Source organism: Luteimonas mephitis DSM 12574, assembly GCF_000422305.1.
GTDB classification, from domain to species: Bacteria; Pseudomonadota; Gammaproteobacteria; order Xanthomonadales; family Xanthomonadaceae; genus Luteimonas; species Luteimonas mephitis.
Genome location: NZ_AULN01000014.1, coordinates 342,805 through 399,692, shown reverse-complemented (window position 1 = coordinate 399,692; position 56,888 = coordinate 342,805). Strand labels below are relative to the sequence as shown.

The 56,888-nt window shown below is 68.5% G+C and carries 51 protein-coding genes and 1 riboswitch (2 of these 52 only partly in view); of the genes, 24 read left to right on the top strand and 27 right to left on the bottom strand.

The window, feature by feature from the left end:
- The 5 genes in view from pgm to zwf are tightly spaced (at most 12 nt apart) and all read right to left on the bottom strand, a layout consistent with a single transcriptional unit that may run on beyond the window.
- A protein-coding gene (gene pgm / locus H570_RS0106670) for a phosphoglucomutase (alpha-D-glucose-1,6-bisphosphate-dependent) (RefSeq protein WP_027080068.1) crosses the window boundary here: on the bottom strand, positions 1-410 show its 5' portion. 1,255 nt of this gene lie to the left of the window's left edge; 410 of the gene's 1,665 nt are visible here — the first part of the coding sequence; its start codon is at positions 408-410; its stop codon lies beyond the left edge, outside the window.
- Entirely contained in the window at positions 410-2,065 is a 1,656-nt protein-coding gene (pgi, locus tag H570_RS0106665) for a glucose-6-phosphate isomerase (protein ID WP_036135368.1), read from the bottom strand. Before pgi ends, pgm begins: the two co-directional genes overlap by 1 nt.
- A gap of 12 nt (positions 2,066-2,077) precedes the next feature.
- Entirely contained in the window at positions 2,078-3,166 is a 1,089-nt protein-coding gene (tal, locus tag H570_RS0106660) for a transaldolase (RefSeq protein ID WP_027080066.1), read from the bottom strand.
- On the bottom strand, positions 3,163-3,921 hold the full coding sequence (locus H570_RS16670) for an HAD family hydrolase (RefSeq protein WP_051176180.1): 759 nt from the start codon (positions 3,919-3,921) through the stop codon (positions 3,163-3,165). The genes tal and H570_RS16670 overlap by 4 nt, the downstream gene beginning before the upstream one ends.
- A complete protein-coding gene (zwf, locus tag H570_RS0106650) occupies positions 3,915-5,327 on the bottom strand; it encodes a glucose-6-phosphate dehydrogenase (RefSeq protein ID WP_051176179.1) in 1,413 nt (470 codons plus the stop codon). The genes H570_RS16670 and zwf overlap by 7 nt, the downstream gene beginning before the upstream one ends.
- 594 nt (positions 5,328-5,921) lie before the next feature.
- Here zwf and H570_RS0106645 point away from each other — a divergent pair.
- The 12 genes from H570_RS0106645 (at position 5,922) to H570_RS0106590 (ending at position 16,066) form a co-directional block, all read left to right on the top strand.
- Entirely contained in the window at positions 5,922-6,398 is a 477-nt protein-coding gene (locus H570_RS0106645) for a hypothetical protein (RefSeq protein WP_027080064.1), read from the top strand.
- 111 nt (positions 6,399-6,509) lie between these two features.
- The gene (locus H570_RS18850) at positions 6,510-6,923 is read left to right on the top strand and encodes a hypothetical protein (RefSeq protein WP_156899873.1); all 414 of its coding nucleotides are present in this window, start codon (positions 6,510-6,512) and stop codon (positions 6,921-6,923) included.
- A 101-nt stretch (positions 6,924-7,024) separates the two neighbouring features.
- Positions 7,025-8,521: a cytochrome-c oxidase, cbb3-type subunit I gene (gene ccoN, locus H570_RS0106635; protein ID WP_084499875.1), complete on the top strand. Its 1,497-nt coding sequence runs from the start codon at positions 7,025-7,027 to the stop codon at positions 8,519-8,521.
- 10 nt (positions 8,522-8,531) lie between these two features.
- Positions 8,532-9,149, top strand: a complete 618-nt coding sequence (gene ccoO / locus H570_RS0106630; RefSeq protein ID WP_027080061.1) for a cytochrome-c oxidase, cbb3-type subunit II — start codon at positions 8,532-8,534, stop codon at positions 9,147-9,149.
- Between the two features lie 3 nt (positions 9,150-9,152).
- Entirely contained in the window at positions 9,153-9,296 is a 144-nt protein-coding gene (locus H570_RS18515) for a cbb3-type cytochrome c oxidase subunit 3 (RefSeq protein ID WP_084499873.1), read from the top strand.
- The gene (gene ccoP, locus H570_RS0106620) at positions 9,293-10,249 is read left to right on the top strand and encodes a cytochrome-c oxidase, cbb3-type subunit III (protein ID WP_245559553.1); all 957 of its coding nucleotides are present in this window, start codon (positions 9,293-9,295) and stop codon (positions 10,247-10,249) included. The genes H570_RS18515 and ccoP overlap by 4 nt, the downstream gene beginning before the upstream one ends.
- Before the next feature lie 41 nt (positions 10,250-10,290).
- On the top strand, positions 10,291-10,542 hold the full coding sequence (locus tag H570_RS0106615) for a hypothetical protein (protein ID WP_027080059.1): 252 nt from the start codon (positions 10,291-10,293) through the stop codon (positions 10,540-10,542).
- A 10-nt stretch (positions 10,543-10,552) separates the two neighbouring features.
- Positions 10,553-12,100: a 4Fe-4S dicluster domain-containing protein gene (locus H570_RS0106610; protein WP_027080058.1), complete on the top strand. Its 1,548-nt coding sequence runs from the start codon at positions 10,553-10,555 to the stop codon at positions 12,098-12,100.
- Between the two features lie 27 nt (positions 12,101-12,127).
- Positions 12,128-12,628, top strand: coding sequence for a FixH family protein (locus H570_RS0106605; RefSeq protein ID WP_027080057.1), 501 nt, complete (start codon positions 12,128-12,130; stop codon positions 12,626-12,628).
- Positions 12,625-15,051: a heavy metal translocating P-type ATPase gene (locus tag H570_RS0106600; RefSeq protein WP_027080056.1), complete on the top strand. Its 2,427-nt coding sequence runs from the start codon at positions 12,625-12,627 to the stop codon at positions 15,049-15,051. The genes H570_RS0106605 and H570_RS0106600 overlap by 4 nt, the downstream gene beginning before the upstream one ends.
- 12 nt (positions 15,052-15,063) lie before the next feature.
- Positions 15,064-15,354, top strand: a complete 291-nt coding sequence (gene ccoS / locus H570_RS19540; protein ID WP_084499871.1) for a cbb3-type cytochrome oxidase assembly protein CcoS — start codon at positions 15,064-15,066, stop codon at positions 15,352-15,354.
- Positions 15,344-16,066 carry a sulfite exporter TauE/SafE family protein gene (locus H570_RS0106590; RefSeq protein ID WP_027080055.1) on the top strand — a complete coding sequence of 241 codons (723 nt, stop codon included), beginning with the start codon at positions 15,344-15,346 and terminating at the stop codon, positions 16,064-16,066. Before ccoS ends, H570_RS0106590 begins: the two co-directional genes overlap by 11 nt.
- Positions 16,067-16,173: 107 nt before the next feature.
- Here the strand turns inward: H570_RS0106590 and H570_RS0106585 are convergent, their stop codons facing one another.
- The 7 genes from H570_RS0106585 to H570_RS0106555 all read right to left on the bottom strand — a co-directional run bounded on the left by H570_RS0106585 (position 16,174) and on the right by H570_RS0106555 (position 24,275).
- Positions 16,174-16,932, bottom strand: a complete 759-nt coding sequence (locus H570_RS0106585) for a helix-turn-helix domain-containing protein (RefSeq protein ID WP_027080054.1) — start codon at positions 16,930-16,932, stop codon at positions 16,174-16,176.
- Positions 16,933-17,017: 85 nt separating this feature from the next.
- A complete protein-coding gene (gene crcB / locus H570_RS0106580) occupies positions 17,018-17,407 on the bottom strand; it encodes a fluoride efflux transporter CrcB (protein ID WP_036135359.1) in 390 nt (129 codons plus the stop codon).
- 62 nt (positions 17,408-17,469) lie between these two features.
- Positions 17,470-17,537, bottom strand: a riboswitch (Fluoride riboswitch).
- Between the two features lie 2 nt (positions 17,538-17,539).
- On the bottom strand, positions 17,540-18,973 hold the full coding sequence (locus H570_RS0106575) for a replication-associated recombination protein A (protein ID WP_027080052.1): 1,434 nt from the start codon (positions 18,971-18,973) through the stop codon (positions 17,540-17,542).
- A gap of 211 nt (positions 18,974-19,184) precedes the next feature.
- Positions 19,185-19,871: a hypothetical protein gene (locus H570_RS0106570; RefSeq protein ID WP_027080051.1), complete on the bottom strand. Its 687-nt coding sequence runs from the start codon at positions 19,869-19,871 to the stop codon at positions 19,185-19,187.
- A 100-nt stretch (positions 19,872-19,971) separates the two neighbouring features.
- A complete protein-coding gene (gene lolA / locus H570_RS0106565; protein WP_036135357.1) occupies positions 19,972-20,592 on the bottom strand; it encodes an outer membrane lipoprotein periplasmic chaperone LolA in 621 nt (206 codons plus the stop codon).
- Positions 20,593-20,707: 115 nt separating this feature from the next.
- The gene (locus H570_RS0106560; protein WP_027080049.1) at positions 20,708-23,062 is read right to left on the bottom strand and encodes a DNA translocase FtsK; all 2,355 of its coding nucleotides are present in this window, start codon (positions 23,060-23,062) and stop codon (positions 20,708-20,710) included.
- A gap of 142 nt (positions 23,063-23,204) precedes the next feature.
- Positions 23,205-24,275, bottom strand: a complete 1,071-nt coding sequence (locus H570_RS0106555) for an alanine dehydrogenase (RefSeq protein WP_027080048.1) — start codon at positions 24,273-24,275, stop codon at positions 23,205-23,207.
- Positions 24,276-24,522: 247 nt separating this feature from the next.
- On the opposite strand from H570_RS0106555, the gene trxB reads away from it, so the two are divergent.
- The 4 genes from trxB to infA all read left to right on the top strand — a co-directional run bounded on the left by trxB (position 24,523) and on the right by infA (position 27,945).
- Positions 24,523-25,476, top strand: a complete 954-nt coding sequence (gene trxB, locus H570_RS0106550; RefSeq protein ID WP_027080047.1) for a thioredoxin-disulfide reductase — start codon at positions 24,523-24,525, stop codon at positions 25,474-25,476.
- A gap of 187 nt (positions 25,477-25,663) precedes the next feature.
- Complete coding sequence (locus H570_RS0106545) at positions 25,664-26,788, top strand: GNAT family N-acetyltransferase (protein ID WP_027080046.1); 1,125 nt, start codon at positions 25,664-25,666, stop codon at positions 26,786-26,788.
- A 95-nt stretch (positions 26,789-26,883) separates the two neighbouring features.
- Positions 26,884-27,636 carry a leucyl/phenylalanyl-tRNA--protein transferase gene (gene aat / locus H570_RS0106540; protein ID WP_027080045.1) on the top strand — a complete coding sequence of 251 codons (753 nt, stop codon included), beginning with the start codon at positions 26,884-26,886 and terminating at the stop codon, positions 27,634-27,636.
- A 90-nt stretch (positions 27,637-27,726) separates the two neighbouring features.
- Positions 27,727-27,945, top strand: coding sequence for a translation initiation factor IF-1 (gene infA / locus H570_RS0106535; protein WP_027080044.1), 219 nt, complete (start codon positions 27,727-27,729; stop codon positions 27,943-27,945).
- A 182-nt stretch (positions 27,946-28,127) separates the two neighbouring features.
- Here infA and clpA read toward each other — a convergent pair whose 3' ends face one another.
- Positions 28,128-30,404 (bottom strand): ATP-dependent Clp protease ATP-binding subunit ClpA, encoded by a 2,277-nt coding sequence (gene clpA, locus H570_RS0106530; protein WP_027080043.1) that lies wholly within the window; start codon positions 30,402-30,404, stop codon positions 28,128-28,130.
- A 162-nt stretch (positions 30,405-30,566) separates the two neighbouring features.
- Positions 30,567-30,887, bottom strand: coding sequence for an ATP-dependent Clp protease adapter ClpS (clpS, locus tag H570_RS0106525; protein WP_027080042.1), 321 nt, complete (start codon positions 30,885-30,887; stop codon positions 30,567-30,569).
- Positions 30,888-31,001: 114 nt separating this feature from the next.
- On the opposite strand from clpS, the gene H570_RS16660 reads away from it, so the two are divergent.
- The 4 genes from H570_RS16660 to hflD all read left to right on the top strand — a co-directional run bounded on the left by H570_RS16660 (position 31,002) and on the right by hflD (position 33,817).
- Positions 31,002-31,481 (top strand): hypothetical protein, encoded by a 480-nt coding sequence (locus H570_RS16660; RefSeq protein ID WP_156899872.1) that lies wholly within the window; start codon positions 31,002-31,004, stop codon positions 31,479-31,481.
- Positions 31,478-31,960 carry an NUDIX hydrolase gene (locus tag H570_RS0106515; protein WP_027080041.1) on the top strand — a complete coding sequence of 161 codons (483 nt, stop codon included), beginning with the start codon at positions 31,478-31,480 and terminating at the stop codon, positions 31,958-31,960. The genes H570_RS16660 and H570_RS0106515 overlap by 4 nt, the downstream gene beginning before the upstream one ends.
- Positions 31,961-32,081: 121 nt before the next feature.
- Positions 32,082-33,212, top strand: a complete 1,131-nt coding sequence (gene mnmA / locus H570_RS0106510) for a tRNA 2-thiouridine(34) synthase MnmA (protein WP_036135355.1) — start codon at positions 32,082-32,084, stop codon at positions 33,210-33,212.
- Positions 33,212-33,817, top strand: coding sequence for a high frequency lysogenization protein HflD (hflD, locus tag H570_RS0106505; protein WP_027080039.1), 606 nt, complete (start codon positions 33,212-33,214; stop codon positions 33,815-33,817). The genes mnmA and hflD overlap by 1 nt, the downstream gene beginning before the upstream one ends.
- Positions 33,818-33,959: 142 nt before the next feature.
- Here hflD and H570_RS0106500 read toward each other — a convergent pair whose 3' ends face one another.
- Complete coding sequence (locus tag H570_RS0106500) at positions 33,960-34,364, bottom strand: type II toxin-antitoxin system VapC family toxin (RefSeq protein WP_027080038.1); 405 nt, start codon at positions 34,362-34,364, stop codon at positions 33,960-33,962.
- A gap of 10 nt (positions 34,365-34,374) precedes the next feature.
- On the bottom strand, positions 34,375-34,620 hold the full coding sequence (locus H570_RS0106495) for an AbrB/MazE/SpoVT family DNA-binding domain-containing protein (protein WP_027080037.1): 246 nt from the start codon (positions 34,618-34,620) through the stop codon (positions 34,375-34,377).
- A 144-nt stretch (positions 34,621-34,764) separates the two neighbouring features.
- On the opposite strand from H570_RS0106495, the gene acnA reads away from it, so the two are divergent.
- Positions 34,765-37,530 carry an aconitate hydratase AcnA gene (acnA, locus tag H570_RS0106490; protein ID WP_027080036.1) on the top strand — a complete coding sequence of 922 codons (2,766 nt, stop codon included), beginning with the start codon at positions 34,765-34,767 and terminating at the stop codon, positions 37,528-37,530.
- Between the two features lie 145 nt (positions 37,531-37,675).
- Here the strand turns inward: acnA and H570_RS0106485 are convergent, their stop codons facing one another.
- Entirely contained in the window at positions 37,676-38,143 is a 468-nt protein-coding gene (locus H570_RS0106485) for a YybH family protein (RefSeq protein WP_027080035.1), read from the bottom strand.
- Between the two features lie 179 nt (positions 38,144-38,322).
- Between H570_RS0106485 and H570_RS0106480 the strand changes: the two genes are divergently transcribed.
- Together H570_RS0106480 and H570_RS0106475 are read left to right on the top strand one after the other, a co-directional pair.
- The gene (locus H570_RS0106480; RefSeq protein ID WP_027080034.1) at positions 38,323-39,999 is read left to right on the top strand and encodes a long-chain fatty acid--CoA ligase; all 1,677 of its coding nucleotides are present in this window, start codon (positions 38,323-38,325) and stop codon (positions 39,997-39,999) included.
- A 229-nt stretch (positions 40,000-40,228) separates the two neighbouring features.
- Positions 40,229-41,128: a crotonase/enoyl-CoA hydratase family protein gene (locus H570_RS0106475; RefSeq protein ID WP_027080033.1), complete on the top strand. Its 900-nt coding sequence runs from the start codon at positions 40,229-40,231 to the stop codon at positions 41,126-41,128.
- Positions 41,129-41,148: 20 nt separating this feature from the next.
- Here the strand turns inward: H570_RS0106475 and H570_RS16655 are convergent, their stop codons facing one another.
- From H570_RS16655 to H570_RS0106450, 5 genes are all read right to left on the bottom strand, one after another.
- A complete protein-coding gene (locus tag H570_RS16655; RefSeq protein ID WP_084499869.1) occupies positions 41,149-43,353 on the bottom strand; it encodes an ATP-binding protein in 2,205 nt (734 codons plus the stop codon).
- Between the two features lie 13 nt (positions 43,354-43,366).
- Positions 43,367-44,407, bottom strand: a complete 1,041-nt coding sequence (locus H570_RS0106465) for a response regulator (protein ID WP_027080032.1) — start codon at positions 44,405-44,407, stop codon at positions 43,367-43,369.
- 247 nt (positions 44,408-44,654) lie between these two features.
- A complete protein-coding gene (gene lysS / locus H570_RS0106460; protein WP_027080031.1) occupies positions 44,655-46,178 on the bottom strand; it encodes a lysine--tRNA ligase in 1,524 nt (507 codons plus the stop codon).
- Between the two features lie 158 nt (positions 46,179-46,336).
- Positions 46,337-47,465, bottom strand: a protein-coding gene (prfB, locus tag H570_RS0106455) for a peptide chain release factor 2 (RefSeq protein ID WP_156899871.1) whose coding sequence is annotated in 2 segments (ribosomal slippage) — positions 46,337-47,389 and positions 47,391-47,465 — 1,128 coding nt in all. Because the reading frame shifts where the segments join, the coding sequence is not laid out codon by codon here.
- Between the two features lie 58 nt (positions 47,466-47,523).
- Positions 47,524-48,426, bottom strand: coding sequence for a LytTR family DNA-binding domain-containing protein (locus H570_RS0106450; protein ID WP_036135352.1), 903 nt, complete (start codon positions 48,424-48,426; stop codon positions 47,524-47,526).
- 154 nt (positions 48,427-48,580) lie between these two features.
- On the opposite strand from H570_RS0106450, the gene H570_RS16650 reads away from it, so the two are divergent.
- A complete protein-coding gene (locus H570_RS16650) occupies positions 48,581-49,849 on the top strand; it encodes an acyltransferase family protein (RefSeq protein ID WP_084499867.1) in 1,269 nt (422 codons plus the stop codon).
- Here the strand turns inward: H570_RS16650 and H570_RS0106440 are convergent.
- The 5 genes from H570_RS0106440 to carB all read right to left on the bottom strand — a co-directional run.
- The gene (locus H570_RS0106440; protein WP_027080028.1) at positions 49,824-50,303 is read right to left on the bottom strand and encodes a hypothetical protein; all 480 of its coding nucleotides are present in this window, start codon (positions 50,301-50,303) and stop codon (positions 49,824-49,826) included. The two genes, H570_RS16650 and H570_RS0106440, sit on opposite strands and share 26 nt — an antisense overlap.
- Before the next feature lie 333 nt (positions 50,304-50,636).
- A complete protein-coding gene (gene recJ, locus H570_RS0106430) occupies positions 50,637-52,292 on the bottom strand; it encodes a single-stranded-DNA-specific exonuclease RecJ (RefSeq protein WP_084499904.1) in 1,656 nt (551 codons plus the stop codon).
- 59 nt (positions 52,293-52,351) lie between these two features.
- The gene (locus tag H570_RS0106425) at positions 52,352-53,290 is read right to left on the bottom strand and encodes a phosphoglycerate mutase (RefSeq protein ID WP_027080026.1); all 939 of its coding nucleotides are present in this window, start codon (positions 53,288-53,290) and stop codon (positions 52,352-52,354) included.
- A gap of 1 nt (position 53,291) precedes the next feature.
- Positions 53,292-53,768 (bottom strand): transcription elongation factor GreA, encoded by a 477-nt coding sequence (greA, locus tag H570_RS0106420; protein ID WP_036135349.1) that lies wholly within the window; start codon positions 53,766-53,768, stop codon positions 53,292-53,294.
- Positions 53,765-56,888 carry the 3' portion of a carbamoyl-phosphate synthase large subunit gene (carB, locus tag H570_RS0106415; protein ID WP_027080024.1) on the bottom strand. Its footprint extends 122 nt past the window's final position, so the window shows 3,124 of its 3,246 coding nt (coding positions 123-3,246); its start codon lies off the right edge, out of view; it ends in the stop codon at positions 53,765-53,767. Before carB ends, greA begins: the two co-directional genes overlap by 4 nt.

Here is a 56,888-nt window from a genome sequence, read left to right as displayed (position 1 = left end):
GTGCGGCCGCGGTTGTGGACCAGGATCGCGTGGGATATGGCCGGCGTCGGCGTGTACTCGTCGCCGGCCGCGATCCGCACCTCCACGCCGTTGGCCGCCAGCACCTCCAGCGCGCTGTCGCGTGCCGGCTTCGACAGCGCATGCGTGTCGATGCCGAGGAACAGCGGCCCGTCGATGCCCTGCGCCTTGCGGTATTCGCAGATTGCCTGGGTGATGGCCAGCACGTGCTGTTCGTTGAAACTGCCGTCGAACGAAGTGCCGCGGTGGCCCGAGGTGCCGAACGCCACCCGCTGCGCCGCGAACGACGGATCCGGCTTCACGTCGAAGTAGGCCGCGAGCAGCCTGTCGATGTCGACCAGCTGCGCGGCCTGCGCCGGCTTGCCCGCCAGCGGGCTGATGTTCGTGCCCATCAGGGGCTGCCCCGCTGTTCCAGGTAGCGCCGGATCAGCGCATTGGTGGAGCTGTCGTGCTGCAGCTCGGGCGTGTCACCGGCTTCCAGCTCGCTCGCGGTCCGTTTCGCCAGCACCTTGCCCAGCTCCACGCCCCACTGGTCGAACGAGTCGATGTCCCAGACCACGCCCTGCACGAACACGCTGTGCTCGTACAGCGCCACCAGCGCACCGAGCGCGTGCGGCGTGAGCTTCTTCGCCAGGATCGTGCTGCTCGGACGGTTGCCCTCGAAGGTCTTGTGCGGCACCAGCGCCTCGTCCACGCCTTCGGCGCGGACTTCGTCGGCCGTCCTGCCGAACGCAAGCGCCTCGCCCTGCGCGAACAGGTTGGCCATCAGCAGGTCGTGCTGCTCTCGCAGCGGGCTGAGCGGTTCGCAGAAGCCGATGAAGTCGCACGGCACCAGCCGGGTGCCCTGATGGATCAGCTGGTAGAACGAATGCTGGCCGTTGGTGCCCGGCTCGCCCCAGTACACCGGCCCGGTCTGGTAGTCGACGCGGCGGCCGCCGAGCGTCACCGACTTGCCGTTGCTCTCCATCGTCAGCTGCTGCAGGTAGGCCGGGAAGCGCTTGAGGTACTGCGCATATGGCAGTACCGCCACCGTTTCCGCGCCGAGGAAGTTGTTGTTCCACAGCGCGACCAGCGCCATCAGCACCGGCAGGTTGCGCTCCGGCGGGGTGTCGCGGAAATGCACGTCCATGGCATGGAAGCCGGCGAGCATGTCGCGGAAGTTGTCCGGGCCGATCGCGATCATCGTCGACAGGCCGATCGCCGAATCCATCGAATAGCGGCCGCCCACCCAGTCCCAGAACCCGAACATGTTGTCGGTGTCGATGCCGAACTCGCGCACGCCGTCGGCATTGGTGGAAACCGCGACGAAGTGCTTGGCCACGGCCGCCGCGTCGCCGCCCAGCGCGGCCAGGCACCAGTCGCGCGCGGCGTGTGCGTTGGCCAGGGTTTCCAGCGTGGTGAAGGTCTTGGAGCAGACGATGAACAGCGTCTCGGCCGCATCCAGGCCGCGCACGGCCTCGGAGAAGTCGGTGCCGTCGACGTTGGACACGAAGCCGAAATGCATGCCGCGGTCGCTGAAGTCGCGCAGCGCCTCGTACGCCATCACCGGCCCGAGGTCGGAGCCGCCGATGCCGATGCTGACCACGTTGCGGATGCGCTTGCCGGAATGACCGGTCCACTGCCCGCAGCGCACGCGGCCGGCGAACGCGGCCATGCGATCGAGCACCTCGTGCACCTGCGCGACCACGTCGACGCCGTCGACCTCCAGCCGCTCGCCCTTCGGCATCCGCAGCGCCACGTGCAGCACCGAACGGTCCTCGGTGCGGTTGATCCGCTCGCCGGCGAACATCGCCGCGGCGCGCGCGCGCAGGCCGCAGGCTTTGGCCAGTTCCAGCAGCAGGCGCAGGGTGTCGTCGTTGACGCGCTGCTTCGAATAATCCAGGTACAGGCCGGCCCCTTCGGCGCTGAGGCGCTGCCCGCGCGCCGGATCGGCGGCGAACAGCTCGCGCAGGTGGGTGCCGGAGAATGCCCTGGCATGGGCCGCGAGCGCCGCCCACTGCGGGCGCTGCGCCAGCGGGACCTGGTTGCCGGCGGAAGACGTGTCCATGGCCGCCCTTCCTCAGCGGCCGCCGCCGGCCAGCGCCTGCGCCTTGTCGGCGATGCGCTGCATCAGCTGGTGCCACGACTTGACGAACGCCTCGGCGCCGTCACGCTGCAGCTTGCCGGCCAGCGCCTCGACGTCGACCCCGGCCGCGGTGATCGCGCGCAGCGTTTCGGCGGAGTCGCCGCCGTCTTCGGCCATCGCCCCATGCACCTTGCCGTGGTCGGCGAACGCGTGCAGGGTCTTCTCCGGCACCGTGTTGATGGTGTCCGGCGCGGCCAGCGCCTCGATGTAGAGCGTGTCCGGTGCGGCCGGGTCCTTGGTGCCGGTGCTGGCCCACAGCAGGAGCTGCGGCCGCGCGCCGGCGGCGGCGAGCTTCTTCCAGCGGTCCGAGGCCAGCAGTTCGCGATAGGCGCGATACGTCTGCTGTCCCACCGCGATGCCCAGCCGGTTGTGCAGTTCCACCGGCAGCTGGTCCGCGCTGGCCTTGTCCCAGCGGCTGATGAACAGTGACGCCACCGAATTGATCTTCGGATCCAGCCCGGCCGCGATGCGGCGCTCGATGCCGCGCATGTAGGCCTCGGCGACGGCCAGGTACTGCCGGGTGGAGAACAGCAGGGTCACGTTGATCGGCACGCCGGCGAAGATCGATTCCTCGATCGCCGGCACACCCTCGGGCGTGCCCGGGATCTTGACGTACAGGTTGTCGCGCGCGCCGTCGGCGCGGATGCGCGCGGCGGCGGCGATGCTGCCGGCGGTGTCGGCGGCCAGCAGTGGGGACAGCTCCATCGACACCCAGCCGTCGACGCCGCCGGTGGCGTCGAACGCGGGCCGGAACAGGTCGGCGGCGCGGCGCAGGTCTTCCAGCGCCAGTTCGATGAACAGCGCTTCTCCCTGCCTGCCTGCGGCGGCCTTCTCGCGGATGCCGGCGTCGTAGGCATCGCTGTTGCCGATCGCCTCGTCGAAGATCGTGGGGTTGGACGTCAGCCCGGTGATGCCGTAGTCGGCGATGTAGCGCTGCAGCGTGCCGTTGTCGAGGATCTCGCGGGTGATGTTGTCCAGCCACAGGCTCTGGCCGAGGTCGCGAAGCAATTGCAGGTGGGTCATTTCGATTCCTGTTGTTGCGATGTGGATGCCGTCGCGGCGGATGCCGTCATGGCGGGCACCGCCTGCAGGCAGGCCCGGGGGCCGAATTGTTGCAGGTCGAAGGTGGACAGTTCAGCGATGTCGTCGATCGCCATGTCCGGCGCCGGGTCGATCGGCTGGCCCGCGGCCTCGTCGGCATAGTGCCCCTGGCGCACGAACACGGTGGTGAGGCGCTCGCCCATGGCGGATTTCATCGCCGCCAGCAGCCTGGGCTTGTCGTCCACCATCACGTAGTGCCGCGCCGGGTAGCGCCGCTGCACCGCGTCGAGCATGTGCTGCTTGTGCAGGTAGATCAGCACCCTGCCCTGCAGCGCGTCCCACAGCCCGGAGCGCTGCACCTTGCGCGGCTGGAACACCACGTCGCCGTCGGACAGGATCACCGGCGTGCCCAGCTCGTGCAGCCGTTCCACCGTTTCCAGCGCGCCCGGGTAGACGCGCTCGGCGAACGGATAGCCCAGCATGTAGCCGGACATGCGCAGCAGGTCGGGATCGTCCTCGCGGCCCTCGCGGAACGCCTGCAGCGCGGCGAGGTAGTCGGCGTAGCCCAGGCGCACGCGCTCGCTTTCGTACAGCGCCCAGTACGCGGCGCGGCCGTCGGTGCCGAAGTCGCGCTGCAGGCGCGCGTCGAGATCACTCTTGAAGCGGTCGTTGTCGAGCAGCGTGTTGTCCACGTCCAGCAGGAAGACCACGTCGGTGGCGGGATCGCGGTTCAGCATGGGTCGCCCGTCTCGGGCCGTGGATCGTGCCAGCCCTCCCGGCCCTTGATGATCGACGCCGCGGACGCCGGGCCCCAGCTGCCCGGCTCGTAGGCTTCGACCGCGGGATGCTTGCGCAGCACCGGGTCGATCACGCGCCAGGCAGCCTCCACCGCGGCGTCGCTGGTGAACAGCCCGGTATCGCCGCGGATCGCGTCGCCGAGCAGGCGCTCATAGGGCGATTTCTCTTCGGCGTGCTGGTGGCGCGCAGTGAGCTCGACGTCCTCGCCCACCATCGCATCGCCGGCGCGCTTGACCCGCACCCCGGTGGCGATCACCACTTCCGGGCTCAGCCGCAGGCGGAAGTAGTTGGAATGCACGGGCACGGCCTCGTCGAAGATCCCCATCGGCGGGCACTTGAGGTCCACCACCACCTGGGTGGAGGTGATGGGCAGGCACTTGCCGGCGCGGATGTAGAACGGCACCCCGGCCCAGCGCCAGGTGTCGATGTGCAGGCGCAGCGCGGCGAAGGTTTCGACATCGGAGTCCCTGGCCACGCCCGGTTCGTCGCGGTAGCCGCGGAACTGGCCGCGGACCAGCTCGCCCGGTTCCAGCGGCCGCATCGCCCGGAACAGGCGCAGCTTCTCCATGCGGATCGACATCGGGTCGCTGCCGATCGGCGCGTCCATCGCCAGCAGCGCGACCACCTGCAGCAGGTGGTTCTGGACCACGTCGCGGATCGCGCCGACGCCGTCGTAGAACGCGCCGCGGCCCTGCACGCCGAAGTCCTCGGCCATGGTGATCTGCACGTTGTCGACGTGTTCGCGGTTCCACAGCGGTTCGAGGAAGGCGTTGGCAAAGCGGAAATACAGCAGGTTCTGCACCGCCTCCTTGCCCAGGTAGTGGTCGATGCGGAAGATCGACGCCTCGTCGAACACCTCGTGCAGGGTGGCGTTGAGCGCTTGCGCGGAGGCCAGGTCGCGGCCGAACGGCTTTTCCACCACCACGCGCGCGCCTTTCGCGCAGCCGCTGGCGTCGAGCGCCCGGACCACGGTGGCGAACAGGCTGGGCGGGATGGCCAGGTAATGCAGCGGATGCCGCGCGTCGCCCAGCGTCTTGCGCAGCTGTTTGAAGGTGGCGGCATCGTTGTAGTCGCCGTCCACGTAGCGCATCAGCGAGGCCAGCTTCGCGAACGCGGCCTCGTCGATCCCGCCGTTGTGCTCGATGCTGTCACGCGCCCGCTCGCGCAGCTGGTCCACCGTCCACCCGGCCCGGGCCACGCCGATCACCGGGATGTCCAGTCCCCCGCGCGCGACCATTGCCTGCAGCGCGGGAAAGATCTTCTTGTAGGCAAGGTCGCCAGTGGCGCCGAAGAACACGAATGCGTCGGAAGCAGTGCCGGGGGATGCGTCGGAATCGGAGGGCAAGGGGGTTCCAGGCCGGTGGAGTGGCTGCATGCTAGCGGCGGCGGGGTTAATACCGGGTCATTGCGCTGTCAGAGGCAGCAGGCGCATTGGAAGCAGAGTGCGTTGCCCTGGCGATTCCCCTGCGGCAGCAGCGGCTGGCTGGGACCGGTGCCCACGGCTCGCACTCTTGCAATGATGCTTAAGGCCCCTCCCCAACCCTGTAGGAGCGGCGGAAGCCGCGAGATTTTGATCCCGCAGCAATGCCTCGGGAAAGCTCGCGGCTGAAGCCGCTCCTACGAGACAGCGATGGCTTGGCTTTCACGCGACTGCATGCGTCCATTCGAGAAACCCGGGTGACCCTCACCCCATGTGATAGCGGGTGGTACCGGCGAGTGCGCAAACGCCGGGTAGGAAAAATCCTATGCGTACTCGCGGCGTACGCCGATTTTCACTCGGCCCTGTTTCCGCCACAGTGCCTGCGTCCCACCCACCGACACCCGGCCGGTCAGCGACCGCGCCGCATCGGGGGCGCCGGGGCATCGCCGGCAGGCCTGTCGGCACCACGGGCGGCACATGCCGCTTCTCACTCACATGGAATGCATAAGGACCAATGCCGTGAACCAGAACCTCATTTCCCTCGCCTTCGACGCCACCCGGCTGGCCGCCATCGACAGCAGCCTGACCGAGCTGGAGACGCATCTGTCCGGGCTGATCGCGCTGAACGCCGCACAGCGCCGCAAGCTGATGCGGATGGGCGACAAGTCCGAGGCCTTCGGCCGCCAGGCGCTGACGATCCTGGCGCAGAACCCGCAGATCGTGCCGCCCGGGCTGGGGCTGGCCGATGCGCAGGCCGACCTGGCCACGCTGGACCAGCTGCGGCCAATCCTGTCGCGGCTGCAGCGGCTGACCGAGCGGGCGTCGGACTCGGACGTGGCGCTGGGCAGCGACGTGATGGCGGTCGCGCTGCAGGGCTATGCCCTGCTCAAGGTGGCCGGCAAGAACCAGGGGCTGGAAGGGCTGCGCAAGGAGCTGGGCGCGCGGTTTGCCAAGTCGTCGCGGCAGGATGGCGAGGACACGTCGGCCGCCACCTGACGCCGGGCGCAGCCCAACCCCGCCGGCGACAGCGCCGGGCGGGGCCTCGAGAGACAAAAAGCCGCAGCGATGCGGCTTTTTGTTTGGGCGATGCCCCGGATTGCGTGGGCGATGGCGAAAAAAGCGTCATCGATGCGGGTGCAAGGTGCCAGCGATGGCGCTTTTTGCGTCAACGCAGGCGCTCGAAGTGTCAGCGGCGACGCTGAAAGTCTCATCGGTGACGCTGAAAGTCTCGTCGGTGACGGTAAAAGTCTCGCCAGCGACGGTCAAAGTCCCGGCGGCGACGGTAAAAGTTTCGGCGAAAAGGGAGAAAGTGCCTGCGCTGACCGTCAAAGCGCCTGCCGTGACGTTGAAAGTGTCGGCGACGGCGCGGAAAGCGGCACGAACGCCGCCGAAAATGGCACCATTGGCGCCCGCAACCGCTGTGCCAACCCTTTCACGGCGTGGCCGGCGGACGAGGTGGCAGCGTTGGCGAAAAAAGTGGCAGGCGTGGCGGTGCGGTGGCGTCGCGGCCAGGTTCCCTGACCGGCCCTGCCCCACGGCGCCAAAAGGGCGTTTGATCGAGATCAAGTCCGCCCGCGGCCGCTTTCTGGACAATATCGGAGCAGCGAAATCAAGGTGTTTCCATGAGCATTCAAGCAGTACAGCCTGCGCCGGGCGGCGCATCGGGCGTGATCCCGCACGTCGCGGAAGCCGCTGCGACCTACAGCGACAAGGTAGTGCGCCAGTTCGTCGTCGCCACGATCCTGTGGGGCATCGTGGGTATGGCGGTGGGCGTGCTGATCTCGGCACAGCTCTACTGGCCGGCGCTGAACTTCGACATCCCGTGGCTGAGCTACGGCCGGCTGCGCCCGCTGCACACCAACGCGGTGATCTTCGCCTTCGGCGGCTCGGTGCTGTTCGCCACCAGCCTGTACGTGGTCCAGCGGACCTGCCACGTACGGCTGATCTCGGACAAGCTGGCCGCCTTCGTGTTCTGGGGCTGGCAGGCGATCATCGTGGCCGCGGCCATCACCCTGCCGCTGGGCCTGACCCAGGGCAAGGAATACGCCGAGCTGGAATGGCCGATCGACATCGCCATCGCGGTGGTCTGGGTGGCCTACGGCGTGCTGTTCTTCGGCACCATCGCCAAGCGCCGGGTCAAGCACATCTACGTGGCCAACTGGTTCTACGGCGCCTACATCATCGCCGTGGGCATGCTGCACATCGTCAACAACCTGTCGATGCCGGCCAGCCTGGCCAAGTCCTACCCGATCTACAGCGGCGCGGTCGATGCGATGGCGCAGTGGTGGTACGGGCACAACGCGGTGGCGTTCCTGCTGACCACCGGTTACCTGGCGATGATGTACTACTTCGTGCCCAAGCAGGCCGGGCGGCCGATCTACTCGTACCGGCTGTCGATCGTGCACTTCTGGGCGCTGATCTCGGTCTACATGTGGGCCGGCCCGCACCACCTGCACTACACCGCGCTGCCGGACTGGGCGCAGTCGGTTGGCATGGTGTTCTCGCTGATCCTGCTGGCGCCCAGCTGGGGCGGCGCGATGAACGGCATCCTCACGCTGTCGGGTGTCTGGTACAAGCTGCGCACCGACCCGATCCTGAAGTTCCTGATCGTGGCGATCAGCTTCTACATGATTGCCACGTTCGAGGGGCCGATGCTGTCGATCAAGACGGTCAACTCGCTGAGCCACTACACCGACTGGACCGTGGGCCACGTCCACGCCGGCACCCTGGGCTGGGTGGCGATGATCTCGATCGGCTCGGTCTACGCGCTGCTGCCGCGGCTGCAGGGGCTCAAGGAGATGTATTCGGTCAAGTGGATCGACGCGCATTTCTGGCTGCACACGCTGGGCGTGGTGTTCTACATCGCCTCGATGTGGATCGCCGGCGTCACCCAGGGCCTGATGTGGCGCGCGACCAATCCCGACGGCACGCTGACCTACAGCTTCGTCGAGTCGCTCAACGCCACGTATCCCTACTACCTGGGGCGCCTGTTCGGCGGCGTGCTGGTGCTGGCCGGCATGTGCCTGATGGCGTGGAACATGTACAAGACCGTGCAGCTGGCCAGGAATCCGGCGCCCAATCCGGTGCTTCCGCCCGATGTGGCCGAAGCGCGCGCCTGAGGACGACCCGATGAGCAATATTGGACACGAGAAAGTCGAGAAGAACATCGGCCTGATGGCGGTGCTGATCACGGTGGCGCTGTCGCTGGGCGGGCTGGCCGAGATCGTCCCGCTGATGTACCAGGCCGAGGCGATCAAGCCGCTGCCGGGCGTGGAGCCCTACCCCGCGCTGCAGCTTGCCGGACGCGATGTGTACGTGCGCGAGGGCTGCTACAACTGCCACTCGCAGATGATCCGCACGCTGCGTTTCGAGACCGAGCGCTACGGCCACTATTCGCTGGCCGGCGAGTCGGTGTACGACCGGCCGTTCCAGTGGGGCTCCAAGCGCACCGGGCCTGACCTGGCGCGCGTGGGCGGGCGCTATTCGGACGACTGGCACCGGGTGCACATGATCAACCCGCGCGACGTGGTGCCCGAATCCAACATGCCCGCGTTCCCGTGGCTGGCGGAGAACGTCCTCGACGGCAAGCAGGTCGCCGCGCACATGCGCGCGTTGCAGCGCCTCGGCGACCCGTATACCGACGAGCAGATCGCGGCCGCCGCCGCGGACGTCGCCGACAAGACCGAACTCGACGCCGTGGTCGCCTACCTGCAGGCGCTCGGCAAGCACGCGCCGCGGGGGGAGTGAGCCATGTTGTCCGGAATCGTGACTTCGATCCTGCTGCTGCTGTTCCTGCTCGGCTGGGCGTGGGCGTGGAGCCCGCGCCGCAAGGCCGACTTCGATGCCGCCGCGAGGCTGGCGATCGATGAAGACGTGCCGGAGGACCGCCCATGATGAGCACCGGCTGGTCGTGGTACGTCATCGCGCTGCTGGCGCTGAACCTGCTCGGCTGCGTGTGGCTGCTGTGGTGGACGGCCAAGCGCCGCCCCGGTGATCCCAAGCCGGAGGAAACCAGCCACTACTGGGATGGCGACATCACCGAGTACAACAAGCCGATGCCGCGCTGGTGGATCAACGGCTTCTACCTGCTGCTGGCGTTCTCGGCGGTGTACATCTTCTGGTACGGCGGCCTGGGCCGCTACGAGGGCTACGGCAAGTGGAGCTCGGCCGGCGAGCACGCGCTGGCCAAGGCGGCCGACGACGCGCGGCTGGAGGCCACGTTTGCGCCGTACAAGGGCCAGCCGATCGACCAGATCGCCAGGGACCCGACGGCGATCAAGCTGGGCCAGGCGATCTTCAACAACAACTGCGCCACCTGCCACGGCTCGTCGGCACAGGGTGCGATCGGCTTCCCCAACCTGCGCGACGACATCTGGCACTGGGGCGGCACGCCCGACGACATCCTGGCCACGGTGCTCGACGGCCGCGAAGGCGTGATGCCCGAATGGGGCACCGTGCTCACCGGCATGGGCGGCGACAGCGCGGTGGTCTCGGTGGTGGCGTACGTGCGCTCGCTGTCCGACCCGGCGCGCAGCAAGGATTACCTCGCCGTCCAGGGCCAGCGCCTGTACGAAGGCGTCTGCGTCGCCTGCCACGGCGTCGAGGGCAAGGGCAACCAGGCGCTGGGCGCGCCCGACCTGACCGACGACTACTGGATGTACGGCGACAGCACCGCGCAGCTGAGCGAATCGATCGCCAAGGGCCGCCACGGCGTGATGCCGGCCTGGCGCGATATGCTGGGCGAAACCCGCTCGCGGCTGGCCGCCGCCTATGTGTGGTCGCTGTCGCACCCCGCCGACGCCACCGCCGGCGCCGCGCCGGCGGCGAAGGAGACAGGCAACCAGTGACGGATTTCACCGAGCCGAAGTTCGACCACCCGCCGCGCCCGATGGCGCAGCGGATCGGCGCGATTGCGTGGCCGAGCTTCTTCTCGGCGGGCGTGGCGACGATGGCGTTCTTCGCCTTCGTCGATCCGCTCGCGCTGCGTGACATGACGTTCCCGGACATGCCGATGACCCGTGGCCTTGGCTACAGCATCGGCTTTTTCATGTTCTGGATCGCGACTGCGTCGTCGAGCCTGTTCACATGGATCCTGCTGCGCCCGGCCAGCCGCTTCAACCGGCCCATCCCGCACAAGTGAACGCATTGCAGTGAGCAAGAAGATCGACCTGGAGCTGCTCGACGAGGGCGCTTCCGTCTACGCCAGCGAGCGCAAGGTCTATCCGCGCGACGTCGCCGGCACGCTCAACCGCCTGCGCGTGGCCGCGGTGTTCTGGCTGCTGGGCATGTACTACGTGTTCCCGTGGCTGAAGTGGGACGGCCACCAGGCGGTGCTGTTCGACCTGCCGGCGCGCAAGTTCCACGTGTTCGGGCTGACCTTCTGGCCGCAGGACTTCACCTTCCTGGCGATGCTGCTGATCATCCTGGCGCTGGTGCTGTTCTTCGCCACCGCCCTGCTCGGCCGGGTTTGGTGCGGCTACGCCTGCCCGCAGACGGTGTGGACGGAAGTGTTCCTGTGGATGGAGCGCTGGACCGAGGGCGACCGCGCCAGGCGGATGAAGCTCGACGCCGGTCCGTGGACCCGCGAGAAGCTGCTGCGCAAGGGCAGCAAGCACGTGCTGTGGCTGGTGTTCGCGCTGTGGACGGGCTTCACCTTCGTCGGCTTCTTCACCCCGATCGTGGACCTGGGCGCGCGGCTGTGGCCGTTCGACTGGAACGGCTGGGAAGTGTTCTGGGTGCTGTTCTACGCGCTGGCCACGTGGGGCAACGCCGGCTTCCTGCGCGAGCAGGTGTGCAAGTACATGTGCCCGTACGCGCGCTTCCAGGGCGCGATGTTCGACCGCGACACCCTGATCATCGCCTACGACCCGATGCGCGGAGAGCCGCGCGGCCCGCGCAAGCGCACGCTCAAGGACGTGTTCACCCGCGCCCGCGGCCTGCTCGACGTGGCCACGGCCTACGACTACGTGTTTCGCGCGACCCGCCACCCCAGCGCGGCCGACAACCGCCTGCAGGCGGCCGGCACGATCATGCTCGGCAACGTGGACGAGGAAGCCAGGCCGCTGCCGAAGTTCGCGCCCGAGGAGTTGGGCGACTGCATCGACTGCACCATCTGCGTGCAGGTCTGCCCCACCGGAATCGACATCCGCAACGGCCTGCAGTACGAGTGCATCGCCTGCGGCGCCTGCATCGACGCCTGCAACGACGTCATGGACAAGATGGGCTATGCGCGCGGCCTGATCCGCTACACCACGCAGAACGCCATCGACGGCGGCAAGACGCGCGTGGCGCGCCCGCGCATCGCGGTCTACACGGTGCTGCTCGTGGCGCTGGTCACTGCATGGGCCTGGGGCGTGACCACGCGCAGCAGCCTGATCGTCGACGTACTGCGCGACCGCAACGCGCTTTACCGCAGCGCCGCCGACGGCAGCATCGAGAACGGCTACACGCTCAAGCTGGTCAACAAGGCCGGGCAGGCGCGCGAGTTCAACATCGAAGTCACCTCGAAGACGCCGGGCATCGCCCTGCGCGCACTGGACCAGCCGATCCACGCCGAGGCCGAGGAAGTGCTGTCGCTGCCGGTGGTGCTGGCCGCGCCCGCCTCGATCAAGGGCCGCCAGGACGTCGTCTTCACCGTGCGCAGCGAGGACGGCGCGGCCAGCGAGACGGTCGACAGCACCTTCTTCGGGCCGATGTGACGGGCGCGCCGTGATGGACACGAGGCAATGAACGACAAGCGCCGCCACGCCCTGCGCGAGCCGATGGTCTGGCTGGTGATCGCCCTGCCTCTGGCGGCGGTGGTCGCGAGCATCTGGCTGGTGGTGCTGTCGTCGCGCGGCGGCAGCATCGACTCGGTGGCCGACGAGGTACAGCGCACCGGGCAGATCCAGACCACGGACCTGGGCCCCGACGAGCGCGCCGCGCAGCTGAAGCTGGGCGCGGTGCTGCAGTCGGAGGAAGGCATGCTGCGGGTGTTCCCGGCCGGTGGCGAGTTCCACCGCGGCGAGAACCTGCGCCTGACCCTGCTGCACCCCTACAGCAAGGACGCGGACCAGGTGTTGACGCTGGTCCCCGACAAGCTCGGCTGGCACGCGGAGCACGCGCCTGACGCGGGCCACGACTGGAACCTGCAGCTTGGCGACGAGGCCGGCAGCTGGCGCCTGCGCGGGCGCCTGCCACGCGGACAGCACGCCGCGCATCTGGGGCCCGCGCTGGAAGCGAAGTGAACGCGCAGCCCGACCACGCCTGCTTCCACTGCGGCGAACCGCTTCCCCCCCACCCCGCCACCGCGACCATCGACGCCGAGCCGCGTGAGTTCTGCTGCGACGGCTGCGCGGGCGCGGCGCAGTGGATCCGCGACGCCGACCTGGGCGACTACTACGAACTGCGCAGCGCGCCAGCCGGACAGGTGGGCGTGGAACCGGTGGATTTCTCGGCCTGGGACCGCGACGACCTGCTGCACGAGCACGTGCATGCGGTGGAAGGCGGACGCGAGATCACCGTGCTCACCGACGGCATGCGCTGCGCCGCCTGCGCATGGCTGATCGACCGCGCCCTGCGCCGCGAACCGGGCGTGCTGGACATCAGCGCCAACGCGGTGACCGGCCGCATCCGCATCGCCTGGGATCCGTCGAGGGTGGTGCTGTCGGCGCTGCTGCAGCGCATCGCCGCGCTCGGCTATCGCCCGTACCTCAGCGGCGGCGAGATGCGCGAGCAGGCGCGCCGCGCCGAGCGCAACCGCTGGCTGCTGCGGCTGGGGCTGGCCGGGATCGGCGCGATGCAGGCGATGATGTTCGCCGAAGCCCTGTACCTGGACTTCAACAACACGATGCCGATCGCCACCCGCGACTTCTTCCGCTGGGTGACGCTGCTGGTGTCGTCGCCGGTGGTGTTCTGGGCCGGCTGGCCGTTCATCGCCGGCATGCTGCGCGAACTGCGCGGGCGCCGGCTGGGCATGGACACGCTGGTCGCCAGCGCCACCCTGCTCGCCTACGGCGCGAGCGTGGTGGAAACGATCCGCGGCGGCGCGCACGTCTGGTACGACGCCGCGGTAATGTTCGTGTTCTTCCTGCTCGCGGCGCGGATGCTGGAACAGCGCGCCCGCAACATCGCCAGCGCGCAGGTCGATGCGCTGGCGCGGGCGCGGCCGGTAATCGCGATGCGCGAGCTGCCCGACGGCGGCCGCGAGGCGGTGCCCGTGGCAGCGCTGCGGGTGGGCGACATCGTGCGCGTCGCGGCCGGCGACGCGCTGCCGGCCGACGGCCTGCTGCTCGATGACGAGGCCAGCTTCGAGGAAGCGCTGCTGACCGGCGAATCCACCCCGGTGCGCAAGCAGGCCGGTGCGCAGGTGTATGCCGGCACGGTCTGCCGCGAACATCCGGCGCGCGTGCACGTGCGCGGCGTCGGCGCGGATACCCGCCTGTCGCAGCTGGCGCGGCTGGTGGAACACGCGCAGGAACACCGGCCGCCGCTGGCGCGCTTGGCCGACCGCATCGCCGGCTGGTTCGTGCTGGCGCTGCTGCTGGCCGCGCTGCTGGTGTGGCTGGGCTGGCGCATCCACGACCCGTCGCGTGCGCTTGAAGTGACGCTGGCGCTGCTGGTGATCAGCTGCCCCTGCGCGCTGTCGATGTCGATTCCCGCCGCGCTGGCCGTGGCGCACGGCGCGCTCGCGCGGATGGGCGTGCTGGCGCTGCGCCCCGATGCGCTGGAAACCCTGGCCAACGTCACCGACGTGGTGTTCGACAAGACCGGCACCCTCAGCGACGGGCGTCCGCGCCGTGCCACCGCGGAGGCCATTGGCGGTTTCGACCTGCAGGCCGCGCTGCGCATCGCCGCCGCGCTCGAACGCGACAGCGGCCACCCGCTGGCGCATGCGTTTGCAGATGTCGAAGGCGTGCCCGCGGCAAGCGAGGTGCGCGCGGTGCCGGGCACCGGCATCGAAGGCGTGGTCGACGGCGTTGCCTGGCGGCTCGGGCAGGCCGGTTTCGCCTGCGGCGGCGAGGACGACGGCAACCTGTGGCTCGGCGACGGGCAGCGCGGTGTCGCCCGCTTCGGCGTGCACGAGTCGGCGCGGGCCGAGGCCGCCGACGCGATCGCCGAGCTGCGTGCGCTGGGGCTGCGCGTGCACCTGTCGAGCGGCGATTCGATGGAAGCGGTGGCGCGCTTCGGCAAGCTGCTCGCGATTGACGACGTGCACGCGCGGCAGACGCCGGAGCAGAAGCTGGCCTTCGTGAGGACGCTGCAGGCGCAGGGCCGGCGCGTGGCGATGGTCGGCGACGGGCTCAACGACGCACCGGTGCTGGCCGGCGCCGACGTGTCGCTGGCGGTCGCCGACGGCGCGGCGCTGGCGCAGCGCGCCGCCGACCTGGTGGCGACCCATCCGTCGCTGATGCGGGTGCCCGAATCGGTGGCGCTGGCGCGGCGCACGCGCAAGATCATCCGCCAGAACCTGGCCTGGGCGCTGGGCTACAACGTGCTGGCATTGCCGCTGGCGGCCGCGGGGCTGGTGACGCCGTGGCTGGCGGCGCTGGGCATGGCGGCGTCGTCGCTGACGGTGACGCTGAACGCGCTGCGGCTGGCGCCGGGGCGGAAGCAGCCGCCGCAGCCTGCAGCTGCGATGATGGCGGCCGCTGCCTCGCCGACCGACTAGGGCCTGCCCACGATGGCCATCCTGCTGTTCCTGATCCCCATCAGCCTGCTGCTGCTCGGCGTGGCGATCTGGGCGTTCGTGTGGTCGGTGCGCGACGGGCAGTTCGACGACCTGGATGCCGCGCCGCTGGACATCCTGCGCGACGATCCGCCGGTCCCGTCCGCGAAGGCGCACGCCCCGGCTGCACCGGAGTTTCCTGCGCCGGAACAACCCGTGCCGGAACAACCCGCGTCGACGCATCCCGCGCAGCCTGCGCCGGACACGCCGGCATCCGGCAAGCCGCAGCCGCGCGATGCCGATTGACTGGCTGGTCCTGCTGGCGGCGCTGCTCAGCGGCCTGACCGGCGGCCTGCACTGCGCGGCGATGTGCGGCGGCATCGCGACGTCGTTCCCGGCGATGGGCGCACGCGGCGACCTGCGCTACGTGATCGAACCGAACCTGGGCCGCGTGCTCGGCTACGTCATCGCCGGCGCGGTGGCGGGCGGCATCGGCGGCGGCATCGTCACCGCGGCGCGGATGCCGTGGCTGTCGACCGGCCTGCGCACGGCGGTGGGCCTGGTGCTGGTGCTGGCGGCCGTGCGCCTGCTGGACAGCCGCGGCCGCCTGGCCTTCCTGCGTGGTAACGGCGCGATGTGGCGCTGGCTGCGCCCGCTGCAGCGGCGCCTGCTGCCGGCCAACAGCCACGCCAGGCGGATCGCGCTGGGCGTGCTTTGGGGCTGGCTGCCGTGCGGCCTGAGCACGACCCTGCTGGCGGCGGCCTGGCTGCAGGCCGATGCGCGCAACGGCGCGCTGACGATGGCGGCGTTCGGTCTGGGAACCCTGCCGGTGATGCTGCCGCTGACCTGGTCGGGGGCGCGCCTGAAGCTGTGGCTGCAGCACGGCCGCTGGCGGATTGCCGCGGCGCTGCTGATCCTCGCCGCCGGCCTGCTGACGATCGCCGCGCCGTGGCTGATGCACGTGCCGGCGCTGCACGACACGCTCGCGGCACTGGGCTGCACGCCGGCGCCGCGCTAGGCACGGCACGGGTGGCTGCAGCCGGTTGCGCGCAGGCGGGAGGTTCGACTCGCGAATGCGGTGGCCCGGCGGGAGCGACGACCGACGCCTGAGCCGCCGACCCCGGCTCAGGCCTGGCGGCGCTGTTCTTCCGGCGGTGCGCCGCCGTGTGCCAGGCGCGAGAGTTCGACCGGGTCGAGCACTTCGATGCGGCGGCCGGACACCGCGATCACGGCGTCGTCCTGCAGCCGGGTGAAGCCGCGGCTGACGGTTTCGATCGCAAGCCCGAGAAAGCTGGCGATGTCCTCGCGACTCATCGCCAGGCGAAACTGCAGCGACGACTGGCCGATATGTGCGAGCCGTTCGCCGATTCCGTGCAGGAACAGCGCGATGCGCTCGTTGGCATGGCGCCGCGCGAGCATCTCGGCGTGGTCGCGGTCCAGCGCGATGCCCTGCCCGATCACCCGCATCAGCTGCCGCTGCAGGCCCGGCAGCTGCGCGGCCACGACGGCCAGCTCGTCCACCGCCACTTCGCATACTTCGGCCGAGTCGAGCGCAACGGCCTCGCAGCGGTGCTCGCCATCGGCCAGCGCGTCGAGTCCCATGAGTTCGCCGGGCAGGTGGAAGCCGATCACGCGCTCGTCGCCGGCCTCGCTGAGGCTGACGGTCTTGAAGGCACCGTTGCGCGCGACGTAGATCGAGGTCATGGCGTCGCCGTGGTGGAACAGGCGCTCATCGCGCTGCAGCGGCCGCCGCCGGTGCACGACTTCGTCCAGCCGCGCCAGGTCGTTCGCGCCGATCCCCGCCGGCAGGCACAGCTGCCGCAGCGAGCAGTGGCCGCAGCTGCGGCGCAGGCTGGCGAGATCGATGGGCGTCGGGTCGGCCATTGCCCATTCTAGACCAGCCTGCGGCCAGGAGCCCCTGCGCCGAGGGGCCCCCCCGCCGGAGGCCAGGGCGTGGCCCGGCCGGGGCTCAGGCGGCCACTGCTCGCAGCGCCCGCAGCGAGGCCAGGCCCAGCACCGTCATCGAGAACGAGCCGAGCACGTGCACGGCCACCGTCGCGCCCGCCCACGCGTACTGCTGGCGCAGCAGCATCTGCACGGTTTCGGCGGAAAACGCGGAAAACGTGGTCAGGCCGCCGAGCAGCCCGGTGATCACGAACAGCCGCCATTCCGGCGACAGTCCCGGCGCATGTGCGAACCAGCCCAGCGCCACGCCGATGCCGTAGCCGCCGACGAGGTTGGCCGCCAGCGTGCCGAGCGGGAGCGTTGCGTGATGCGGGTTGAGCCAGAGCCCGAGGCCCCAGCGCAGCCAGGCGCCGAGCGCGGCGCCGCCGCCGATGGCCAGCAAGGAATGGAACATGTGTCGTCTCCTGCGGTTGGCGCGGGCAGGAGGACGAAGATACGGCCTACCGTCCCGCGGGGGATCCGGTAGGCATCATCAGCCGCGGAGTGCGCGGCGGTTCGGGGAGGATGCCATCTCCCGAGCGGCGGATCATGCGCTGCCCTCGCCCTGTGCGCGAGCACGCTGCGCGCGCAGCCGGTCGAGTTTTTCCTTGAGCTTGATCTCCAGTCCGCGCTCGACCGGCTGATAGTACACCCGCTCGCCCATCGCATCCGGGAAGCCGGTCTGCCCCAGCGCCACCCCGCCCTCGGCGTCGTGGTCGTACTGGTAGCCCTTCGAGTAGCCGAGCTGCTTCATCAGCTTCGTGGGCGCGTTGCGCAGGTGCAGCGGGACGTCCGCCGTGCCGTGTTCGCGCACGTCGCGCTGCGCCGCGCCGAATGCGAGGTAGCCGGCGTTCGACTTGGCGGTGCTGGCCAGGTAGATCACCAGCTGCGCCAGCGCGAGGTCGCCCTCGGGGCTGCCGAGCCGGTCATGGGTGTCCCAGGCCTCGATCGCCATCGCCTGCGCACGCGGGTCGGCCAGGCCGATGTCCTCGACTGCCATCCGTGTCAGGCGCCGGGCGAGATAGCCCGGGTCGCAGCCGCCGTCGAGCATGCGCGCGAACCAGTACAGCGCGGCATCGGGGTTGGAGCTGCGCACCGACTTGTGCAGCGCGGAGATCTGGTCGTAGAACTGCTCGCCGCCCTTGTCGAAACGGCGGGTGCGGTCGGCGAGCACCTGCTCGAGGATGGCGTCGGTGACGGTGCCGCCCTGCCCTTCGGCGCCCTCCGTGGCCGCGCCCTCCACGGAAGTGCCTTCCAAGGACGTGTCCGGCGCGTCATCGGCTTCGCCGGCGAGTTCGGCGGCGATCTCCAGCAAGGTCAGGCCGCGGCGAACGTCGCCGTCCGCGGCGGTTGCCACCAGTCGCAACTGGTCGTCGCCGATGGACAGGCCGCGTCCGCCGAGGCCGCGTTCGGAGTCGTCCAGCGCACTGCGCAGCGCGGCGAGGATGTCGGCTGGCGACACGGCTTCCATCACGTGCACGCGGCAGCGCGAGAGCAGCGCGGAGTTCAGTTCGAACGAGGGGTTCTCGGTGGTCGCGCCGACGAACACGATGGTGCCGCGCTCGATGTGCGGCAGGAAGGCATCCTGCTGCGTCTTGTTGAACCGGTGCACCTCGTCGACGAACAGCACCGTGCGCCGGCCATCGGCGAAGCGCTGCGCGGCTTCGGCCAGCACCTGCCGCACTTCGGGCAGGCCGGACAGCACCGCGGAGATCGCCTTGAACTCGGCGTCGGCGTACTTCGCCAGCAGCAGTGCCAGCGTGGTCTTGCCGCAGCCCGGCGGGCCCCACAGCACCATCGAGTGCACGCGGCCCGATTCGATCGAACGTCGCAGCGCCGTGCCGGGCGCAAGCAGCCGGCGCTGTCCGACCATCTCGTCGATCGTGCGCGGGCGCATGCGTTCGGCGAGCGGGCGCAGTTCGTCGCGTTCGACGTGCAGCAGGTCTTGCCTGGATTCGGTTCGGGCGGTCTTGCGGGCCAAGGGAGTGCGACGGTGCGGGAGGATCGCAACACGATAGCAATTCGGCGTCGCGGCGGCGGCAGCCGGTGGCTCGAAAGGCACCTTGCGCGTGGTGCTTGCACTGCAGGAGCGGCGGAAGCCGCAAGCTTCCGGATGGTTGCCCCGCTACGTGGAAAAGCCCGCGGCTTCCGCCGCTCCTGCAAGAGCCGCTCCTGCAAGCCCCGCACGGGCCTCAGCCGCCGGCGAGCGCGCCCAGCTGCTGCATGCCGGCACCCGGGCCGAGCTCGTAGTTGACCCGCAGCCAGGTCTTGCCACGGCGATCGTACAGGGCCTCGATCTGCGCCGGCGACGTGCCGCCGGCGCCGAAATCGGCGATGCCGCTGGCGTTGATCCGCAGGTAGCGGCTGCCGGCTTCGACGGTGGTGATGCGGTCGAGCTGCAGCCGCACCGCCTGGTTGGCGAACTCCTTGCCCAAGCCCTCGACCACGCGGTCGTCGAGTTCACGCACCAGCGCGGTGTCGTTGGGGACGTCGCGCTCGTCGCTGGTGACGCCGCCCAAGGTGATGTCCGGGTAGGCGGCGCTGTTGAAAGTGGTGTCGTAGACGGTGCTGAAACGGAACCCGATCCAGTCCTCGTCGCCCTCGATCCGCGCCCGGCCTTCGCCGGTGACGCTGCGGTCGCGGATGCTGGCCGGCTGGACGTCGACCCTGTCGAGCATGATCGACACCGGGCGGCCACCGAACTGTTCGCCCAGCGCCGCGATCAGTACGCCGGCCACGGTGCCATTGATGGCCTCGGTGCCGCCTACGGCGGTTGCCGCCGGAGCGGCGGCCGTGATGGCGGGTTTCGCCGGCACCGTTGCAGCCGGCAACATGCCCGGGCTCAGCAGCAGGACCAGCAACAGGGGCAGGCGGCGCATGGCGTTCCCGTGGCTGCCGGCATGTCGTCATGACGCCGGCTACCCCTTTGCAAACGAAGACGGCCGCGAGAAGCGGCCGTCCGTCGCGCCGTTCATTCAGTCAGCCGGCGTCGACCACGTCCACGCCCTTGCCCGGGGTGTAGCGGAAGGTGTCCCTGGCGAAGGCAGGATTCTTCTTCCAGCCGCTGAAGCCGATCTCGGTGCGCTGGCCGAGCATGTCCACCACTTCCATCTTCGCAAGGCCGTTTGCGTCGAAGCCGAGCCTTGCGCGCTGGAAGCTGGCGTCCTCGTCCTGCTTCGGAGTCAGCTCCAGCCAATCGAGCCCGTCCTGCGCGCCGCCCTCGACGACGTTGAAGTCGCGGTCCAGGCGCGCCGGGTCGATCAGCGTGGCCAGCGGCGAGTTCTGCTCCTCGGCGCCCTGCGCACGCACGGTGACCTGGGCCAGGTCGGGATCGTAGACCCAGACTTTGCTGCCGTCGGCAATGACCAGCTGTTCGTACGGCTTGGCGTACTCCCAGCGGAACAGCCGCGGCGCCGACAGCGCGAGGCTGCCGCTGGAGCGTTCCTTCAGCTTGCCGTTGGCATCGAAGACGGTCTGCGTGAACTGCCCTTCCAGGCCCTTCAGGCCATGGGTGAACGCATTGAGGTCGTCGCGCGCGCCGGCAAAGGCGGCGACAGGCAACAGCAGGCAAAGCAATGCGAAGTATCGGATGGCGCGCATGGCGTGGGTTCCGGATTTGACTGTCGGCGAGTGTGCCGCCGCGTTGCTGAATACGCATGAACAAGCGTGTGCGGCGAGGGGAAATGGCGTCCGCGCGGCGGGATGCGGCCGGCGACTACTTCGGCGGTGGCGGCGCGAGCACGGCGCGGTCGCCGTTGTGCTCAGGCGGCGAGACCACTCCTGCGGCCTCCATCGCCTCGACCAGGCGCGCGGCGCGGTTGTAGCCGATCTTCAGCCGCCGCTGCACGCCGGAGATCGAGGCGCGCCGGGTCTCGGTGACGATGCGCACGGCCTCGTCGTACAGCGGGTCGCTTTCGTCGCCGCTGCTGCTCGATTCCGGCAGGCCGGTGGCGCCGACCACGACGCCGTCGCCCATGGTCTGCACTTCCTCCAGCACGCCCTCGATGTAGTCGGGACCGCCGCCGCTCTGCTTGAGGTGGTCGACCACGCGATGCACTTCTTCGTCGGAGACGAAGGCGCCGTGCACGCGTTCGGGCAATGCGGTGCCGGGCGGCAGGTAGAGCATGTCGCCGTTCCCGAGCAGCGCCTCGGCGCCGGACTGGTCGAGGATGGTGCGCGAGTCGATCTTGCTCGACACCTGGAACGCGATGCGGGTGGGAATGTTGGCCTTGATCAGGCCTGTGATCACGTCCACCGACGGCCGCTGCGTGGCCAGGATCAGGTGGATGCCGGCGGCGCGTGATTTCTGCGCCAGGCGCGCGATCAGTTCCTCGACCTTCTTGCCGACGATCATCATCATGTCGGCGAATTCGTCGATGAAGATGACGATGAACGGCAGCGGCTCCAGCGGCTGGGCGACTTCGTCCGACTCGGGGTTGGGCTTGAACAGCGGATCCAGCAGCGGCTGGCCGGCGTCCAGCGCGTCCTTGACCTTCTTGTTGAAGCCGGCGAGGTTGCGCACGCCCACCGCGCTCATCAGCTTGTAGCGGCGCTCCATCTCCGCCACGCACCAGCGCAGGCCGTTGGCGGCCTCCTTCATGTCGGTGACCACGGGCGCCAGCAGGTGCGGGATGCCCTGGTAGACGCTGAGTTCCAGCATCTTCGGGTCGATCATCAGCATCCGCACGTCCTTGGCCGATGCCTTGTACAGCAGGCTCAGCACCATCGCGTTGACCGCGACCGACTTGCCCGATCCGGTGGTGCCGGCGACCAGCAGGTGCGGCATGCGCGCGAGGTCGGCGACCGTCGGCCGGCCGGCGATGTCCTTGCCCAGCGCCAGGGTCAGCGGGCTGCCGGACTTGTCGTACTCCTTCGAGCGCAGCAGTTCCGAGAGATAGATCATCTCGCGATGCGTGTTGGGCGTTTCCAGTCCGATCACCGACTTGCCGGGGATCACGTCTACCACGCGTACCGACTTCACGCTCAGGCCGCGGGCGATGTCCTTGTCCAGCGAGCTGATCTGGCTGACCTTGATGCCCGGCGCAGGCTCGATCTCGAAACGGGTGATGACCGGCCCCGGATAGGCGCCGACCACCTGCGCGTCGATGCGGAAGTCCTTGAGCTTGAACTCGATCTGCCGCGACAGCGTTTCCAGCGTGTCCTCGTCGTAGCCCTTGGGCTGCGGCTTGGGATCGTCGAGCAGGGCCAGCGGCGGGATGCCGGTGCCGTCGCCGACGTGGAACAGCGGGATCTGCTGCTCGCGCCGGGCGCGGTCGCTCTTCTCGACCTGCGCTGGCGCCGGCGGTTCGATCTTCACCGGCGCGCGCTTGGCACGCAGTTCGGTTTCGATCTTTCGGGTCTCGGTGCGCTCCTCGCGGTAGGCGCGCGCTTCCTGCCACTGCGCCGCCTGCTGGCTGCCGCGGCGGAACAGCGCGGGAAGCTTCAACACCCAGCCGCCGATCCGGTCCATGACCGCCAGCCAGGACAGGCCGGTGGCCAGCGTGACCGACACCAGCAGCAGCGCGAGCAGGAACAGGTTGCCGCCGACCGGCCCGAACCCGGCATACAGCGAGTTGCCGACCAGCCTGCCGAGGATGCCGCCGCTGCCGCCGGAGAAGTCCTCGGCGGCGCCGAAGCGCAGGTACAGCAGGCCGGTGGCCGACACGAGAAAACCGACGATGCCCACCAGCCGCAGCGCCGGACCGAGGTCGGCCTCTCCGTCGCCATCGCTGTCCATGCCGAACAGCGCGATCCACGCGATCGCGCCCAGCATCACCGGCAGCAGGTAGGCGACGTAGCCGGTGAGGTGCAGCAGGATGTCGGCCAGCCACGCGCCGACCCGGCCGCCGACGTTGTGCAGCGGGGCGGTCACGCTGCCCGAGTGCGACCAGCCGGGGTCGTTGGGCGAAAACGAGAACAGGCTGGCCAGCAGGTACAGCAACAGCGGCGCGATCAGGATCAGCGCGATGTCGCGCCAGAGGCGTTGCCGGCGCGGATTCGGCGCTTTCGCGGCGTCCTTCGCCGCGCTCGCGCGCTGCCGTTTGCTGCGTTCCGTGATCGGGCGTGCCACCGTGTGGTCAGACCTTAAGAAGACCCTGCAATCGGATGATTCTACGCAATTATTGCCTGATTGCGATCACGATCCCGGTTTCGGCTCCCGGCAATTTCCCGAACTGCCGGCCGCCTGATCCGCGGCGACGGCGCGGCGAGGCCTAGAGCGCCATCCCCTTGAGCGCCGGATGCACCAGCTTGCCGCCCTCGACGTTGATGCCGCGCGCCAGCGCCTGGCTGCCGCGCCAGTCGCCACCGGACGCCAGCTTGCTGACCCAGGGCAGGATCGCTGCGCAGATCGCCTGCGACGAAGTCTGCGGCACGGCGCCGGGCATGTTGGTCACGCAGAAGTGGGTGACGCCCTCCTCCACGTAGGTCGGTTCCTTCCAGGTGGTCGGGCGCGAAGTCTCGAAGCAGCCGCCCTGGTCGATGGCGATGTCGACCACCGCGCTGCCGTCCTCCATGCCCTGGAGCATCTCGCGGGTCAGCACGTGCGGCGCCCGGGCACCGGTGACCAGCACCGCGCCGATCACCAGGTCGGCCGAGGCGACCTCGCGCGCGACGACGTCGTGGTACGGGTACAGCGCGGTGACGTTGTTGCCCAGGCGCATCATCTCGTCCATGCGGTCCTGGCGCATCTCGAACACGGTCACGTTGGCGCCTGCCGCGGCGGCCAGCCCGGCCGCCGTGCCGCCGGCCCGGCCCGCGCCGAACACCACGACCTTGCCCCGCTCGGTCGACGGCAGGCCACCGAGCAGCTTGCCCTTGCCTCCCATCGGCTGGTGCAGCAGGTGGATGCCGACCTGGACACCGATCTTGCCGGCGATCACCGACATCGGCGCCAGCAGCGGCAGGTCGCCGTTGGGCAGTTCGACGGTCTCGAACGCGATGCCGGTCAGGCCGATGCCGAGCAGCTGCTTCGTCAGCGTCGGCTCGGCGGCCAGGTGCAGGTAACAGAACAGCAGGTGGTCCTTGCGCAGGTGCGGCAGGTCTCCGGCGATCGGTTCCTTGACCTTGACGATCAGTTCGCCCTTTTCGTACAGCGCCGCGGCATCGGGCGCGATGTTGACGCCCACCGCGGCGTAATCGTCGTCGCCGAAGCCGGACTTCACGCCGGCGTCCTTCTCCAGCCAGAGCTCATGGCCATGCTTGACCAGATCACCTGCCGCGGCAGGCACCAGCGCAACGCGGCCTTCAAGGGTCTTGGTTTCCCTGGGTACGCCGATACGCATCGTTGTTCTCCGGATGGAGGCCGCCGGCATCGCGCCGGCGGATCCGACGTGGTGAACCCCCGCACGCTGGCATGCAGGCTCCGCATTCGTCATAGCGCGGGGCAATGCAGCACATCGCGACACGCTGAGGTCTGCTGGCACACCTTGATAAGCGGCGTTGCGGTCGCCAAGCTATCGGTTCCGCAGCGTCGCCCGGAGCGCGTATTCCGCTGCATCCAGGCGCGTTTCATCCCCTTCGCGAGTATACATGAGCACTTCAAAGCACTGCCGCCTGCTGATCCTCGGTTCCGGTCCCGCCGGCTGGACCGCCGCCGTCTACGCGGCCCGCGCCAACCTCAAGCCCGTGGTCGTCACCGGCCTGCAAATGGGCGGCCAGCTGATGACCACCACCGAGGTCGACAACTGGCCCGGCGACGCCCACGGCCTGATGGGCCCGGACCTGATGGCGCGCATGCAGGCGCATGCCGAGCGCTTCGAAACCGAAACGATCTTCGACCACATCCACACCGCGGACCTGTCGCAGCGGCCGTTCCGGCTCAAGGGCGACAACGGCGACTACACCGCCGACGCCCTCGTCATCGCCACCGGCGCGACGGCCAAGTACCTCGGGCTGGAGTCGGAGGAGAAGTTCAAGGGCCGCGGCGTCTCCGCCTGCGCCACTTGCGACGGGTTCTTCTACAAGGACATGGACGTGGCCGTGGTCGGCGGCGGCAACACCGCGGTCGAAGAGGCGCTGTACCTGTCCAACATCGCGCGCAAGGTGTACCTGGTGCACCGCCGCGACACCTTGCGCGCCGAGAAGATCATGCAGGACAAGCTGCAGGCGAAGATCGACGCGGGCAAGATCGTGCCGGTCTGGCACCACGTCGTCGACGAAGTGCTGGGCAACGACGCCGGCGTGACCGGACTGCGCCTGAAGTCGGTGCTCGACGACAGCACCCGAGAGATCGACGTGCACGGCTTCTTCGTCGCCATCGGGCACACGCCCAACACCTCGCTGTTCGAGGGCCAGCTGGCGATGAACAACGGCTACCTGGAGATCCGCTCGGGTCTTGGCGGCGGTGCCACCGAGACATCGGTCAAGGGCGTGTTCGCGGCCGGCGACGTCGCCGACCAGCATTACCGCCAGGCCATCACCTCTGCCGGTTTCGGCTGCATGGCGGCGCTGGATGCGGAGCGGTTCCTGGACAAGGGCGAGTGACCGCGCTGAGCAGATGCCCTGTCGGCATCTGCTGCGGTCGCGAGCGCCCGGCCATGGATGGCCGGGCCGGACGTTCCGAAGCCTCGGCTGCCGCGCCATGCATGGCGGCGATTGCATGGAGCGCAGTAGCTGGTCCCGCATCTGCATAGCCCAGTCGGCCACCAGCGAACTCCTGCCCCACGCTCCCATGCCAACCACACGCATCCTGGATTCGCTTGCGCAGATTCCCGCCGAGCAGTGGGATGCGCTCCACGATGGCCGCAATCCCTTCATCGCCCACGCCTTCCTCGCCGGCATGGAGCGCCACGGCTGCCTGCGCGAACAGTGGGGCTGGACGCCCCGCCACCTGACGCTGTGGGAAGGTGATGACCTCGTCGCGGCCGCCCCGACCTATCTCAAGGACAACTCGCACGGCGAATTCGTGTTCGACCATGCCTGGGCGCATGCCTATGCGCGCTACGGGCAGAACTACTTCCCCAAGCTGCTGTGCGCGGTGCCCTACTCGCCGGTGACCGGCCCGCGCCTGCTGGCGCGCGACGACGCCAGCCGCAGGCGGCTGGTCGACGCGATGGTGGCGACGGCGCGCGACGCCGGGCTGTCTTCGGCGCACGTCAATTTCCACGCCGAAACGGAGGATGCGGCGTTCGGCCCGGAATGGCTGCGGCGGGCCGACCTGCAGTACCACTGGCACAACCGCGACGGCTGGCGCGACTTCGACGCTTTCCTCGCGGCGATGGACCACAAGCACCGCAAGAACATCCGCCAGGAGCGGGCGCGGGTGGCGCGCGCCGGGGTGACGTTCCGCGTCGTGCACGGAGACGAGGCGACAGGCGCCGACCTCGAGGGCATCCACGCGCTTTACCTGCAGACGTTTGCCGAGTACGGCAACCACCCCGCGCTGACCCTCGGGTTCGTCCGCCACCTGGCGGCAGCGATGCCGCGCAGCCTGGTGCTGTTCCTCGCCGACCAGCAGGGTGAAACCATCGCCGGCGCGCTGTGCCTGCGCGGCGGCGACACCCTGTACGGCCGCTACTGGGGCGCGTTCCGGCAGGTGCCGGGTTTGCACTTCGAGACCTGTTACTACCAGGGCATCGAATACTGCCTGCGCGAGGGGCTCACCGCGTTCGAACCCGGCGCCCAGGGCGTGCACAAGATCGCGCGCGGCTTCCTGCCGACCCCGGTGCGCAGCCGGCACTGGATTGCCGATCCGGCATTCGCCAGCGCCCTGCGGAACTGGTGCGAGGAGGAATCGGCCGAGATCGATCGCCACGCGACGGCCCTCGCGCGCCATTCGCCCTACCGCACAGCGTAGGGGTGGCCGATGGCGGCGACGTTCCGTGCCCGCCGCGCCAGGCCGCCGCAGCATCGAGGCGCATCGCGGCCATGGGCCGCTCCTACAATGCATGCATGAGCATCGAACTGCCGGCCTGGCTGGGCGACGATCCGCACGCACCGTTCCCGCCGGTGTCGCATGCGCTGCGCGAGCCGGACGGCCTGCTGGCGGCGGGCGGGGACCTGTCGCCGACGCGCCTGCTCGACGCCTACGGGCACGGCATCTTCCCTTGGTATTCGGAAGGCCAGCCGATCCTGTGGTGGTCACCCGACCCGCGCATGCTGTTCCGCAGCGACGGCGTGCACCTGTCCTCGCGGTTCCGGCGCAGCCTGCGCGGCAGCCGCTGGCAGGCCTGCGCCGATACCGCCTTCGAGGCCGTCATCGACGCCTGCGCCGGGATTCCCCGCGCGGGACAGCGCGGCACGTGGATCACCCCGGAGATGCGCGCGGCGTACGTCGCGCTGCACCGCCTGGGCCACGCCCACAGCGTCGAGGTCTTCGACGATAGCCGCCTGGTCGGTGGCATCTACGGCGTCGCCATCGGCCGGATGTTCTTCGGCGAAAGCATGTTCTCGATCGCCAGCGGCGGCTCGAAGGTGGCGCTGGCCGCCCTCGCCCAGCGGCTGCGGCAGTGGGGCTGGCCGCTGATCGACGCCCAGGTCGAGAACGCCCACCTGCTGCGGCTGGGCGCCCGGTCCTGGCCGCGCGAGCGCTTTGTCGACGCGATCGGCGAGCTGTGCCGGCAGCCCGCCGCGCCGGGGCCGTGGACGGACCGGTTCGGTCGGTTGCCGGCCGCCGAGCTGGCCACCCCACCGGCTGGCGGTTAACGGAAATTTTGCGCTACGGGCCGCCGCGTGGCAGAATACGCGGCTTGTCGGCCGCATCCCTGTCCGACCTTACGCAGCAGTCCAGGACGCATGGCGAAAGACGACGTCATTGAATTTGAAGGCACGATCTCCGAAACCCTCCCGAACACCATGTTCCGGGTGAAGCTGGAGAACGGCCACGAGATCATCGCGCACATCTCCGGGCGCATGCGCAAGAACTACATCCGCATCCTCACCGGCGACAAGGTCAAGGTGGAAATGACGCCTTACGACCTGACCAAGGGCCGCATCACCTACCGCATGCGCTAGGCGGGGCGCCCCACCGGGTGCGGGGCAGGCAGAAGAAAGGCGGCCACTGGCCGCCTTTTTCGTATCCACCTGATCCTGCAGGAGCGGCTCCAGCCGCGAACTCCTGATCCCTGCAGGGCACCCAAGCCAAAAGCTCGCGGTCGAAGCTGCCCCTGCAACAGCGCAGGGGCGAAGCCGTCGTCCTACACGGTTGCAGGCAGCAGCTTCTCCGGCTCGGGCTTCACGTCCAGCACGATCTGTCCGTCGACGACGTCGACGCCCACGCGCCCGCCCTTGGCCAGTTTGCCGAACAGCAGCTCGTCGGCCAGCGGCCGCTTGATCCTGTCCTGCAGCAGGCGCGCCATCGGGCGCGCGCCCATCAGTGGATCGAAGCCGTGCTGTGCCAGCCAGTCGCGTGCGGCGGGCGTGGTCGACAGGGTCACGCCCTTCTCGTGCAGCTGCGCCTCGAGTTCGATCAGGAACTTGTCCACCACCCGCAGGATGTGGTCGAAGCCCAGCGCCTGGAACTGGACGATCGCGTCCAGCCGGTTGCGGAACTCCGGGGTGAAGCCCTTGCGGATCACTTCCATCGCGTCGGTGCTGTGATCCTGGGTGGTGAAGCCGATGGTGCGCCGCGCGGCCTGCGCCGCGCCGGCATTGGTGGTCATCACCAGGATCACGTTGCGGAAGTTCGCCTCGCGGCCGTTGGTGTCGGTGAGGATGCCGCGATCCATGACCTGCAACAGGATGTTGAAGATGTCCGGGTGCGCCTTCTCCACCTCGTCGAGCAGCAGCACGCAGTGCGGCGTCTTGACGATCTTTTCCGTGAGCAGGCCGCCCTGGTCGAAGCCGACGTAGCCCGGGGGCGCGCCGATCAGGCGGCTGACCGAGTGCGACTCCATGTACTCGCTCATGTCGAAGCGCACCAGCTCGATGCCCAGCTGCAGTGCGAGCTGCCTGGTCACCTCGGTCTTGCCCACGCCGGTAGGGCCGGCGAACAGGAAGTTGCCGATCGGCTTGTCGGGATTGGCCAGGCCCGAGCGGGCCAGCTTGATCGCCGAGGTCAGCGATTCGATCGCCGGGTCCTGGCCGAAGATCACCATCTTCAGGTTGCGCTCCAGGTGCTGCAGCACATCCTTGTCGGAGGCGCTGACCTGCTTGGCCGGGATGCGCGCCATCTTGGCGACGATCAGCTCAATCTCCTCGACGTCGATCAGCGTGTTGCGTTCCTCGTCGGACAGCAGCTGCTGGCGGGCGCCGGCCTCGTCGATCACGTCGATGGCCTTGTCCGGCAGCAGGCGGTCGCCGATGTGCTTGACCGACAGGTCCACCGCCGCCTGCAGCGCGTCGTCGGTGTAGAGCACGTCGTGGTGCTCCTGGTAGCGCGGGCGCAGGCCGCGCAGGATCTCGACCGCCTCGCCCACCGTGGGCTCGACGATATCGATCTTCTGGAAGCGCCGCGCCAGTGCGTGGTCCTTCTCGAAGATGCCTCGGTATTCCTGGAACGTGGTCGAACCGATGCAGCGCAGCTCGCCGGAGGCCAGCGCCGGCTTGATCATGTTGCTGGCGTCCATCGTGCCGCCGCTGGCGGAGCCGGCGCCGATGATGGTGTGGATCTCGTCGATGAACAGCACCGCGTGCGGCACTTTCTTCAGCGCCGCCAGCACGGCCTTCAGGCGTTTTTCGAAGTCGCCGCGGTACTTGGTGCCGGCAACCAGCGCGCCCAGGTCGAGCGAGTAGATCACCGCCTCCTGCAGCACCTTCGGCACGTCGCCCTCGACGATGCGTCGCGCCAGGCCCTCGGCCAGCGCGGTCTTGCCGACGCCGGCCTCGCCGACGTAGAGCGGGTTGTTCTTGCGCCTGCGGCACAGCACCTGGATGGTGCGCTCGACCTCCTCGGCGCGCCCGACCAGGGGGTCGATCCGGCCCTCCTGCGCCATCACGTTGAGGTTGATCGCGTACTCGCCCAGGGCGTCGCCCTTGGTTTCCGCCTCGGCGGCCTCGGCCTTGGCGGCGAGGTCCTCCATGTCCGCCGACTCTCCCTCGCCGTGCTTGGCGATGCCGTGCGACAGGTAGTTCACCACGTCCAGGCGCGAGACGTCCTGCTGGTTGAGGTAGTAGACGGCGTGCGAATCCTTCTCGCCGAAGATCGCCACCAGCACGTTGGCGCCGGTGACCTCCTTCTTGCCCGAGGACTGCACGTGGTAGACCGCGCGCTGCAGCACGCGCTGGAAGCCGAGTGTCGGCTGGGTGTCGCGGCCGTCGTCTTCGGGCAGGTGCGACACCGAGCTGGCGATGGCCTGTTCCAGGTCGCTGCGCAGGCGATGGAAGTCGGCGCCGGTGGCCTTGAGCACGGCCTCGGCCGACGGGTTGTCGAGCAGCGCGAGCAACAGGTGTTCGACCGTCATGTACTCGTCGCGCGCCTCGCGGGCACGCTTGTAGCACTGGCCGATGGTGTATTCGAGATCCTTGCTGAACATGGGGCGGGAGCCTCCGGAAATCACTACAGACCAGATGGGGGTGGCCGCGGGGTTTTCCATGTCCCCGCCATGGCTTCCTTGTAGGTCTTTTCCGGTCCGCCCCGCAAGTCGCGCGGGACATGCCACGACTTCGGGATTCAGCGTTCCGCCGCTGGTCCGATGTCAGGCCTTTTCCATCGTGCACAGCAGCGGATGCTGGTTGAGCCGGGAGTACTCGTTGACCTGCGCCACCTTGGATTCGGCCACTTCGCGCGTGAACACCCCGCATACGCCGCGGCCGCGGGTATGGACGTGCAGCATCACCTGGGTGGCCTTGTCGAGGTTCATGCCGAAGAACCGGATCAGGACGTCGACCACGAAATCCATCGGGGTGTAATCGTCGTTCAGCAGCAGGACGGAGTACAGCGGCGGCCGCGCCACCTCGGGCTTGCCGGTTTCGACGGCAACGCCGTGTTCGCGGTCGTGTTCGTGCTGGTTTGCCATGGCGCGGATTATAGCGGTGACTTGCAGCGGCGACCGCGGCGCGGACGCGTGGACGCGGGCACCTGCCGAAGCGACAATGACCGCCGTTTTTCCGGATGCCAAGGAAGCAAAGCAATGCGCATGACCATCAGCCTCTCCTGCATGATCCTGCTCGCGGGCACCTTGCTCCTGGCCGTGCCCGCGATGGCGGCGGACACGGACGTCGCCGCACGCCTGGATGCAAGCGGGATCAAGTACGAGATCGACGATGACGGCGACTACAAGATCACCGTGGGCTACAAGGACCAGGACCGCAGCCAGATGGTGTTCGTGTCCGGCGGCACTGAAAACGTGATGGGGCTGCGCGTCCGCGAGGTGTTCTCCCCGGCCGCCCGCCTGGAGGCCGATGCCTCCGGCGGGAACGGCGCCGACTGGCTGGCCAAGAGCGCGATGAGCAAGCTCGGCAGCTGGGAACTCCGCGGCAAGGTGCTGTGGTTCGTGGTCAAGCTTCCCGAGGACATGGATGCCGACACGCTGGAAACCGTGCTCAACATCGTGGCGCAGACCGCCGATGACGAGGAGCTCGAGCTGACCGGCGACAGGGACGAGTTTTGACCCTCGCCTCCCTCCCCTGGCAGCCCGACGTGACCGTGGCGACAGTCGTTGTCCGCGACGGCCGCCTGCTGCTGGTGGAGGAGTACGCAAACGGGGGCGCGCAGCCGGTGCTCAACCAGCCCGCCGGCCATCTCGAGCCGGACGAAAGCCTGGAAGAGGCCGCCCTGAGGGAAACCCGCGAGGAAACCGGCTGGGACGTGCGCCTGACGGCGTTCATTGGCGCCTACCAGTGGAAGGCGCCGGTGGAGGTAGACGGGAGCGGCGGCCGGCACTACCTGCGCTTCGCCTTCGCGGCCGAACCGGTCCGGCACGATCCGGCGCGCCGTCTGGACGAGGGCATCGTCCGCGCGCTGTGGATGACGCCCGCGGAGCTGCAGGCGGCGCAGGCACGCCATCGCAGCCCGCTGGTGTGGCGGGTCGCGGCGGACCACCTCGCCGGCAAGCGCCATCCCCTGTCGCTGCTGCAGCAGCTGGGATGATGCGCGGGCACGCCGTCGCCGCGCCCCACCCCGCGACTTCGCCTGCAAGCGGGAGCCGGATCGGCGTGCACCGCCTGGACGCCTTCGATGGCTGTCCGCCAGTTTCGGGACTTGGCAGCCCATGAGCCCGCGGGTGATCGTCGGGATGTCCGGCGGCGTCGATTCGTCAGTGGCCGCGCTGCTCCTGCGCGACGCTGGCGAATCACTGGCGGGACTGTTCATGCAGAACTGGGCCGACGACGGCAGCGGCGACTGCCGCGCCGAGGACGACCGCCGCGACGCCGTGGCGGTCTGCGGCCGGCTCGGCATCCCGATCCACTTCCGCGACTTCTCCGGCGAATACTGGGACGGCGTGTTCGCCCACTTCCTCGCCGAGTACGCCGCCGGGCGCACGCCCAACCCGGACGTGCTGTGCAACCGCGAGATCAAGTTCAAGCACTTCCTCGACGCCGCGCGCGATCTGGGCGCGGAGTGCATCGCCACCGGCCACTACGCCCGGGTCGACGGCGATCGCGGAAGCTGGCGCCTGCTGCGCGCGCGCGACCGCGGCAAGGACCAGAGCTACTTCCTGCACCAGCTCGGGCAGGCGCAACTCGCGGCCACCCGCTTCCCGCTCGGCGAGTTGCCCAAGGCCGACGTGCGCCGCATCGCCGCCGCAGCCGGGCTGCCGACCGCGGCGAAGAAGGACTCCACCGGCATCTGCTTCATCGGCGAACGCGACTTCCGAGAGTTCCTGTCGCGCTACCTGCCGGCGCGGCCCGGCGAGATGCGAACGCCGGACGGCCGCGTGGTCGGCACCCATCCGGGCGTGTTCTATTTCACCCTCGGCCAGCGCGAGGGACTGCAGATCGGCGGCCTGCGCGGGTTCGAGCCGGCGCCGTGGTTCGTGGTCGGCAAGGACGTCGAGCGCAACGTGCTGGTCGTCGACCAGGGCAGCGACAGCCGCTACCTGCTGTCGGACACCACGTGGACCGAAGCCGCGCACTGGATCGCCGGCGCGCCGCCCGCGGCGACGTTTGCCTGCAGCGCGCAGACGCGCTACCGGCAGCATGACCAGGACTGCGAAGTCACCGTGTGCGACGACGGCAGCCTGCGCGTGCGCTTCGCACAGCCGCAGCGTGCGGTGACGCCGGGGCAGTCGCTGGTGCTTTACGATGGCGACCATTGCCTGGGTGGCGCGGTGATCGCGGCCACCGACGCGCCGCTGGAGCGGCGCCACGACGACACGAATTCCCGGAGCGGCACCGAATGATGCAAGAACGAATCCTCGCCCTCGCCGGCCTGGTGCAGGCGCTGAAGCAGGTGCGGCGGATCGCCGAGACCGGGCAGGCGGATGCGTCGGTGCTGTCGACCGCGCTCGACAGCGTGTTCCGCATCGATGCCGAATCGCCGGAAGCGGTCTACGGCGGCATCGGCGACCTGCGCCCTGGGCTGGTCCTGCTGCGCGACTATTTCGGCAACCGGAACAAGGACGAAGCCCTGCCCCGGCTGGCCCTGGCCGTGCTGCAGATCGAACGCCGGTTCGTGCGCGACGGGGCGATGGTGCAGCAGGTCCAGGAGGGCATCGCCAGCACCGCGACGATCGCCGACCGCCTAGGCAGCAGCCACCCGGACGTGCTCGCCGCGCTGGGCAAGCTGTATGCGGACACGGTCAGCAACCTGCGGCCGAAAGTGATGGTGCAGGGCAATCCGCACTACCTCGGGCAGGCCGACATCGTTTCGGAAATCCGCGCCCTGCTGCTGGCCGCACTGCGTTCGGCGGTGCTGTGGCGGCAGATGGGCGGCAGCCTGTTCGATTTCCTGCTCGGCCGCAGGCAGATGCTGGCGGCGATCGAGAGCGAATTGAAGCTGGGGTAAGCCTCGTTGCGGCCCGGATTCCGGTGCCGGAACCCTGCCCGCAGGAGCGGCGGAAGCCGCGAGCTTCTGATTCCTTCGGGCGCGCTTGCAGAAAGCTCGCGGCTTCCGTCGCTCCTGCGGAAAACCCTGCGGGAGACGGCGCTCAGCTTGCCGCCGGCACGATCAGCTTCAGGCCCTTGAAGTAATCGCGGTAGAACCCGGCGTCGCGGGTGATCAGGCCGTTGCACTGCATCAGCGCGTGCGCGCCGGTGAGGAAATCCGGCACTGCGCGTTCGTCGAGCCCGCCGCGCTGGCGATGGCGGCGCTGCATCTCGCCCGCCCGCAGCGCCGACTTGGCCTCGGTGGGCAGGTAGCGGATGCTCATTTCCTCGAGCACGGCCAGCGCCTCGGAGCCGTCCTTGAGCGCGCTGCACAGCTCGGCCAGCACCACGTCGCAGACCACCACCGGGCCGCTGCCCAGGCACTGGCGCAGGCACAGTTCCACCGCGTCGGCGTCGGGGCCGTCGGCCAGCAGGTCGATCAGGGCAGGCGTATCGATGGCGATCATCGGCGCGGGCCTAGCCTCTGGCCGGGTCGCCGGGCTTGCGCCCGCGGATGGTGGTCATCGCCTCGCTGGTATCGGCGAAGCCGTCGAGCTTGAAGCGGCCGCGCGCGCGCGAGATCGCATCATCGACGCTTTTGCGCAGGATAATGCGGCCACCGTCCAGCTCGACCTTCAGGATGGTGCCCTTGCTCAGGCCCAGCGCATCGCGCACCGCCTTGGGCAGCGTGATCTGGCCGCGTTCGGCAACCGTTGCCTCCATGAGCAGGTCCTCCGGAGCTTGAAGTATGGATGGAGTCTACATACTTCAAAATTCATACTCAATCCGTCATACTGTGCCGATTCCCAGCCCCCTCCGGCCGCCCCGCCAGGGTCTCCCGCACCCAGCCACAGGAGTTTCCTCCCCATGAGCGATTCCTTCGCCACCCGCGCCCAACTGGACGTCAACGGCAAGTCCTACACCTACGCCAGCCTGCCGAAGCTGGGCGAGAAGTTCGACATCGCCCGCCTGCCCTACTCCATGAAGATCCTGCTGGAAAACCTGCTGCGCCACGAGGATGGCGGCGTCACGGTCGGCAAGGAGCACATCGAGGCCGTGGCCAAGTGGGACCCGAAGGCCGAGCCGGACACCGAGATCGCCTTCATGCCCGCGCGCGTGGTGCTGCAGGACTTCACCGGCGTGCCCTGCGTGGTCGACCTGGCCGCGATGCGCGACGCGGTGACCAGGCTCGGCGGCCAGCCGGACCAGATCAACCCGCTGATCCCTTCCGAGCTGGTCATCGACCACTCGGTGCAGGTCGACGTGTTCGGCCGCCCGGACGCGCTGGACCTCAACGGCAAGATCGAGTTCGAGCGCAACAAGGAGCGCTACGGCTTCCTGCGCTGGGGCCAGAAGGCGTTCGAGAACTTCAAGGTGGTGCCGCCCAACACCGGCATCGTCCACCAGGTGAACCTGGAGAACCTGGCGCGCGTGGTGATGGAGCGCGACGTCGATGGCCAGACCTGGGCGCTGCCTGACACCGTGTTCGGCACCGACTCGCACACCACGATGATCAACGGCATCGGCGTGCTCGGCTGGGGCGTGGGCGGAATCGAGGCCGAGGCCGCGATGCTGGGCCAGCCCTCGTCGATGCTGATCCCGCAGGTCGTCGGCTTCAAGCTCACCGGCCGCCTGCCCGAAGGCGCCACCGCCACCGACCTGGTGCTGACCGTCACCCAGATGCTGCGCAAGTATGGCGTGGTGGGCAAGTTCGTCGAGTTCTACGGCGACGGCCTGCAGCACCTGCCGCTGGCCGACCGCGCCACGATCGCCAACATGTCGCCCGAGTACGGCGCGACCTGCGGCATCTTCCCGGTGGACGCCGAATCGATCCGCTACCTGCGCCTGTCCGGCCGCAGCGAGGAGCAGATCGCGCTGGTCGAGGCCTACGCCAAGGCGCAGGGCCTGTGGCACGCGCCGGATTCCGCGCACGCCGACTACTCGGCCACGCTGGAACTCGACATGGCCACCGTGCAGCCGTCGCTGGCCGGCCCCAAGCGCCCGCAGGACCGCGTCCTGCTGGGCGACATGAAGGCCAATTTCCACGACAACGTCGGCGGCATGACCAAGGGCCGCAAGAACGGCGTGGGCTGCGCGGTCAACAAGCTCGACGCCGAGGGCGGCGACCAGCCGCAGGCGCCCCACCTGGCCGCCAAGCCGATCTCGAAGATCCGCGTGCAGGACGAAGACCACGAACTGACCGATGGTTCGGTCGTCATCGCCGCCATCACCTCGTGCACCAACACCTCCAACCCGGCGGTGATGATCGGCGCGGGCCTGCTGGCGCGCAATGCCGCGGCCAAGGGCCTGAAGGCCGCGCCTTGGGTCAAGACCTCGCTCGGGCCGGGCTCGCTCGTGGTCACCGACTACCTCAAGAAAGCGGGGCTGATGGACGACCTGGAGAAGCTGGGCTTCTACGTGGTCGGCTACGGCTGCACCACCTGCATCGGCAACTCCGGCCCGCTGCCGGAAGCCGTCTCCAAGGGCATCGCCGAGAATGACCTGGCCGTGGCCGCGGTGCTGTCGGGCAACCGCAACTTCGAAGGCCGCATCCACGCCGAAGTGAAGATGAACTACCTCGCCTCGCCGCCGCTGGTGGTGGCGTACGCGATTGCCGGCACCATCGACATCGACCTCACCAACGACCCCATCGGCCATGACCCGGCGGGCAACGCGGTGTACCTGCGCGACATCTGGCCGACCAACAAGGAGATCGGCGACATGATCGCCGCGACCGTCGGCCCGGAGCTGTTCGCGCAGAACTACGCCGACGTGTTCAAGGGCGACAGCCGCTGGAACGCGATCCAGTCGCCCGACAGCCTCGCCTACCACTGGGACGAGGCCTCGACCTACATCAAGAACCCGCCCTACTTCGACGGCATGACGATGGACGTCGGCGCGATCGACGACATCCACGGTGCGCGCGTGCTGGGCCTGTTCGGCGATTCCATCACCACCGACCACATCTCGCCGGCCGGCAACATCAAGCAGGATTCGCCCGCGGGCCGCTTCCTGCAGTCGCGCGGCGTGCAGCCGGCCGACTTCAACAGCTACGGCTCGCGCCGCGGCAACGACGACGTGATGGTGCGCGGCACGTTCGCCAACATCCGCATCCGCAACCAGATGCTCGACGGCGTCGAAGGCGGCTTCACCAAATACTTCGGCAAGGACAATGCCGCCGGCGAACAGCTGGCGATCTACGACGCGGCGATGAAGTACAAGGCCGACGGCACCCCGCTGGTGGTCCTGGCCGGCAAGGAATACGGCACCGGCTCGTCGCGCGACTGGGCGGCCAAGGGCACGATCCTGCTGGGCGTCAAGGCGGTGATCGCCGAGAGCTTCGAGCGCATCCACCGTTCCAACCTGGTGGGCATGGGCGTGCTGCCGCTGCAGTTCAAGGATGGCCAGAACGCGAAAACGCTTGGCTTCGACGGCTCGGAGACCTTCGACATCACCGGTCTCAAGGACGGTGCGGCGAAGACCGCGACGGTCACCGCGACAAGGGCCGACGGCAGCAAGAAGTCGTTCGAGGCCAACGTGATGCTGCTGACGCCGAAGGAAGTCGAGTACTTTCGCCACGGCGGCCTGCTGCAGTACGTGCTGCGCCAGCTGGCAGGCAAGAAGGCCGCCTGACCCGGGCTTCGGATCGGGCGAAAGCCCGGCCCGCCGCAGCGCGGCGGCGTTCGGACAAGGAAAGGCGGCCTACGGGCCGCCTTTTTCGCATCTGCATCAACAGCGCAACGTTCCAGTCGCGATTCGTTGTGCAACGTCTCGTCGCCTACGGCGCATTCCACGACAGGCTGGTCATCCGCCACTGCCCCCGCTCACGGCGCCAGCCCGAAGTGACGGCATGGGCGCGTCCGGTTTCCGGCAGCAGCCCGCCGCTTCCGCCGGTCAGCACGACGGTCGTGTGGACGGTGGCATGGTCGTCCTGCAGTTGGATGTCGAGCGGGCCCGAGGTGATGCCGATCCTGGCATTGCGCATGAAGTAGAGCGCGGCCAGGCGCCGGGCCCCGTCGCGATCCAGTCCGTCGTTGCCGACGAAGTCCGCTGCCAGGAATGCTGCCATTCCACCCGCATCCCGCGATTCGATGGCTGCCTGAAACGCAGCCACATCCTGCCGCAGCGCCTGCTCGGCGGACTCGCGGCGACAGCCCGTGGCAAGCGCCAACACGGCGAGCACGATCCCCAGCACCGGTAGCCATCGGAATCCGCCCACGGCGCTGCGCTGCCTGATCCGGTGCATGCCGCCCCGTCCTCCATCGTCGACCCCAAGCGATCAAGGCTACCTATTCGAGGGTCTTCGGGACAGGCAGCCATACGGACGCGCACGCCGTCTTGCGAGGGCCTAGAGCCTATGCTCCAATCGATCCACGCACGCCCGCATGGTCGCGGTCGTCAATGGAACATCGGAGAGAACGCAAGATGACGATCGAACGCCCCTGGCTGGCCCACTACCCTGCCGGTGTCCCGGCGCAGATCGATGTCGAAGAGTTTTCCTCGATCCCCGCGGTGCTCGAAGGCTCGATCCGCAAGTACCGCGACCGGCCGGCGTTCGCCAACATGGGCAAGACGCTCACCTACGCGCAGATCGACGACCTCAGCCGCCAGTTCGCCGCCTACCTGCTCGGCGAGCTGAAGCTCAAGAAGGGCGACCGCGTCGCGATCATGATGCCCAACTGCCTGCAGTATCCGATCGCCACGTTCGGCATCCTGCGGGCCGGGCTGACGGTTGTGAACGTCAACCCGATGTACACGCCGCGCGAACTCAAGCACCAGCTGGTCGACTCGGGCGCAACGGTCATCCTGGTGCTCGACAACTTCGGTGTCACCGTGCAGCAGGCCCTCGAGGGAACCGCGATCGGGCAGGTGATCACCACGGGCCTCGGCGACATGCTCGGCTTTCCGAAGGGCGCGATCGTCAATTTCGTGCTCAGGCACGTGAAGAAGATGGTGCCGGACTACGACCTCCCCGGCGCGATCCGCTTCAACGATGCACTGACCCTCGGCCAGCGCCACGAACTGCCCGAGGTGTCCATCGCCCACGACGACATCGCCTTCCTGCAGTACACCGGCGGCACCACCGGCGTCGCCAAGGGCGCGATGCTCACCCACCGCAACCTGGTGGCGAACATGCAGCAGGCCGCGGCCTGGGTCAGCCAGCTGGTGCATGAAGGCGAGGAAACCATCATCACCGCGCTGCCGCTGTACCACATCTTCTCGCTGACGGCGAACGGCCTTGTCTTCATGAAGGTCGGCGCGCTCAACTACCTGATCACCAACCCGCGCGACATGCCCGGTTTTGTCAAGGAACTGTCGAAGGTCAAGTTCACCGCGATCACCGGCGTCAACACCCTGTTCAACGGCCTGCTCAACACGCCCGGCTTCGACAAGGTGGATTTCTCCAACCTGCGACTGACGCTTGGCGGCGGCATGGCCGTGCAGCGTGCGGTGGCCGAGCGCTGGAAGCAGGTCACCGGCGTGACCCTGGTCGAAGCCTACGGCCTGACCGAAACCTCGCCTGCCGCGTGCATCAACCCGATGGACCTGGCCGAATACAACGGCTCGATCGGGCTGCCGGTCCCGTCCACCGATGCCTGCATCAAGGACGAGGGCGGCGCGATGCTCCCCACGGGTGAAGTGGGCGAGCTGTGCATCAGGGGCCCGCAGGTGATGAAGGGCTACTGGAACCGCCCCGAGGACACCGCCCAGGTCATCGATGCCGACGGCTGGCTGCACACCGGCGACATGGCGAGAATGGACGAGAACGGCTTCTTCTACATCGTCGACCGCAAGAAGGACATGATCCTGGTATCGGGCTTCAACGTATATCCCAACGAGGTCGAGGACGTCATCGCGATGATGCCCGGCGTGCTCGAGGTCGCTGCCGTCGGGGTTCCGGACGAAAAGTCCGGCGAGGCGGTCAAGCTGGTCATCGTCAAGAAGGATCCCGCGCTGACGGTCGAGCAGATCAAGGCGCACGCGCGCGAGAACCTCACGGGCTACAAGCAGCCACGCTACGTGGAATTCCGTGACGAACTTCCCAAAAGCAACGTCGGCAAGATCCTGCGCCGCGAGCTTCGCGACCCGTCGCCGGCCTGACGCCGCGTCCCGGCCCCCGGGGCATGCGCCGCTCCGCGCGCCGCCTCACACTGCCCTGGTGCCGATAATCCGCACGTAATAGCCCGAAAAGGCCGCTTTCTGCCCTTAAACCGCTTGCGATCCGGTTCAGTTAGGGTTGAATATGCGCCGTCGGGCGCATTTCCCATTGAACTTTTTCTGCCGTCTCGTTGCGCGACCGGCCGGACGGCTCCATCACAGGGGTACTTCCATGTCAGTCGTCCAGCAGCTCCATTGCGCTCCGCGCTACAACACCCTCCGGCCCGTTGAAGACACCGAGCGCGGTGTCTATCGATGCCACATGCACGCCGACCTCGCGGCAACGCCCGGGCGCGCATGCTTCAAGACGGCCCTGATCAACGAGATCCTGCACTACCAGCAGGCACTGGCCGATCGCCTGCGCTTCGACCAGCAGGACGGCGGCAGGCATTCGATCTCGCACATCGTGCTGGCATCCGACAGCGACGTGTTCAACCTGGGCGGCGACCTCGAGCTGTTCTGCCGCCTGATCCGCAACGGCGACCGCAACGGCCTGCTCGGATACGCGCGGCAGTGCGTGCGTGGCGTGCATGCTTTCCATGCGGGGCTGGGAGTCGGCGCGCACAGCATCGCGCTGGTCCAGGGCGATGCGCTGGGCGGCGGGTTCGAGGCGGCGCTGAGCTGCCATACGATCGTTGCCGAGGAAGGCGTCAACATGGGCCTGCCGGAAGTGCTGTTCGACCTGTTCCCCGGCATGGGCGCCTATTCGTTCCTGTGCAAGCGCATCGCGCCGCACCAGGCCGAAAAAATCATGCTGGAAGGCAACGTCTACAGCAGCGACGAGCTGTACAGGATGGGGCTGGTCGACATCCTGGTGCCGCGCGGCGAAGGCGAAAAGGCCGTCGACGACGTGATCCGCAGCAACCAGCGCATTCCGCACGCGCGTGCGGCGATGCATCGCGTGCGCAGCATGGCGCAGCCGGTGACGCTGGAAGAAATGATGAGCATCACCGAGGTCTGGGTCGACACCGCCCTGCAACTCGGCGATCGCTCGCTGCGTACCATGGAACGGCTGGTACGCGCCCAGTACCGGCGCCATGGCGACCTGAAGGAAGCCGGCTCGCGGGGCTGAGCCCGCGGCAGGCGATCACCTCATCCGGGCCCGTGGCCGGATTGTTCCGGCCCGGGTGCCAGCAGTAGCGCCAGGTCCGCCTTGGCGCGCAGTGCGCTGTCCTCGACCATGGCATCCAGGTCGCGTGTCAGCGCCGGCGCGTCGAGCGCCAGCTGCGTGCTGCTCATCTTCATGATCTGCCGGCAGCGCTGGACCAGCGGCGTCGCGCCGATGTTTTCGGCGACACCGCGCATGGCGTGGGCACAGTCGCGCATCGCATCCCAATCCCCCTCGTTGGCGGCCTTGCGCAGCTGCGGCAGCGCGCGCCCGATATCGCGCAGGCACTGCTCGACGAACTCGACCAGGAACTCGCGGCCGAAGTTCATCGAAGCGAGTTCCTGCAGCACGCTCTGTGCCGGTTCCGCAGGCGCCTGCGCCGCGGCAGCCGCGGCATTGCCTTCCGCCACGGGCTGCACGCCCTGTGGCGCGGCGAAGGCCTCGTTGGCCGCCACGCGGCTGATGGTGTCGAGCAGGCGCGAGACGACGATGGGCTTGGTCAGGTAGGCGTAGGCGCCGGCACGCTCGGCTTCATTGAGCGATTCCACGGTCGCATCCGCGGACAGGACGACGATGGGAGTGCGCTGCATCCCGGCCTGCATGACGCGGGCCTGGCGGATCACGTCGAGGCCGCTCAGGCCCGGCATGTTCAAGTCGACGATGACCATGTCGGGCGAGTGTATCTCGAGCTGGTCCAGGGTCGCTTCGCCGTCCTCGGCGAAGATCAGCCGGTGGCCCGCACGCTCCAGCAGGCGCTGCAGCACGATGCGGTTGGCGGGCTGGTCGTCGGCGATCAGGATGTGCAGCGGACGCACGCGGGCGCGATGGCGGACGAAGGGGTCGTCGAACGCGATGACATTGGCCTGCGACGGGACAATGGCGGCCGGATCGCTTGCCGGCGGCAATTCGACCTCCGCGTCCTGCGCGCGCTGCGTCTGCAGCGGCAGCTCGAACCAGAAGTGGCTGCCGCCGCCGGGATTGGCCTCCAGCGAGATCTTTTCCCCACCCATCGCCTCGACCAGCATCTTGGCGATGGTGGTGCCCAGGCCGGTACCGCCGTAGCGGCGCGAGATGCCGCCATCGACCTGCTCGAACGGTTCGAAGATGCGCGCCCTCGCCTCCTCCGGGATGCCGATGCCGGTGTCGCGCACGGAGAAGAGCACGCGCAGCCTGTCCGCATCCTGGTCGACCAGCCGCACCCGCAGCGACACTTCCCCGGTCTCGGTGAACTTGATCGCGTTCTGCATCAGGTTCAGCAGCACCTGCAGCAGGTGGCCGGGATCGCCATGTACCTGCGCCGGAAGTGCGATGTCCGAATCCATGCTGAGCTTGAGCTGCTTGGCCGCGGCCTGCGGCAGGCACAGGCTGCGCAGGCGCCCGAGGAGTTCGGGAAGATTGAAGTCGACTTCCTGCCGCTTCAGCTTGCCCGCCTCGATCGCGGAGATGTCCAGGACCTCCTCGATCAGCATCAGCAGGGTCTGCGCCGAGGTGTGGATGATCCCGGTCGACTCGCGCTGCTCGGCGTTCAGCTTGCTGGTCGAGAGCAGCTCCGACATCCCGAGGATGCCGTTGAGCGGCGTGCGCAACTCATGGCTCATGTTGGCCAGGAAGCGGCTCTTGGCGCGGTTCGCGCTGCGCGCATCCTCGAGCGCCCGGGTCAGCGCCTTCAGCAGCGACGCGAAGTACAGCGGGATGGCGACCAGGCCAACCAGCAGGCCCCAGGCCAGGAACGGGCTGGATTGCCAGAACGTCGTCGACAGCATCATGACCAGGAACGACATGGCGGCCAGCGCCGTTGCCGAATAGAGATAGCGCGTGCCGTAACGAAGGCCGTTGCCGATGGTGACCCACAGGTACACGCTGTACAACGGGCTTGCGGGTTCCCCCATCAGGCACATCACGCCGGCGAGCGCGGAGTAGTCGGCGAACATGCCGATCCAGCGGCGCACGTGGGACACGCCCGGATTGACGACGATCCCGACCAGCAGGCCGGTGGAGACCAGCAGTTCGCCGATCAGGATCAGCCAGGTGAAATACAGCGCGCCCTGGCTTGCCTCCGACTGCACCTGTGAACCGAGGTAGGCGCAGAACAGCGCGGTGATCGCGAACCTGACGATCACCTGCGCAAGCTCGCTGTCGGGGCGGTTGCGCAGCCGCGAGGCCAGTTGGTGGAAGGAAGGCATAGTCATGGCGCCGTGCCGGTCAGCTGTGGAGGTGGCCGCTGTTGCAGATCTGCTCCAGGCGGGGCCGGTTGCGGATCAGCGCGTCGACGCACCGCGGGTCGAACAGCTTGCCGCTTTGCTGCGAGATGTAGTCCAGCGCCTCGTCCAGGCTCCAGGCGCGCTTGTACGGGCGCACCGAAATCAATGCATCGAACACGTCGGCGACCGCGACGATCCGGGCTTCCAGCGGGATGGCTTCGCCGACCAGGCCGTCCGGGTAGCCGCTGCCGTCATAGCGCTCCTGGTGGCGCAGCGCAATGGTGGCGCTGACCTGGATGAACCGGTTCTGGCTGCCGCTGAGCAGTTCGTGGCCGATCTCCGGATGCTTGCGCATGATCCGGGTCTCCTCGTCGGTGAGCGGCCCGGGCTTCATCAGCAAGGCGTCGGGGATCGCGATCTTGCCCAGGTCGTGCAGCGGCGCGGCCAGTTCGATCATCCGCACCTCGTCCTCGAACAGCCCCATTTCCTCGGCCACCATGCCGGCGATGCGGGCCAGTCGCTCCAGGTTGGCGCTGGTGCCGGCGTCGCGATAGGCGATCGCGCGGGCGAGCCGGGTCAGCGTTTCGCGCTCGCGTTCCTCGACCTCGTTCATGCTCGACAGCAGGCGCTGTTCAAGCGACAGCGCACGCTGCTTCACCGACTCGGCCTGCTGGCGCAGTTGCAGCAGGTTGCGGCAGCGGGCGCGCAGTTCGCGCGGGCGCACCGGCTTGACCAGGAAGTCGATGACGCCCGCGTCCAGGGCCGCCTGCCGGATCGGCTCGTCGCCAACCACGGTCACCAGCACGATCGGAACGTCACGGTGAAGCAGTGGGCGGCGGAAGCGGCGGGCAAACTCCAGGCCGTCGATGACCGGCATGCGGTAATCCAGCAGCAGCAGGTCCGGGCGGTTGTCCTCGCACCAGCGCAGCGCGTCCTGCGGATCGCCGAAATCGAGCACGTCCAGCTCGGGACTGATGTCCTCGAGAATGTGCCGCAACATGGTGCGCGCGGATGTCTGGTCGTCGACGATCACGATGTTCACGCGGTATCCGCCCCTCGAACGTAGTTCCCTGCAAGCCTTGCATACTCGCCCGCTGGTACAGGGCAAGCAAGTCCCGTGCCCTGCCGGCGCCCCGGATTCCGTGCGCCAAGCCACGTTTCCTGCCGGTATCAACGGCGCAATCGAAGGGGCACGGTCAAAGAATGACCTTCCTCGTCACGTCATTCCGTTACCGGCGATTCCCCGCGGCTGCCGCTGGCAGTCCCCGGCCGCCGCCGGCGGGTACGCCTCAACCGATCGTTTCGGGACGCATGTAGGGGAACAGCAGCACGTCGCGGATCGACGCCGAGCCGGTGAACAGCATCACCAGCCGGTCGATGCCGACCCCCAGCCCGCCGGTGGGCGGCAGGCCGACCTCGAGCGCACGGATGTAGTCCGCGTCGAAGTGCATGGCCTCGTCGTCGCCGCCGGCCTTGGCCTCGACCTGGGCGCGGAAGCGCGCTGCCTGGTCCTCCGGATCGTTGAGCTCGGAGAAACCGTTGGCCATTTCCTTGCCACCGATGAACAGCTCGAAGCGATCGGTAATGCCCGGCTCGCTGTCGGACTCGCGCGCCAGCGGCGAGACTTCGACCGGATAGTGGGTGATGAAAGTCGGCTGCACGAGCCCGTCTTCGACCGTCTTTTCGAAGATTTCCAGCAACAGCTTGCCCCAGTCGTAGCCGGGCTTCACCGGGACTTTCAGCCGCGCACAGTGCGCAGCGAGCGCATCGCGGTTGCGGCAGTCGGCGACGCTGATCTCCGGGTTGAGTTCGCGCACGGCTTCTTCCAGCTTCCAGCGGCGGAATCGCGGGCCCACGTCGATCGCGTTGCCTTCCCATTCCAGCGCGGTGGTGCCGATGGTCTCCCGTGCCACATCGCGGATCAGCGATTCGGTCAGGTCCATGACCTCCTCGTAGCCGACGTAGGCCTCGTACAGCTCGAGCATCGTGAACTCGGGGTTGTGCCGCGTGCTCACGCCTTCGTTGCGGAAGTTGCGGTTGATCTCGTAGACGCGCTCGAAGCCGCCGACGACCAGGCGCTTGAGGTAAAGCTCGGGCGCCACGCGCAGGAACAGGTCGAGGTCGAGCGCATTGTGGTGGGTCGTGAACGGCCGCGCCGTGGCGCCACCGGCCAGGTAATGCATCATCGGCGTCTCGACCTCGAGGAAGCGCCGCGCATCCAGCCAGCGCCGGATCGCGCCGATCACCTGCGAGCGCTTGACGAACACCTCGCGCGCCTCGGGACTCACGATCAGGTCGACGTAGCGCTGGCGGTAGCGCTGCTCGACGTCGGCCAGCCCGTGCCACTTGTCCGGAAGCGGCCGCAGCGACTTGACCAGCAAGCGCAGCGTGTCGGCCTTGACCGACAGCTCGCCGGTCTTCGTGCGCATCAGCGTGCCTGCGGCCGCGACGATGTCGCCCACGTCCCAGCCCTTGAATGCGTCGTAGGCGTCGCCGAGCGCGTTCGCCTGCAGGAAGACCTGGATCCGGCCCGAGACGTCCTGCACCTGTGCGAACGCGGCCTTGCCCATCACCCGCTTGGCCAGCAGCCGGCCGGCGAGCGCGACGCGCCTGCCCTCGCCTTCCAACGCCTCGCCGGTCCACTGCTCCGCATCGGAGTAGGCGTCCTGCAGGTCCTGCGCGTAGTCGGCGCGGCGGAAGTCGTTGGGGAACGCGACGCCCTGCGCGCGCAACGCGGCGAGTTTCGCGCGGCGCTCGGCGATCAGGTGGTTCTCGTCGGCGGCGGGCGCAGGGTTTGGCGTGGGTTCGGTCATGTTCGGGAATCGGGAATCGGGAATCGGGAATCGGGAATCGGAAGGAGCATAAGCCGTCCTCCCGGGCGGGGCGAGGAATCTGCCTTTGGCCGGAACCGGCGGGCAGGTCCCCCGCTATGCCCGGGAAGACATGGGATCAAGCCCGGGGGAAGTGGTCATCAGGTCGCGTCGGAGCGCCTGGACCCCGCTTCCAGCCCGGATTTCAGGCTCGCTTCGACGAACTCGTCCAGGTCGCCATCGAGCACCTTCTGCGTATCCGAACGCTCGATGCCGGTGCGCAGGTCCTTGATGCGGCTCTGGTCGAGCACGTAGTTGCGGATCTGGCTGCCCCAGCCGATGTCGGACTTGGTGGCTTCCAGCGCATCGCGCTCGACGTTGCGCTTCTGCACTTCCAGTTCGTACAGCTTGGCCGCGAGCATTTTCATCGCGCGGTCGCGGTTGGCGTGCTGGCTGCGCTCGGTCTGGCAGGCCACCACGGTGTTGGTCGGTACGTGGGTGATGCGCACCGCCGACTCGGTCTTGTTGACGTGCTGGCCGCCCGCGCCGGACGAGCGGTAAACGTCGGTCTTCAGGTCGGCCGGATTGATGTCGATCTCGATGCTGTCGTCGACTTCCGGCGACACGAACACCGAGGTGAAGCTGGTGTGGCGGCGGTTGTCGGAGTCGAACGGCGACTTGCGCACCAGCCGGTGCACGCCGATCTCGGTCTTCAGCCAGCCGTAGGCGTACTCGCCCTCGACCCGGAACGTGGCCGACTTGATGCCCGCGACGTCGCCGCCGCTGACTTCCATCAGCTCGGCCTTCCAGCCGCGGTGCTCGCACCAGCGCAGGTACATGCGCAGCAGCATTTCCGCCCAATCCTGCGCCTCGGTGCCGCCGGCGCCGGCCTGGATGTCGACGAAGGCGTTGGCCGAGTCCATCTCGCCGGAAAACATGCGCTGGAACTCCAGCTTGTCGACGCGGCGGGCGAGCTTCTCGACGTCATCGACCACGGCGTTGGCCGTGTCCTCGTCATCCTCGCCCTCGGCCAGGTCCAGCAGTTCGCCGGCGCCACCCAGCCCTTCGGTCAGGTCGCGGATGCCGTTGACGGTCTTGTCGAGCAGCGATCGCTCGCGCCCCAGCGCCTGCGCGCGCGCGGGATCGTTCCAGACATCCGGGTTCTCCAGCTCGCGCTCTACTTCCTCCAGGCGCTCGCGCTTGGTGTCGTAGTCAAAGAAACCCCCTCAGCGCATCCAGCCGACCGGTCAGGTCGGCGATGCGCTGGCGCACGGGATTGAGTTCGATCATTGATTGGCTGCAACGTGGAAAAAGACCGTGAATTCTAGCAGGCCGGCCCCTGCCCGGCCTACGCAGTCGCGGCGGGCGCGCCGAGCCGCGCGCGCAGCGCGTCGCGGTGGCGCCGGCTGCACGGCAGCGCGGTGCCGTCGTGCAGGTGCACGCGCGCATCACCGCTGTCCAGCGGCTCGATCGAGGCCACCGTGTCCAGGTTGACGATGTAGCTGCGGTGGATCCGCACGAAGCGGTCGGGGTCGAGCTGCGCGGCGATGCCGGCGATGGTGCTGCGCAGCGGGTAATCGCGTCCGCGCACGCGCAGGTTGACGTAGTTGCCGGCAGCCTGCAGCCATTCGATGTCGTTGGCGGCGACGAGGAATTCGCGGCCCAGCTTGCGGACCAGGAAGCGCTCCGTGCGCGCCTCGCGCCCGGTCGCCGAGCCGTCGTCGGGCGGATCGAGCAGCCGCGCCTCGCCCTGCAGCCGTCGCCAGAACCAGCGGTAGCCATGGTCGACGATGACGATCAGGGCGAACGTGCGGGCGTCCTTGAGGTATTCGTAGGCGAAACGACGCAGCCAGTCGTCGATCTCGTAGTGCTCGCCCAGCAGCAGGTAGCCGGCCTTGCGCACCAGAACCATGCCGACCACGTGCACGATCGACCACGCCACGCTCGCGCCCAGGTACAGCGGCAGGCGGCGGCGCCAGGTGTCGGCGTGCATCGGCCAGCGGCTGCACAGCGCCAGCAGGCCGGGCAACAGCAGGAGCGACACCAGCGCACTGCTGCCTTCCCACATCGCCGGCTGCCACGTCGGCAGGACGTGGCCGTCGCGCTGCGCGTCCATGAGGGCGACCATCGTGTTGGCGATGGCGGGAATGGCGAAGGCGAATACCCAGAACGCCACTTCGATCCCACCCTGCCAGGGCAGGTAGCGTCGCCAGGGTTCTTTGGCACGCACGTGCGCGGATGCCTGGTTCATCCGCGCATTCTAGGGCTGCGGACCGATTCGACGGCCGCAGTTCGTCCCTCCGAGCCCGCAACTCGTCCCTGCACGCCCCGATCCGGACACTCCGCGCGCCCGGCCACCACATCGCGACGGCAGTCTGGCCATCCCGCCGCTGCCGTCCACTGCCATGCCTCGTCGCCACGACATCGACGCCCTGCGCGTCATCGCCTTCGCGCTGCTCATCGTCTACCACGTCGGCATGGTGTACGTGGCCGACTGGGGATTCCACGTCAAGAGCGCCTACCTGGCCGAATGGCTGCAGTGGCCGATGATCGCGCTCAACCGATGGCGGATGCCGCTGCTATTCATGATCTCCGGCATCGCGCTCGGCCTGGCGCGGATCGACCGCGCGCCGTTGCGCTTCGCCGCGCGGCGCTGCTGGCGCCTGCTTCTGCCGCTGGCGTTCGGCATGTTCGTGGTGGTCGCGGTGCAGGCGTACTGCGAAGGCCTCGCCAACGGCCGGCTGCAGCCGGGCTTCTGGGCCTTCCTGCTGCGCTACTGGCAGCTGCGCCCGTGGCCATCGGGCAGTTTCACCGGCGCCGAGTTCGGCATCACCTGGAACCACCTGTGGTATCTCGCCTACCTGTGGCTCTACACGATGCTGCTGGTGGCGCTGCTGCCGTTGCGCACGCTGCGGACCGCGGAGTGGCTGGCAGGCTGGCGCTGGCCGACGTGGCTGCTGCTTTCGCTGCCGGTGGCGTGGCTGGCCATGTGCCGGCTGGTGCTGGCGCCGCGTTTCCCGGAAACCCACGCGCTGTTCGGCGACTGGACGGTACACGCGCAGTCGCTGCCGCTCTTCCTCGCCGGTTACGCGATCGCCGGCAACATCGGCTTCTGGGAGCGGATTCGGGCGCTGCGCTGGCCGGTCCTGGCGATCGCGTTGGCCTGCATCACGATCGAGCTGACGATCCGTGCCGGCGGCCGCTACCTGCCCCCGGACGCTGCGGTTCCGGCGTGGATCCCGTGGGCGGAGGTCGAACGCATCGCCCGCGCGGCCTACACGTGGACAGCGCTGCTGGCGATCTTCGGCTGGGGCCAGGTGCTGCTGGACCGCCGCTTCCGCTGGCTGCCGTACTGCACCGAGGCGGTGTACCCCTGGTACATCCTGCACCAGAGCCTGATCGTGCCGCTGGCGTTCTGGCTGTCGCCGGTGCAACTCGGTCCGGTACTCGAACCCGCGCTCGTACTGGGCGGCACGGTGGGCGGCTGCCTGCTGCTGCACGAACTGGTGATCCGTCGCGCACCGCTGCTGCGGCCGCTGTTCGGGCTCAAGCGCGGGCGCGCGACGGCTCACTGTGCCGCCGAACGCGTCTCACATTCGCTTGACTTGACGAAGAACGCACGTTTGCAACGGTCAACGCCAGCCCGCTCTAGGGTTCCTGACGCGTGTCCTTGACCGCAGAAAATGCCGTCAGCTCCCATTCGCTGCCGTTCCAGGTGACGGTACTGGTATGAGTCCAACCACCCTCACTCCACGTTTGCGAGATCGTATCTCCCACGTCGACTTGCGCTGTCGCCCAGTCGGGCGCAGGGACTGCCAAGGCATTACTGCGCGAAGTCGATTCAGTGTGCCGAATCGTGGCCTGAAGGGAAGTGCTGTCCGTCAATAGGGGGTCCGCCATATTGAACCTTGCAAGGTCCATAGCATCCAAGCCCATGCTTGTCCGCAGTTGCTGGACGGCTTCGCGGCCTTTGACGGTTCTGCTGGTTGTGAACTCGCCTCTCTCCGGAATCGTCTTCTGAAACTCTGCGGCCGTCGGCGGCTTGGGCAGATCTCGTGTCTGCGCCATCGCGTAGCCGGTGAATACCACAACAAGCGACGAAAGTAGTGCGATATGTCTCAAGTTCATGATGAATCCATCCTCTCAACGCGCCATCACTGGCGAATTCAACCGTATCGCTCCATATCGAGTTCACAATTAACCTTCTTTGAATGTTAATTCGTCAAGTCGATTTTGAGCTACGAATTCGCACTCGAAGGTATCGGCGCATTCGAAGTCGCCCCAATCTCTGGCTGCAACTTTTGCGTCGCATTTTTTTCATTGCCTGATGCTGGCGATCACCACGCCAGGCTATGACCGACGCGATGTGCTTTTGCGCATCATGATGCGGCCCCGGCTGTTCAATGCGGTCATCATCAACGCACGATGCCAAGTCACATGGCTTGCGTCGCGGCGGCGCGCTTAAACCGCCGATTCGCGGTGCAAGACTAGCAGCTGAATCGCATCGCCGCCGCGATAGTCGTCGGGCGCCAGCCGATAGGCAACGCGGACGCGTGGTCCCGGCGGCGTTCCGCGCCAGCCGCCGAACTCGATTGCCTGCAGGCGCAGGCCCGACAGCCCGAGTTCGAGCTTGAGGTGCTGGGTGCCGACCGGCCGCCATGACAGCACCTGGAACTCACCGTCGAACAGCGGCTCGGGGAAGCCCTGCCCCCACGGCCCGCCGTCGCGCAGGGCGCAGGCGGTGTGGATGTCGAACGCATCGACGGGCAACGCCCCGTCGCTGGCGATGGTGTCGTGCAGGAGATCCGGCGTGATCATCGCGCTTGCGGCTTCGAGGAACGCGGCCTGGAACGCATCGAAATGCGCCCGTGGCAGGCTCAGGCCCGCTGCCATCGCGTGGCCGCCAAAGCGTTCGATCAGGCCCGGCTGCGCGGCGTCCACGCGCGCCAGCGCGTCGCGGACGTGGAAGCCCGGGATCGAGCGTGCCGAACCGCGCAGGACCTCGCTGCCCGGTTCGCCGGGCGCGAACGCGATCACCGGACGATGCAGGCGTTCCTTGAGCTTCGAGGCGACCAGGCCGACGACGCCCGGATGCCAGCGTGCGTCGAACAGGCAGTGGGCGATGTGCGGTGCGCCGGCCGCATCGGGCACCAGCGCGAGCGCGGCCTCGGCGTCACCCACCATTTGCTGCTGCACCGCGCGGCGCTCGGCGTTGATGCCGTCGAGGACAGCGGCCAGTTCGCGCGCCTGCGCGGGATCGTCGCAGAGCAGGCATTCGATGCCCAGCGCCATGTCCTCGAGGCGTCCCGCGGCATTGAGGCGCGGCGCGACGGCGAAGCCGATGTCGGCGGCGGTCAGGGTTTCGGCGCTGCGGCGCGACACTTCGATCAGCGCCTGCAGGCCAGCGCAGCCCTTCCCCGCTCGCAGCCGCCGCAAGCCGGCGGACACGAGCGCGCGGTTGTTGGCGTCCAGCGGCACGAGGTCGGCAACGGTGCCGACGGCGACCAGGTCCAGGAGCGTCGACAGGTCGGCGCCGCCATCGTCGAGGCGCCCTGCTTCGCGCAGGCGCCTGCGCAGCGCCAGCAGCACGTAGAAGATCACGCCGACGCCGGCCAGCATCTTGCTGCCGAATCCATCACCGGGCTGGTTGGGATTGACGATCGCGTCGGCCGGCGGCAGCGCGTCGCCCGGCAGGTGGTGGTCGGTGACCAGCACCTGCCAGCCGTGTGCCTTGGCTGCGGCAATGCCGGCATGGCAGGCGATGCCGTGGTCGACGGTGACCAGCAGTTCCGGCTGCAGCGCGGCCAGTTCCTCGACCAGCGCCGGCGACAGCCCGTAGCCGTGGACAATGCGATTGGGCACCGCGTGCGAGACCCGCGTGGCGCCAAGCATGCGTAGTCCCCGCACCGCGGTGGCGCAGGCGGTGGCGCCGTCGCAGTCGAAATCGCCGACCACCAGGATGTGCCGGTCGTTGGCGATGGCGTCGGCGAGCAGCGCGGTGGCGGCATCGAGCCCGAGCAGGCCGTCGGGCGGCAGCAGGTCGGCCAGGCGCGGACGCGCGGCCGCATGGTCGTGCGCGCCGCGGGCGCTGTAGACGCGGCGCAGCACCGCTGGCATCGAGGCCGGCCAATCGTCGCCGACCACGCAGTCGCGGCGCTGGATCGTGCGCGCGATGGTCACGCGCCGAACCGCGCCAGCGGCCGGCGCCAGAAGCGCCAGCGCTGGCGGGGCGCGAGCGTCCACTGGCGACCGTCGGCGAAATCCAGTACCAGGCTTCGCAACTCGCCGCTTTGCAGCGTCGCGCAGGCGGGCAGCAGCCAGTCGCGCTCCAGCGCGGCGAGGTCGCGCGCGCCCTGCAGGTCGAACACAGCGTCGTCGGCGTCGATGGCGAAAGTGCCAGGCAAGGCACGGGCAATGCCGGCCGCATCGGCAAGCGCCAATGCGATCTCGTCGCCGGAATGAAACTCGGCGTGCGGCGAGGCGACGGCATCGGGCAAGCTGCCGCCGCCCCAGAACCAGAGCGAGTTCACCGGCGCCCTGCCCTGTGCGGCGCGCTGTGTGTTGCGCGGATGGTTGTGCAGCACCACCTGGGCTTCGCCAAGCAGCGTGCGCCAGCGACGGCCCTCACTGCCTTCGGCGAGGTGGTCGAACAGGTCGGCGCCCAGCGCGTCGGCCGGCTCGGCGAAAACTGGCAGCTTTGCACCCTGCGGCATCCGCAGGTACCAGCGCGCCGGGTGCGGCGCATCGATCGGGAAACCGGCGTCGCCGAACAGCGGCCTGAGCGCGGGCAGGAACGCCGCGCGATCTTCCTCGTCCAGCCCCAGCGACGCACCGATGCCGAGCAGGCGCGCGCCGTTGATGTCCGGGCGGACATACGCGGGATCCGCGCGGAGCCAGCTGGAGGCAGCTGCGTCACCGGCATCCATCTGCCGGGTCAGCGCGGCGACCGGCCAATGATCCGGGGTCAGCCGGAAGTAGCGTCGCAGCTGGGTGCGCCGACCTTCCTTTCCTGCTTGCGCCCGGTCGGCTCGACCAAGCGCGCGAGCGACTTCGGCACCTGCCTGCTGGCCGCCGAAGCGCGCGGCCGCCGGCAGCAGGAAGGTTGCACGGGCCATGTCAGCCGACGTAGCGGACTTCGACGATCTCGAACTCGCGGGTGCCGCCGGGCGCCTCGATCGTCACCTCGTCGCCTTCATGCTTGCCGATCAGCGCGCGTGCGACCGGCGACGAGATCGCGATCTGGCCCAGCTTGATGTCGGCTTCCAGGTCGCCCACGATCTGGTAGCGCTTCTCCTCACCGCTGTCGGCGTCGGCCAGCAGCACGGTGGCGCCGAACACGATGCGGTCGCCGGCATCGAGCGTCGAGATGTCGATCACCTGGGCATGCGACAGCTCGCCCTCGAGCTGCTTGATGCGGCCCTCGATGAAACCCTGCTGCTCGCGAGCAGCGTGGTACTCGGCGTTCTCCTTCAGGTCGCCGTGCGCGCGCGCTTCGGCGATCGCGTTGATCACCGCGGGCCGCCGGACCGACTTGAGATCTTCGAGTTCCGCGCGCAGGCGCTGCGCGCCCTGGGTGGTCAGTGGTGCTCTCATGCCTTCTTCAACTCCTGATGCAGTTCCTGCAGCGCCCATACCGGGCCGCTGCCGCGATACTCCAGAGAATGCAGCAAGGCCCTGGCGCCGGCAATGGTGGTCGAATAGGTCACGCCTTGCTGCAGCGCCTCGCGCCGGATCGAGAACGAGTCGGCGATCGCCTGGCGGCCCTCGGTGGTGTTGACGATGTAGTTGATCTCGCCGTTCTTGATCAGGTCGACGATGTGCGGCCGGCCTTCGGCCACCTTGTTGACGTGCGCGCAGTCCAGGCCATTGTCGCGTAGCCAGGCGGCGGTGCCACCGGTGGCCACCAGTGAGTAGCCCCGCTCGACCAGTGCGCGCGCCACCGGCACGACCCGCGACTTGTCCGGATCGCGCACGGAGATGAAGGCCTTGCCGACCGGCGGCGTGCGGATGCCGGCGGCCTCCTGCGCGCGCGCAAACGCGGCACCGAAGTTGCGTCCCACGCCCATCACCTCGCCGGTCGAACGCATTTCCGGCCCGAGGATCGGATCCACGCCCTGGAACTTGGCGAACGGGAAGATCGCCTCCTTCACGCAGTAGTAGTCGGGCACGATCTCCTCGGTCACGCCCTGCCCGGCAAGCGTCATGCCGGCCATGCAGCGCGCGGCGATCTTCGCCAGCGGACGGCCGGTGGCCTTGGACACGAACGGCACGGTGCGCGATGCGCGCGGATTGACCTCCAGCAGGAAGATCACGTCCTCGCCGTTCCCGTCCACCTGCACCGCGAACTGGGTGTTCATCAGCCCGACCACGTCCAGCGCACGCGCCAGCGCGGCCACCTGCTCGCGCAGTCGCGCCTGGGTGGGCGCCGACAGTGAATACGGCGGCAGCGAGCACGACGAGTCGCCCGAATGCACGCCGGCTTCCTCGATGTGCTCCATCACCCCGCCGATCAGCACCGCGCCGGTGCGGTCGGCGATCACGTCGATGTCGACCTCCACCGCGTTGTCGAGGAAGCGGTCGAGCAGCACCGGCGAATCGTTCGAGACCTTCACCGCGTCGCGCATGTACTTGGATAGGTCGGCGTCGGCGTGGACGACTTCCATCGCGCGGCCGCCAAGCACGTAGCTCGGGCGCACCACCAGCGGGTAGCCGATCTCGCGCGCCAGCGCCAGCGCCTCGTCCGGGTTGCGCGCGGTGCGGTTGGGCGGCTGCAGCAGGCCGAGCCTGGTGACCAGCTGCTGGAAGCGCTCGCGGTCTTCGGCCAGGTCGATGCTTTCCGGCGAGGTGCCGATGATCGGCACGCCGTTGGCCTCAAGCGCGCGCGCAAGCTTGAGCGGCGTCTGTCCGCCGTACTGCACGATCACGCCCTTGGGCTTCTCGAGCTCGACGATCTCCAGCACGTCTTCGAGCGTCAGCGGCTCGAAGTACAGGCGGTCGGAGGTGTCGTAGTCGGTCGAAACGGTTTCCGGGTTGCAGTTGACCATGATGGTTTCATAGCCGTCCTCGCGCAGGGCGAGCGCCGCGTGCACGCAGCAGTAGTCGAACTCGATGCCCTGCCCGATCCGGTTCGGCCCGCCGCCGAGCACGATGATCTTGTCGCGGCCGGTCGGCTGCGCTTCGCACTCGTCCTCGTAGGTCGAGTACAGGTAAGCGGTAGTGGTGGCGAACTCGGCCGCGCACGAATCCACGCGCTTGTAGACCGGGCGGATGCCGAACGCATGGCGCAGCGCGCGGACCGCCTTCTCGTCGCTCTGCACCAGCTGCGCCACGCGCGCATCCGAGAAGCCCATGCGCTTGAGCCTGCGCAGGCGCGGCGCGTCGAGTGCGGCGACGCCGGCGGCGGCGACTTCGGCCTCGACGGCCACCAGCTCCTCGATCTGGTCGAGGAACCACGGGTCGACGAACGACAGGCCGAACACGTCCTCGACCGACATCCCGGCGCGGAAGGCGTCGGCCAGGTGGAACACGCGCTCGGGCCCGGCTTCCTTGACCTCGCGGCGCAGCGTCGCAAGGTCGTCTTCGTTGCCGAGATCCAGGCCGGTCGGGTCGAGCCCCACCTTGCCGGTCTCAAGCCCGCGCAGCGCCTTCTGCAGGGACTCCTGGAAGGTGCGGCCGATCGCCATCACCTCGCCCACCGACTTCATCTGCGTGGTCAGGCGCGAGTCCGCCTGCGGGAACTTCTCGAACGCGAAGCGCGGGATCTTGGTGACCACGTAGTCGATCGTCGGCTCGAACGACGCCGGCGTGAGGCCGCCGGTGATCTCGTTCTTCAGCTCGTCGAGGGTGTAGCCCACCGCCAGCTTGGCCGCGACCTTGGCGATGGGGAAGCCGGTGGCCTTCGAAGCCAGCGCGGACGAACGCGACACGCGCGGGTTCATCTCGATCACGACCACGCGGCCGTTCTCGGCGTTGATGCCGAACTGCACGTTGCTTCCGCCGGTGTCGACGCCGATCTTGCGCAGGACCGCGATCGAGGCATCGCGCAGGCGCTGGTATTCCTTGTCGGTCAGGGTCTGCGCCGGCGCCACAGTGATCGAGTCGCCGGTGTGCACGCCCATCGGATCGAAGTTCTCGATCGAGCAGACGATGATGCAGTTGTCCGCGGTGTCGCGGACCACTTCCATCTCGAACTCCTTCCAGCCCAGCACCGACTCCTCGACCAGCACCTCGTGCACCGGCGAAAGCTCGAGGCCGCGCTTGACGATGTCCTCGAACTCCTCCTTGTTGTAGGCGATGCCGCCGCCGCTGCCGCCGAGGGTGAAGCTCGGCCGGATGATCGTCGGATAGCCGACGCGGGTCTGGATGTCGACCGCCTGCTCGAACGTCCGCGCGACCTCGGCCTTCGGGCACTCCAGCCCGATCTCCGCCATCGCCACGCGGAACAGCTCGCGGTCCTCGGCCATGCGGATCGCGTCGCGCTTCGCGCCGATCAGCTCGACCCCGTACTTTTCGAGCACGCCGTTGTCGGCCAGGTCCAGCGCGCAGTTGAGCGCGGTCTGCCCGCCCATCGTCGGCAGCAGCGCATCGGGCCTTTCCTTGGCGATGATCTTCTCGACCGTCTGCCAGTTGATCGGCTCGATGTAGACCGCGTCGGCCATGTCCGGGTCGGTCATGATCGTCGCCGGGTTGCTGTTGACGAGCACCACGCGATAC

Excerpts from the sequence above, each read along its gene's own strand:
- pgi (WP_036135368.1), bottom strand. The coding sequence starts at position 2,065 with ATGGACACGTCTTCCGCCGGCAACCAGGTCCCGCTGGCGCAGCGCCCG.
- tal (WP_027080066.1), bottom strand. The coding sequence starts at position 3,166 with ATGACCCACCTGCAATTGCTTCGCGACCTCGGCCAGAGCCTGTGGCTG.
- H570_RS16670 (WP_051176180.1), bottom strand. The coding sequence starts at position 3,921 with ATGCTGAACCGCGATCCCGCCACCGACGTGGTCTTCCTGCTGGACGTG.
- H570_RS18850 (WP_156899873.1), top strand. The coding sequence starts at position 6,510 with ATGGCGAAAAAAGCGTCATCGATGCGGGTGCAAGGTGCCAGCGATGGC.
- ccoN (WP_084499875.1), top strand. The coding sequence starts at position 7,025 with ATGAGCATTCAAGCAGTACAGCCTGCGCCGGGCGGCGCATCGGGCGTG.
- ccoO (WP_027080061.1), top strand. The coding sequence starts at position 8,532 with ATGAGCAATATTGGACACGAGAAAGTCGAGAAGAACATCGGCCTGATG.
- H570_RS18515 (WP_084499873.1), top strand. The coding sequence starts at position 9,153 with ATGTTGTCCGGAATCGTGACTTCGATCCTGCTGCTGCTGTTCCTGCTC.
- ccoP (WP_245559553.1), top strand. The coding sequence starts at position 9,293 with ATGATGAGCACCGGCTGGTCGTGGTACGTCATCGCGCTGCTGGCGCTG.
- H570_RS0106615 (WP_027080059.1), top strand. The coding sequence starts at position 10,291 with ATGGCGCAGCGGATCGGCGCGATTGCGTGGCCGAGCTTCTTCTCGGCG.
- H570_RS0106605 (WP_027080057.1), top strand. The coding sequence starts at position 12,128 with ATGAACGACAAGCGCCGCCACGCCCTGCGCGAGCCGATGGTCTGGCTG.
- ccoS (WP_084499871.1), top strand. The coding sequence starts at position 15,064 with ATGGCCATCCTGCTGTTCCTGATCCCCATCAGCCTGCTGCTGCTCGGC.
- H570_RS0106590 (WP_027080055.1), top strand. The coding sequence starts at position 15,344 with ATGCCGATTGACTGGCTGGTCCTGCTGGCGGCGCTGCTCAGCGGCCTG.
- H570_RS0106585 (WP_027080054.1), bottom strand. The coding sequence starts at position 16,932 with ATGGCCGACCCGACGCCCATCGATCTCGCCAGCCTGCGCCGCAGCTGC.
- crcB (WP_036135359.1), bottom strand. The coding sequence starts at position 17,407 with ATGTTCCATTCCTTGCTGGCCATCGGCGGCGGCGCCGCGCTCGGCGCC.
- H570_RS0106570 (WP_027080051.1), bottom strand. The coding sequence starts at position 19,871 with ATGCGCCGCCTGCCCCTGTTGCTGGTCCTGCTGCTGAGCCCGGGCATG.
- lolA (WP_036135357.1), bottom strand. The coding sequence starts at position 20,592 with ATGCGCGCCATCCGATACTTCGCATTGCTTTGCCTGCTGTTGCCTGTC.
- H570_RS0106555 (WP_027080048.1), bottom strand. The coding sequence starts at position 24,275 with ATGCGTATCGGCGTACCCAGGGAAACCAAGACCCTTGAAGGCCGCGTT.
- trxB (WP_027080047.1), top strand. The coding sequence starts at position 24,523 with ATGAGCACTTCAAAGCACTGCCGCCTGCTGATCCTCGGTTCCGGTCCC.
- H570_RS0106545 (WP_027080046.1), top strand. The coding sequence starts at position 25,664 with ATGCCAACCACACGCATCCTGGATTCGCTTGCGCAGATTCCCGCCGAG.
- aat (WP_027080045.1), top strand. The coding sequence starts at position 26,884 with ATGAGCATCGAACTGCCGGCCTGGCTGGGCGACGATCCGCACGCACCG.
- infA (WP_027080044.1), top strand. The coding sequence starts at position 27,727 with ATGGCGAAAGACGACGTCATTGAATTTGAAGGCACGATCTCCGAAACC.
- clpA (WP_027080043.1), bottom strand. The coding sequence starts at position 30,404 with ATGTTCAGCAAGGATCTCGAATACACCATCGGCCAGTGCTACAAGCGT.
- clpS (WP_027080042.1), bottom strand. The coding sequence starts at position 30,887 with ATGGCAAACCAGCACGAACACGACCGCGAACACGGCGTTGCCGTCGAA.
- H570_RS16660 (WP_156899872.1), top strand. The coding sequence starts at position 31,002 with ATGCGCATGACCATCAGCCTCTCCTGCATGATCCTGCTCGCGGGCACC.
- mnmA (WP_036135355.1), top strand. The coding sequence starts at position 32,082 with ATGAGCCCGCGGGTGATCGTCGGGATGTCCGGCGGCGTCGATTCGTCA.
- hflD (WP_027080039.1), top strand. The coding sequence starts at position 33,212 with ATGCAAGAACGAATCCTCGCCCTCGCCGGCCTGGTGCAGGCGCTGAAG.
- H570_RS0106500 (WP_027080038.1), bottom strand. The coding sequence starts at position 34,364 with ATGATCGCCATCGATACGCCTGCCCTGATCGACCTGCTGGCCGACGGC.
- H570_RS0106495 (WP_027080037.1), bottom strand. The coding sequence starts at position 34,620 with ATGGAGGCAACGGTTGCCGAACGCGGCCAGATCACGCTGCCCAAGGCG.
- acnA (WP_027080036.1), top strand. The coding sequence starts at position 34,765 with ATGAGCGATTCCTTCGCCACCCGCGCCCAACTGGACGTCAACGGCAAG.
- H570_RS0106485 (WP_027080035.1), bottom strand. The coding sequence starts at position 38,143 with ATGCACCGGATCAGGCAGCGCAGCGCCGTGGGCGGATTCCGATGGCTA.
- H570_RS0106480 (WP_027080034.1), top strand. The coding sequence starts at position 38,323 with ATGACGATCGAACGCCCCTGGCTGGCCCACTACCCTGCCGGTGTCCCG.
- H570_RS0106475 (WP_027080033.1), top strand. The coding sequence starts at position 40,229 with ATGTCAGTCGTCCAGCAGCTCCATTGCGCTCCGCGCTACAACACCCTC.
- H570_RS16655 (WP_084499869.1), bottom strand. The coding sequence starts at position 43,353 with ATGACTATGCCTTCCTTCCACCAACTGGCCTCGCGGCTGCGCAACCGC.
- lysS (WP_027080031.1), bottom strand. The coding sequence starts at position 46,178 with ATGACCGAACCCACGCCAAACCCTGCGCCCGCCGCCGACGAGAACCAC.
- H570_RS0106450 (WP_036135352.1), bottom strand. The coding sequence starts at position 48,426 with ATGAACCAGGCATCCGCGCACGTGCGTGCCAAAGAACCCTGGCGACGC.
- H570_RS16650 (WP_084499867.1), top strand. The coding sequence starts at position 48,581 with ATGCCTCGTCGCCACGACATCGACGCCCTGCGCGTCATCGCCTTCGCG.
- H570_RS0106440 (WP_027080028.1), bottom strand. The coding sequence starts at position 50,303 with ATGAACTTGAGACATATCGCACTACTTTCGTCGCTTGTTGTGGTATTC.
- recJ (WP_084499904.1), bottom strand. The coding sequence starts at position 52,292 with ATGCCAGCGGTGCTGCGCCGCGTCTACAGCGCCCGCGGCGCGCACGAC.
- H570_RS0106425 (WP_027080026.1), bottom strand. The coding sequence starts at position 53,290 with ATGGCCCGTGCAACCTTCCTGCTGCCGGCGGCCGCGCGCTTCGGCGGC.
- greA (WP_036135349.1), bottom strand. The coding sequence starts at position 53,768 with ATGAGAGCACCACTGACCACCCAGGGCGCGCAGCGCCTGCGCGCGGAA.